29 protein-coding genes (1 of these 29 running past the window's edge) are annotated in these 41,215 nt (G+C 52.0%); 8 read left to right on the plus strand and 21 right to left on the minus strand.

Going from position 1 to position 41,215, the window contains the following annotated elements; all coding sequences use genetic code 11:
* The 13 genes from DEV76_RS23875 to DEV76_RS23935 all read right to left on the minus strand — a co-directional run.
* On the minus strand, window positions 1–415 hold the 5' portion of the coding sequence (locus DEV76_RS23875) for a hypothetical protein (protein WP_157963078.1). Its footprint begins 350 nt before the window's first position; 415 of the gene's 765 nt are visible here — the first part of the coding sequence; its start codon is at window positions 413–415; its stop codon lies off the left edge, out of view.
* A gap of 209 nt (window positions 416–624) precedes the next feature.
* Window positions 625–1,425, minus strand: coding sequence for an alpha/beta hydrolase (locus tag DEV76_RS23880; protein ID WP_109700465.1), 801 nt, complete (start codon window positions 1,423–1,425; stop codon window positions 625–627).
* Window positions 1,426–1,467: 42 nt separating this feature from the next.
* On the minus strand, window positions 1,468–1,908 hold the full coding sequence (locus tag DEV76_RS23885; protein WP_109700466.1) for a PepSY-like domain-containing protein: 441 nt from the start codon (window positions 1,906–1,908) through the stop codon (window positions 1,468–1,470).
* Window positions 1,909–1,959: 51 nt separating this feature from the next.
* Window positions 1,960–2,577 carry a class I SAM-dependent methyltransferase gene (locus DEV76_RS23890; protein ID WP_198652201.1) on the minus strand — a complete coding sequence of 206 codons (618 nt, stop codon included), beginning with the start codon at window positions 2,575–2,577 and terminating at the stop codon, window positions 1,960–1,962.
* Between the two features lie 30 nt (window positions 2,578–2,607).
* Entirely contained in the window at window positions 2,608–3,852 is a 1,245-nt protein-coding gene (locus DEV76_RS23895) for an MFS transporter (RefSeq protein ID WP_232827030.1), read from the minus strand.
* Window positions 3,853–3,890: 38 nt separating this feature from the next.
* On the minus strand, window positions 3,891–4,955 hold the full coding sequence (locus tag DEV76_RS23900; RefSeq protein WP_232827031.1) for a Kelch repeat-containing protein: 1,065 nt from the start codon (window positions 4,953–4,955) through the stop codon (window positions 3,891–3,893).
* Window positions 4,956–5,000: 45 nt separating this feature from the next.
* Window positions 5,001–6,509: a LamG-like jellyroll fold domain-containing protein gene (locus DEV76_RS23905; RefSeq protein ID WP_198652202.1), complete on the minus strand. Its 1,509-nt coding sequence runs from the start codon at window positions 6,507–6,509 to the stop codon at window positions 5,001–5,003.
* 4 nt (window positions 6,510–6,513) lie between these two features.
* Window positions 6,514–7,476 carry a dihydrodipicolinate synthase family protein gene (locus DEV76_RS23910; RefSeq protein WP_109700468.1) on the minus strand — a complete coding sequence of 321 codons (963 nt, stop codon included), beginning with the start codon at window positions 7,474–7,476 and terminating at the stop codon, window positions 6,514–6,516.
* Window positions 7,477–7,493: 17 nt separating this feature from the next.
* A complete protein-coding gene (locus DEV76_RS23915; protein ID WP_232827032.1) occupies window positions 7,494–8,645 on the minus strand; it encodes a sialidase family protein in 1,152 nt (383 codons plus the stop codon).
* 19 nt (window positions 8,646–8,664) lie between these two features.
* A complete protein-coding gene (locus DEV76_RS23920; RefSeq protein WP_109700470.1) occupies window positions 8,665–9,828 on the minus strand; it encodes a sialidase family protein in 1,164 nt (387 codons plus the stop codon).
* Between the two features lie 4 nt (window positions 9,829–9,832).
* Window positions 9,833–11,308, minus strand: coding sequence for a RagB/SusD family nutrient uptake outer membrane protein (locus DEV76_RS23925; protein ID WP_109700471.1), 1,476 nt, complete (start codon window positions 11,306–11,308; stop codon window positions 9,833–9,835).
* Window positions 11,309–11,333: 25 nt separating this feature from the next.
* Window positions 11,334–14,681: a SusC/RagA family TonB-linked outer membrane protein gene (locus DEV76_RS23930; protein ID WP_198652203.1), complete on the minus strand. Its 3,348-nt coding sequence runs from the start codon at window positions 14,679–14,681 to the stop codon at window positions 11,334–11,336.
* Window positions 14,682–14,998: 317 nt separating this feature from the next.
* Complete coding sequence (locus DEV76_RS23935; RefSeq protein WP_109700473.1) at window positions 14,999–15,679, minus strand: FadR/GntR family transcriptional regulator; 681 nt, start codon at window positions 15,677–15,679, stop codon at window positions 14,999–15,001.
* 156 nt (window positions 15,680–15,835) lie between these two features.
* Here DEV76_RS23935 and DEV76_RS23940 point away from each other — a divergent pair, with 156 nt between their 5' ends.
* From DEV76_RS23940 to DEV76_RS23950, 3 genes are all read left to right on the plus strand, one after another.
* Entirely contained in the window at window positions 15,836–16,447 is a 612-nt protein-coding gene (locus tag DEV76_RS23940) for a sterol desaturase family protein (protein WP_109700474.1), read from the plus strand.
* Window positions 16,448–16,485: 38 nt separating this feature from the next.
* Entirely contained in the window at window positions 16,486–17,556 is a 1,071-nt protein-coding gene (locus DEV76_RS23945; RefSeq protein ID WP_109700475.1) for an energy transducer TonB, read from the plus strand.
* 194 nt (window positions 17,557–17,750) lie between these two features.
* Entirely contained in the window at window positions 17,751–19,154 is a 1,404-nt protein-coding gene (locus DEV76_RS23950; RefSeq protein ID WP_198652204.1) for an eCIS core domain-containing protein, read from the plus strand.
* Between the two features lie 2 nt (window positions 19,155–19,156).
* Here DEV76_RS23950 and DEV76_RS23955 read toward each other — a convergent pair whose 3' ends face one another.
* From DEV76_RS23955 to DEV76_RS23965, 3 genes are all read right to left on the minus strand, one after another.
* The gene (locus tag DEV76_RS23955) at window positions 19,157–20,047 is read right to left on the minus strand and encodes a DUF4349 domain-containing protein (protein WP_109700477.1); all 891 of its coding nucleotides are present in this window, start codon (window positions 20,045–20,047) and stop codon (window positions 19,157–19,159) included.
* A gap of 89 nt (window positions 20,048–20,136) precedes the next feature.
* A complete protein-coding gene (locus tag DEV76_RS23960) occupies window positions 20,137–20,547 on the minus strand; it encodes a hypothetical protein (protein ID WP_157963080.1) in 411 nt (136 codons plus the stop codon).
* A 17-nt stretch (window positions 20,548–20,564) separates the two neighbouring features.
* Window positions 20,565–21,824 carry an ROK family protein gene (locus DEV76_RS23965; RefSeq protein ID WP_109700479.1) on the minus strand — a complete coding sequence of 420 codons (1,260 nt, stop codon included), beginning with the start codon at window positions 21,822–21,824 and terminating at the stop codon, window positions 20,565–20,567.
* Between the two features lie 422 nt (window positions 21,825–22,246).
* Between DEV76_RS23965 and DEV76_RS23970 the strand changes: the two genes are divergently transcribed.
* The 3 genes from DEV76_RS23970 to DEV76_RS23980 all read left to right on the plus strand — a co-directional run bounded on the left by DEV76_RS23970 (window position 22,247) and on the right by DEV76_RS23980 (window position 27,491).
* On the plus strand, window positions 22,247–25,159 hold the full coding sequence (locus DEV76_RS23970) for a SusC/RagA family TonB-linked outer membrane protein (RefSeq protein WP_109700480.1): 2,913 nt from the start codon (window positions 22,247–22,249) through the stop codon (window positions 25,157–25,159).
* A 19-nt stretch (window positions 25,160–25,178) separates the two neighbouring features.
* On the plus strand, window positions 25,179–26,783 hold the full coding sequence (locus DEV76_RS23975) for a RagB/SusD family nutrient uptake outer membrane protein (protein WP_109700481.1): 1,605 nt from the start codon (window positions 25,179–25,181) through the stop codon (window positions 26,781–26,783).
* Between the two features lie 195 nt (window positions 26,784–26,978).
* Window positions 26,979–27,491 (plus strand): glycosyl-4,4'-diaponeurosporenoate acyltransferase CrtO family protein, encoded by a 513-nt coding sequence (locus tag DEV76_RS23980; RefSeq protein ID WP_109700482.1) that lies wholly within the window; start codon window positions 26,979–26,981, stop codon window positions 27,489–27,491.
* A gap of 116 nt (window positions 27,492–27,607) precedes the next feature.
* Here the strand turns inward: DEV76_RS23980 and DEV76_RS23985 are convergent, their stop codons facing one another.
* The 4 genes from DEV76_RS23985 to DEV76_RS24000 form a co-directional block, all read right to left on the minus strand.
* Complete coding sequence (locus DEV76_RS23985) at window positions 27,608–28,003, minus strand: hypothetical protein (RefSeq protein ID WP_109700483.1); 396 nt, start codon at window positions 28,001–28,003, stop codon at window positions 27,608–27,610.
* Between the two features lie 118 nt (window positions 28,004–28,121).
* Window positions 28,122–29,903: a RagB/SusD family nutrient uptake outer membrane protein gene (locus tag DEV76_RS23990; RefSeq protein WP_109700484.1), complete on the minus strand. Its 1,782-nt coding sequence runs from the start codon at window positions 29,901–29,903 to the stop codon at window positions 28,122–28,124.
* 18 nt (window positions 29,904–29,921) lie between these two features.
* Entirely contained in the window at window positions 29,922–33,293 is a 3,372-nt protein-coding gene (locus tag DEV76_RS23995; RefSeq protein WP_198652206.1) for a SusC/RagA family TonB-linked outer membrane protein, read from the minus strand.
* A 246-nt stretch (window positions 33,294–33,539) separates the two neighbouring features.
* Window positions 33,540–34,601: a FecR family protein gene (locus DEV76_RS24000; protein WP_109700485.1), complete on the minus strand. Its 1,062-nt coding sequence runs from the start codon at window positions 34,599–34,601 to the stop codon at window positions 33,540–33,542.
* Between the two features lie 327 nt (window positions 34,602–34,928).
* Between DEV76_RS24000 and DEV76_RS24005 the strand changes: the two genes are divergently transcribed.
* On the plus strand, window positions 34,929–35,498 hold the full coding sequence (locus DEV76_RS24005) for an RNA polymerase sigma factor (protein ID WP_109700486.1): 570 nt from the start codon (window positions 34,929–34,931) through the stop codon (window positions 35,496–35,498).
* A gap of 68 nt (window positions 35,499–35,566) precedes the next feature.
* On the opposite strand, the gene DEV76_RS26140 is transcribed toward DEV76_RS24005, so the two are convergent.
* Window positions 35,567–37,681: a discoidin domain-containing protein gene (locus DEV76_RS26140; protein WP_198652208.1), complete on the minus strand. Its 2,115-nt coding sequence runs from the start codon at window positions 37,679–37,681 to the stop codon at window positions 35,567–35,569.
* Window positions 37,682–38,046: 365 nt separating this feature from the next.
* On the opposite strand from DEV76_RS26140, the gene DEV76_RS24025 reads away from it, so the two are divergent.
* Entirely contained in the window at window positions 38,047–40,419 is a 2,373-nt protein-coding gene (locus tag DEV76_RS24025) for a cellulase family glycosylhydrolase (protein WP_109700487.1), read from the plus strand.
* The last annotated feature ends 796 nt before the right edge of the window (window positions 40,420–41,215 follow it).

Here is a 41,215-nt window from a genome sequence, read left to right on the forward strand (position 1 = left end):
TTATTTCCATCCGCACAGCATTGCCATGGCACAGCAGTTTCTGCGCAGCAATGTGCAGCTGGCCATCCTTGGTGAAAACTGGCAGCTGGCCGAAGAACTTTTCGATACCGGCATGCCCGTTGAACCGGAAGCCCTGCAGGGCGGCATGGTTATTCCTGCCCGCAGTTACGATGGTACGGTTCAGCCGGTTTACGACCTGACTATCGCAAAAGATATCGATATCCGGGGCAACTGCGTTCCGGATAAAGGCTCCCTTGCGGCTGGCAGCACCAAACCATTTGGCGGCGCGGCGGGTGTTAGCCGTTTGCCTTACGGTTTCGGGCATGGAGCGCAGGCAGTGCTTATCGCCCCGCTTATAGGCAATCAAATTGCCTACCCGGCCGGTAAAAGTGATAACAGAAGTTTGAATACCCATTTCCTGGAGATTTTGTTGCATTTCTATGCACACATCCCGTGCCAGATGGGTTGCCGAAGGGGTGCTAAAAGACTGGTTGTGAGGTATTGGTGCATAAATAATACTGCCCCGGCCCATTTTCAGAATGTGCCATGGCAATGTGTGTGGAATTGGACATTACTGATGATGATTTTACCGAAGGTATAACTGCTATCTCCTAAATTCTCCCCCTATTTCTTCCTGATCTCCTTTAACATCAGATAGTAAGCCGGACCCGGCATATTGCCATGATCATAGCCGTCGAATTCGTATAGGTGGGTGTTTTTGTGCCCTGCCAGCTGCATCATACGCGCCCAGTAGGCGTTTTCTTCGTAACGGCCCATCATTTCCTTCTCCCTGTCGCCGGTATAGAGAAAGAGCGGGGGTGCATCGGCACGTACATGGTATAAGGGGGCAAAGGCGTCTATTATAGCCTGGATCTCGGGGATATTGCGCTCTTTGCGGATGGTAAAATGTGTAATTGCGGTAGAGCTGAATGGAAAGAGGGCTGCAATACGGTTGGCATTTATCTGGTATGGGGCCAGCCACTGTTTATCGAGGCCCACCATGGCGGCGAGGTATCCGCCGGCGGAATGGCCGGCTACATAAATGCGGGAAGTATCGCCACCAAATTCGTGCGCATGCCGGAAAGCCCAGGCTACCGCTGCCGCAGCATCTTCTATATAAGCCGGACAGCTCACTTTCGGACTAAAACGGTAGTTGGCTGCCATCACTACCACACCCTGCTGCATAAGTTCTTTCGGGATGAATTTGTTACCTCCTGTTATTCCGCCTCCATGAAACCAAACGATCACCGGGAGCTTACCCTGCTTTGCGGGATGGTATACATCCAGCACACAACGCTCCCGCATGTACGGCGTTTGCTCGCCGGTGCGGTAGGCTACATTATCTTTCCGGATGTAAGTGAGGGTATCCTGGCCGGCGGCAGCGAAGCACAGGAAAAGCAGGATGCAGGATAACAGGTGTTTCATGCCTGTTAAATTATACAATTTATCGGGGGATATCTAACACAATCACCACCAATCTGCACCTTCCAGCACTTTACCCTCTTTATCGAAAACCACGTGCAGATCGTCGGGTGTACCGTCCAGCTCCACCTGGTAATACACTTTACCATCGCGGGTTACCTGGTCGGCATCATCCACCCTGAAGCCTTTGTAATTGGTTTTAATAGCACGGGTTATAGCAGGTGGCAGTGCACCTTTGCGGAGGTCGCTTTTCCAGGCGAGGAGTTTGCCCTTCTGATCGTAGAGCGCTTTATGATCTACCCGGCCAACATTGAAATCGGCTTCCAGGCGTTCACCCTTCCGCTCCCACTCCACGTCTTTCGCCGCGGGGAACTTACTCTTGAAGGCCTTCTGTACAGAGGCAGGCACGCCCTGCGCCACCCGGATGTCCTGTCCGTAGGTAACACTAGCAATGCACATTGCGAGAAACAGCAGCAAAACTTTCATTATCAAACAGTTTTATTAAAAATAACAAATCCTGCCGATAAAAGTTAGTTGCTACTTTCCACGCAACCTGGTAAATGAACAGAAGCGGAATTCCTGGGTTGTACCAAAAGGAGTGGTATGCAAATGCGTCTGACAGCCGTTTACCTCAAAATAATCAGCGAAAGTATGGACCATCTTTTCTTCGGAATAACGGGTAACGGGAAGTCCACTGCATTTTTCAGGGCCATTTTCTGAGAATGTACCCAGTATCAGGGTGCCATTGACGGCTTTAGCAGTCAGTTGAACATACCGGTTTATTTGCTCCGGAGTGGTGAGAAAGTGAAAAGCAGCACGATCATGCCAGATATCATATTGTACATCCGGTTCGAAAGCTTCCACATCGCCCGCTATCCATTTCACGGATTGTGCCTTCTCCCCCAGCCGGGCTTTCGCTTTCTCCAGTGCTGCTGCAGAAATATCCAGTACTGTGATATTAGTGTATCCCTCCGTCAGCAGGTAATCAACCAGGCGGCTGTCGCCCCCGCCGACATCGATAATACGGGCATTTTTATCCAATCCGGTTTTGTGGATCAGTTCCAGCGACAGCTCAGGCTTCTCCTGGGTCCAGCTGACATCGGCCGGACCTTTCTCTTTATACACCTTTTCCCAATGGGATTGTTTTTCGCTCATGAACAGCAATCTTTCCGCAAAATTACGGAATTACGGATTCCCCTCTCCTTCCAGACAATCCTTCACTTTCGGCTTCAGCATCACCAGCAGCATAACCACCGCTGCCAGGATCACTACAGACATAAGCGCGAAATCACGTCCCAGATTCCCGGCGTCGGTAGATTTGCCCAGCCAGCCGGTGATCATGGCACCGGAGAAAACGCCTCCCATGTTCATGATCCCATATGCTGTAGCACGGCTCCGCGGCGATACAAACTGGCAGAGGATGGGCATGTTATTGGCATCAAACATTCCGAAGCCCGCTCCGAAAAAGAAGGCCGCAGCCACAAGGAACACCACCGATCCCCCGAGCCCCAGGAACAACAGCGCGGGTATGGTGAGCGACAGGCCGATGGCACTGGTAAACACCCTCCCCCGCACATTATGCTGCACCCAGCGGTCTGATAATATTCCTCCAACTACCACCCCGATAAACGAAGAGGCCGCAATGGTAATGGTAGCCAGCGGACCGGCCTCACTCATGGGCACACCCAGGCTGTCGGCAAACAATGTAGGCAGCCAGTTCTTAATGGCCCAGCCCGGTATGCTGGGTATGGAAAAGTACAAAAAGATCACCCAGAAAGGAAGGAGGCCAAGCAGGCCTTTTAGTCCGCCGAAGAGGGGCTTACGAGTAGTAGCAAGATCATCTGCTGCATACGCCGGCCGTTTCTCATGCAGTAAAAGCATCAATACAGCCGCATAAATGATCCCGATGAGCCCGAACCAGTGGAAGGTAGCCTGCCACGATGCAGCAGCCGCTATGGTAGCCCCAAAGCCTCCCAGCGCCTGGCCCATATACAGGCCGGTCATATGAATCCCCACGGCAAGGGAACGGGTGGAGCCGGTATGATAATCCGCAATCAGTGATAAAGCCGCAGGGATATACAGCGCCTCACTCACCCCCATGATGGCACGCAGGGCATACAGCTGCCAGTAGCCATCGGCATAGCCCATGAGCAGTGTAACGGCAGACCAGACAAACAGGCTGCCCGTAATAAGCCATTTGCGGTTGAATTTATCCGCCGCCAGACCCGATAAGGGCGACATCAGTCCGTATATCCAGAGGAACACCGCCATGAGGCGCCCGAAGTTGGTAGCACTTTCCAGTTCGTGGATATCGATCTGGATGGCCGGCCGCATGGTGGAGAGCATCTGCCGGTCGAGGTAATTGAGCAGCGCCACCACCCAAAGGAGTGCCACTACGAGCCATGGATAATATCTTGCGTTCTTCATCATACTGTTCCGTGGGATCTTTTAAAACTAATCAATTATAATCACTCTGCTGCCGTACGTACACGCGGTGTTCTCGTACCCGGGCGCACTTCTCCACCCGGCATTACCAGCAATCCATTCCAGTGTACCAGCGGCGTGGTTACCGGCGCCCATAAGCTGCCGATAGGGTTAGTAGCCGCATCGGGGTTGCGTTCCGTAAGGATATGTCCTTTCAATGCCCACGCATCCTGCTGCGGATCGTAGGCATAGATGGAATCCGGGAAACCGGGATGATTTTCACGCAGCGTGCCCGCATTGGCTGCATCTGCGCCGGAATCGCCACCGAAGATGGTGAGGTTACCGTTAACTCCCGTTGCAGCAGGAGATGGGGCTGCTACCGTTGCGGCGGGCATTGTTGCACAGGCTTTCCATCCGCTGTCCGGATGATAGTGGTATGCATCGCGGAGATAACTGCGTTCTCCTTTGCTGAAAGCCGCGCCGCTGAAGAGGAAGAACGTGTTGCCTGAAGCGCCGGCCACACTCAGCATACGCGCGGCACCCGGCCATGTGGGGAGTTGTTGCCATTGACGACTTTCCGGTGCTGCTGAAAGGTCCAGCATATAAAAATCATTCACGGCCTCTTTACTATCGGGCGCATGCAAGCCTCCGGCCACATAGATGCGGTTACCTGCCAGAGCGCCACAGGTATTGGCTAGTGGTACCGGCAGCGGAGGGAATGCAGTCGTAAGCAGACTATCATCCTTCCATTCGAGTAAATAACTATCAGCATAATGCCCCCCGGCATTGCTGCCGCCGATGATCAGGAGTCCTTCCTTTAAGGAAATGGAAACGCCGTAGCCAAGAGGGCGCGGCAGTTTACCTGCTTCCTTCCAGGTACTACCTGTATCTTCCAGTACAAACACTTTATCGTACCAGGTTTTGGTTCCGCCATTCCAAGGTGTTCCGCCGTTGGGGAAGTTACTGCCTCCCGCCACCAGCAGCGCACCGTTGGATACACCGGCGAACGATCCTGCAAACCCTGTTGGATCAGGGATAGCAGGCAGCGTATCCCATTGATACGCCGCCTGCGTGGTTTCCGTTTTACGCATACTGCAACTTTCTGCCATACTGCACATCATTATAAAAGCAACAAAAAATAAATATCTCATACACTACAATTGATGCAGCGCCTGCACTTCGGCTTCCGTGAGCGCTTTGCCGTAAATGATCACATCGTCTATCTGTCCATTGAAATAGGAAGAATTGGACGTGGCGCCTTCCTGGAAGCCTATTTTAAAGTCTTGTCCGTTTGATACGCTCCGTAGCGCAGGCGCCGTGGCTGTACCAACCCTCACACCATCGATATATACGGAAGTGGTGAGTCCGTCGCGCACACTAACCACATGATGCCATACCCCGTCGTTCACTTTACCGGTGCCGCCGAGGTTCACGAAGGTAGAACCTGCACCGTCTTCGATACAGAAACGCATCTGGCGGTCGGTGGCGTTATCCAGCAGGCGGAGCCAGGTCTGGTTATCCTTGCTGCCGTTGCGGCCCGATTCCTGCCAGAGCATCATACGTGTAGTGGCACTGGTTTTCACCCACATGGCTACAGTATAATTACCCGTTCCGAAGTTGGTAGATGCATGATCGGCCAGCATCACACCCACAGAACCACTGAATGTGGCAGTTTGTGCAGTATTGCCGAAGCGGTCGGCCGCATAGGTTACCCCACCGCCCACACTGCTTACACTGATTGTATTCGGGCCCATGTCTGCCGCACTGTTGTTAAAAGGCAGGTAGGCCGACAAGCCGGTAGCCGGGATCACCAGCAGGTATTTATCCGTTGTTTTCGTATTGGAGTTGAAAGGGTTCCGCACTGTGAGCGTTACTTTATAACGGCCCGGCTGTGCGAAGGTGAACTCCGGGTCTTGTTCCGTGGAAGTGAAAGTTTCAGGACCTTCTACTTTCCAGTCCCAGCCGGTTACATTACCCACAGATACATCTTTCAGTTTGATCTTTCCACCCGCATAGGTTGCTGGCTGTTCGGCCGTAAATGCTGCGCTGATAGATGAAGGATCGAGGATGCGCACGAAATTCTCTTTCACTACCTGATCGGTAAACTGCGGATTGGAAGCTGTTAACGATACGCGGTAGTAGCCGGTATCCGTGAACTTCATCACCGGATGCTGGACCGTGGAACGCAGGGTTGCGCCGCCCTTTACGGGTGTGAACTCCCATGCCCAGGTTTGCGGTTTACCGGCACTGGTGTCGCGGAAGGTTACATTTTCTCCTGTGAAGTATACGGCGGCAGCGGTTTTAAAGTCTGCACGTACGCGGTTATAGTCTACGGTGATATAGGCTTTCCGCGTCAGTGATTTTTCTGAATGTGCGTTGCGCACTTCAAGCGTCACTTCATATGTACCGGGTGTAGTGTATATCACTTTCGGAGCCGACATGGCAGAGGATTCCGGCTTACCACCGGGGAAATTCCACTTCCAGTGCGTCACGTATCCATCGGAGAAATCCTTGAACACGATGCTGTCGCCCGCACTGATCTCCTGTTTATCGGATTCAAATACCACTTCACGGATCACGCTGTCGCTGCGGTCTTCATCTTTCTTACAGGCGGCAAACAACAGGGCCGCGAAACAAAATAAAAGGTAACGGGAATTCTTCATGTTGTTAGCTTTTGTGAGGGGAATGATGCCCGGATGCCACACCACCTGGCAGGGAAGCCCCTGCGGCACGAAGCGTTTCTGCAAACCGGATGTCTTCGAGATACTGACGGATGTCTTCCGCCTGCTGCGCATTCAGCTGCACCAGCGGCAGGCGGCATGGACCGAGGTCTGTACCCAGTATTTTCAGGATCGTCTTTTGCGTGGGGATGGGAGAATACCTTCCCAGGCAGCGGATCATACGTACTGCTTCATACTGCCATTTCCGTGCTTCTTCCATACGCCCGCCTTCAAAGCACTCGATCACCTTACGGTACAGCGGTGCAGCAAAAGTATAAGTACTGCCGATGGCGCCTTTCGCACCCACGGCCAGCGCGGGCAGCAGCAGCTCATCGTATCCGAAGAGGATATCGAACTTACCGTTGCCGTATTCTACGCAGGACTGATACTCATGCAGTGTTGAAGCGGTGTATTTGATACCCGCCAGGTTGGGAATAGCCTTTTCTGCCAGCTGCAGGAACTCCAGCAGGTCCATGGCTACGCCGGTAATAGCTGGGATGTGATAGTAGTAAAAAGGCATCTCCGGTGCGGCGGAGGCGATCTGCGCCATACAATCGGTCAGGTTTTGTGCCGACGACGGTTTGAAATAGAATGCAGCCACGGCTGAGATAGCATCGGCTCCTATGCGCTGCGCATGCTCTGCCAGGCGGCGTGCTTCCGCAATAGCGGGGTGGCCAACGTGTACCAGCACCAGGCAACGCTTGTTCACGGCTTTCACATATGCTTCTGCTATCTGCATCCGCTCCTCGATGGTGAGGTTGGGGCCTTCGCCGTTGGTGCCGCAGATAAATACGCCCTTAACTCCATCAGCGATCAGCTGGTCTACCAAAGCGGGGATACGTGTGAGGTCGGGCGTGCCGTTTTCGTGAAACGAGCTGAATGTGGCGGCTATCAATCCTTGTATTCTCATGGTGTGGTGTGTCGGTTTTAACGGTTTATCCAATTGGTGTAAAATTTCTTTAAGACAAGACTGTAATTCCAGCCCTTGTTATCTTTTGTATTGGTTTCATAAAGACAATAAATGATGTTCCCCGGTCCGGCAGCGAGATCGCTGTAACCGGCAGGACCTGCATCCAGCACTTTCGTTACAGGCCAGGTAAGCCCGTTATCGAACGATGCTTTTGCGGTGAGGTTCTTACGCGGATGCTTCTCGATGTCTTTGCTATCCGGGTTCACGAACACGAGTGCGGGCTTGCCTTTGGCGGATGTTACCGCAGTGATGGAAGCCATGCAGGTGGGGTCGAAGAGTTCATCAGCAAACCGTACAGGGCTCCAGCCTGTGCTGCCGTCGGCACTTACGCTGAAAGCGCGGCGCTTCACTGCCGAGGGGCTACGGATGCTCATGAGCACCTTACCATCCGGGAGCTGTACAGGCTGGCTCTCGTTGGGATTGGAGATGGTGGCGGAACTGTCGGCTACAATGGCACCGCGCTCCCAAGTTTTACCGTAGTCGTCGCTGTAAATGGTAGCCATGCAGGAAGGATGGTGGCTGCGGCGGGGCGTCAGCTTCCGGGAATCTGCGAGCCACACTGCAGACAGCAGGCGGCCGTTCTTCAGTTGTATGCCGTGTCCCGGGCCCGGTGCCAGTACCTTCCAGTTGTATTCCGGCTTGAAGCGATCGTATACATTCGTGATATCCTTCGGTTTGGACCAGGTAAGGCCATCGTCTGCAGAGGAAATATAATATGCGTCTTTATAGTCTTTCTGGTACAGCAGGTGTACAGTTCCACGATCGTCCACAATGGGTACTGGGTTGCCTACGGGCCCTTGTTTGAAGCTGTCCAGCACATGGATCTCGCTCCAGGTTTTCCCTTCATCGGTACTTCTGCGCAGGGCCAGGTGCATATCTGCCCAGTCGCTGGCGTTACCGATGCGGGCTTCGCAAAAGGCCAGCAGTGAGTGCTTCTTCGTAACCACCAGCGCGGGGATGCGCATGGAAGCATAGAGGCCGCCCGGTTCAAAAACAACTTGCGTTTCTTCTGCCGGTGCCGATGCCCCCTGTCTGGATGTAGTGCAGGCAGCGAATAACATCCCGCCTGCTACTGCCATGGCAGCCATTATCCTGATTCTTCTGTTCATATGCATGTATTCGTTACCGTTATTTGATGTTGGAAAGCAGCACCGTCCGGAAGGCGATGCCGTTAAAGTATCTCGATAAACCACCCTCAAACAGCAGGCCTACTTTCGTGTCGGAAAGCATTACCAGGTCTGAGTATCCTGACGGTCCTTCGAACACCACGTTCTTTTTATCCCATGCCTTGCCATTATCGCCGCTCATGCGGATGGTCATATTGGTACGGGTGGTAGCGGCGGGATTAGAGAAGAACAACCGATGGTTGCCGTTCACCATGCCGGAAAGCAGGGAGCCCTGGCAAACGGGGTCTGTCAGTGTTTTTTCATCGTATGCGGCCGACCAGGTGATTCCGCCATCGGTGCTGATGCTGGCGAGGCGCTTGTAATCGTTGCCGCCTACCCGCATGTTCAGCATGAGCCTGCCGTCAGATAATTCCGCAACAGTGCTTTCGTTAGGGTTCAGTCCGGATAACTGCGGAACTGCGCCGCCCAGTTTCCAGGTAAGACCGGCATCGTCGGAATAGATCACATGTGAGTTACCCCTTCTCCCCGCGCCTACTTCGATATAGTCGCAGGGTATTACCATCCGGTTCTTATGCGCACCCTGCGATATCTGGATGCCATGGCAAGGCCCGGTGGCGTACCATCCCCAGCCCGGAGCCTTTACAGTAGTGGTGATCTCTTTCGGTGCGTCCCAGGTTTTGCCTTCGTCGGCCGAGGATGTGAGGTATACGCGCCGTGTGTCTTTACTGGTACCCGCGTTGATGGTGCCGATATCGTCGTGCCCGTAGTTCCAGGTCATCAGGAGGCGGACGGTACCTGTGTTACGGTCTACCACGGGGGCAGGGTTACCGCAGGTATTATCGCCATCGCTCCAAACCACCTGCAGCTTGCTCCAGGTTCTGCCGGAATCTGCGGAGCGTTTCATCACGAGGTCGATATCCCCTTCATCACTGCAATCGTTCTTACGCCCTTCCGCGAAAGCGAGCAATCCACCTGAATTGGTCATCACAATGGCCGGAATACGGAAGCAGCTGTAGCCTTCGGTTCCCTGCTGGAATACGTAGGGCAGCACCGAGGAAGGGGGTTCTATCTTTGGGAAGATCCTTTCCGGATCTTCGTTACAAGCCCATGCCAGGGGCAGGGACAGGGATATAATAAGTAGTGTATGCCTGAAGTTCATCATCATTAGTTTATTTGTAACCTTCGGTCTGATCAATATTCGGGTTGTTAGCCATCACCGTGGTGTTCACGGGCCAGAACAGCGGAGTGGTTTTGCCGATCAGGTTCGGGATATACTGGTAGATGTCAATGGTGCCGCCTTTGTGGAAGCGCACCAGGTCCCACCAGCGCTTATTCTCGAAATACAGCTCACGGCCGCGCTCGTTGAGTATCTCTTTCTCGATGACCGCTTTATCCGTAGCGCCGGTATACTCACCGGTTTTAGCGCGGGCACGTACTTTATCGAGGTACGTTTTGGCCAGTGCACCGTTGTTCATCGCTGCAAAAGCTTCCGCTTTGAGGAGGAAGAGGTCAGCGAGACGGTAAAGGATGATATCGTTATCAGAAATACGATCGTCTGTATACTGCTTACCGGGATACTTGGTGATCCAGGCTACTTTGGGGCCGGTAGGCTGGCGTTCCGTTACCCACGTGAAGGGTATGCGTACATCGGCCGGATTGGTGAACAACGTGCGGGAAAGCGGACTTATCTGGTAAGCGCCCTGCCCGTTACCGGAATTCTTCACCCAGGGGATGCTGTCGAGGTTCAGGGCACCCTGTACGATAGATTCAAAAGGCAGTGCATTCTTGGCATAGTTGCCACCGGGCGTTTCATCGCGGTGGTAAAATGCAGCCATGAGCACTTCCGGGTTCTCGGAAGCACGCTTACCTGTTACATCCGCGAAGGAAGCATTGAGCTGGAGACCGGTAGTTTCAATCTCCGTGATCACGTCCACCGCCTGCTGCAGTGCGGCATCTCCACCAGCCAGTACTTTGGCTTTCCACATCAGGGCCTCCGCCTTCATGGCCAGTACCGATCCATAGGCAAAGCGGTAGCGGGAAGGGTATGCGGATTTCGAGAATTTGGACATGGATTTGAATTGATCCAGTGCAGCATCTGCATCTTTTAATATCTGCGTCATCACATCCGCCGCGGGAGAGCGTGCCAGCAGGGGTACATCTTCTCCCGTTACCGCCTGCAGCATGATAGGTGCATCACCAATTACACGGATGAGGTGGAAGTAGAACCAGGCGCGCAGGGCGTATGTTTCTGCAAGGATGCTTTTCTTCAGATCAGGATTTGAATTGAAACCAAAGCCCTGGATCTTTTCCAGCAACAGGTTGCAATGCCCGATGCCGCGGTACCATTCCGCATAGTTCACCGCACCTGAGGTGGGCGACAGCGTATGCGACCAGGCCACCGTAAAACGTGAGTTGGAGGCCGATATCAGTTCCTCGCCCCTTTCCGTTCCATATGTAACGTTATTGGCAAGACTGCGGAGCACCGTATAAATGCCCACAACATTGGGCTCAAAATCACTTTCATTCTGGAAAAACACATTATCCGTGATGCTGGACTCCGGCTCCACTTCCAGTATGGCCTCACAGCCTGCGAAGAGCGTTACCGCCATAAAGGCTGTCCAGATTCGTATCGTCCACTTTTTCATAATTGTACTGTTAAGACGTTAGCAATTAAAACTTCAGGTTAGCGCCCAGTGAAAACTGCCGCGGACGGGGGTACCCTCCGGGATCGAAGCCGCTGTACACTTCAGGGTTCAGGCCCTTGTAAGAAGTGAGGTAGGCCACGTTATACACGCTGCCGAAAACGTTCAGGCCCGAGGCTTTGAAGCGCTTCACCCATGCTGAGGGGAAGTCATACGTAAGCGTGATCTCACGCAGCGCGAGGAAGTCGCCTTTCTCAAACATCGCCGAAACATCGGAGTTGTAGCTGCTGTTGTTACCAAGACTGCCATTGCGGAGGTAGTTGCGCTGCCCGAAGTCATAATCCGCGAAAGAGAAGCGTGCATATTGCTTACCCGCATCACCCTGGTTCTTCCATACATTATCTGCCAGTGCCTCTGCAGGCGCACCTTCGTTGAACGCCCTGCCCTGTCCCAGTGAACGTGCCAGCGCACCGTTGCTTATCATATGGCCCATGGCATAATCCGCATTCACGCGGAGGGAAATGCCTTTATAGCTGAATGTATTCTGGATACCGCCGATCTTATCGGGGTTGCGGTAGCCGATGAACACCTGATCTTTGGAATCGATCACTCCATCGCTGTTTACATCTTCGAAAATGAAATCGCCACCGCGCTTGCCTACGATAATACCCTGCGGGGATGCGAGGTTATCTTTGATCTTCGCATTCCAGGCAGCCGCTTCCTCATCGGTAGCGAACACGCCCAGTACGTTGAAGGCGTAGATGGCGTAAGGGCGTTCTCCCACTGCGAGGCCGCCTGCTTCCACGAGTTTGCCGGCGGCTTTATCGTATACAAAATCACCACCCTGACGGTTCTTATCCCTGCCATTGGCGGGCAGTTCGGTGATGATGGTCTGGTTGAAGGCGAAGGTGAAATTGGTGCGCCAGAAGAAATCTTTCCCTTTGATCACATCAGCACCTATGGCTAACTCGATGCCCCTGTTGCGCAGTGCGCCGTTGTTGTAAGTGATGGAAGTGAAAGGCGATTCTGAAGGGAGGGGTTTGGAAGTGAGGCGGTCGGTGGTTACTTTACTGTAAACGTCCGCAGCGAGGGTGATCCTGTTGTTGAGGAAGCCCGCTTCCAGCCCGATGTCTGTAGTTTGGGTAGACTCCCAGCGCAGGCGCCTGTTGGCCAGCCCGGTACGCAGAATACCAGCGTTCATGGCATAACCGGCGGCGGAATACTCCCCATAGGTATCCACGATGCTGAGGCCGCTGAGACCCGTACCGCCCCAACTGGCACGCAGTTTCAGGGCACTTACTGTCTTGCTCTTCCAGAAATCTTCCCGGTCGATGTTCCAGCCTGCGGATACGGATGGGAAAAATGCATACTTGTGATCCGGCGCAAAGTTGGAGAAGCCATCGTAGCGGAGGGAGCCGCCGAGGATGTATTTGGATTTGTAATCGTAGTTAAACTGTCCGAACATACTGGCGGAGCGTGTTTCACCCAGTGTGGTCCTGAAATCTCCTACGTTGGAGAATGGTTTGCCGTCGATGTAAATCAGCGGCTCTTCCTGGATGGTATAGATGTAATCGCTGGTAGCTCTTTGTGAGCCCATATCCTTGCTGTGGTTGGTGTTGCGGGTGAAGTTCACACCACCGAGGATCATCACGCGATGGTCTTTATTGAAATCCACATCGTACTGCAATACCTGGTCTATCATCAGCTGGCGGGAGTTGTTGGTATAATCATCTTTCCAGCGTTGCATACTGGGCTGTACTTCGTCGGCCGGGGTAGCCTTGCGCATGATGAGTTCGGTATAATCATCTACCATGTAAGACAGGGAGGGCTTCCAGCGGAGACCTTTGATGATGGTATAATCCGCAGCCACTCGGGTTACGATACGTTCTGTAGAGGTGCGGATATCGTCGTATTTCAGCAGATGGAAGCGGTTGCGGGTAGTGTAGTTCTCCCCTGCCATTGGGTTGCCATCATCTTTGAAAGTACGGATGAGCGGGGTAATGCGGGTGGCGCGTACCAGATCGTTCTGAAAAGCATCCACATAGTTGGGATTGGTGTGCTGGTAGTTCACCATGAAATCGAGCCTTAGCCTGTCGGATGCCTGATAGCCGAAGTTACCCAGCGCGGAATACCGCTTATAGGCAGTGCCCACCAGTACACCAGCCTGATCGGTATAGCCCATGGAGAAGTTGTAATCTGCCTTGTCGGTTCCGCCGCTCAGCGTCACGTTCTCATTATTCGACAAACCCGTTTTCCAGAGCTGATCCTGGTATTTATTATCTGCATACAGCAACTTGGTACCGGGATTGATGGGATCATCCATTACGCGCCATCCGCGGGAAAGCAGGTTATCTACGTATGCCTGTCCTTCCACCTGCAGAATATTATCGTACAGCGCGGTGAGGTAGATGTTCTTTCCATAATCGCCCGGGCGGGTATATACGCGAGTACCGGCAGAAAAGCCGCCATTGTAAAGGAGGTTATTTTTATCGATGGCATCGGAAGTATTGGCAACCGTGATACGCGCCAGGCGGAGGTATTCTTCGGCAGAGAGGTAATCATAATCACGCGCCTGCGTTTCCCAGGTGCTGCGGTGTGAGAGGGTAACCGTGCTGCGGGCGTTCAGTTTCCCTTTCTTTGTTTTGATTACGATAACGCCATTGGCGCCACGCGCGCCATAAATGGCAGTGGAAGCCGCGTCTTTCATTACCTGGAACGATTCGATATCGTCTGGGTTAATGTCGTTCATGGAACGGAATACCCCGTCGATCACAACGAGCGGGTTACTGCCATCCGAAGCGCCAACGGAAGCGCCGTTGTTATTGCCTAAGCCGGAACCATATACATTGGGCTTGGTGCCACCCCGGATAATAATATTATTCACCCCCACACCCGGTTGCCCCTGGGTAATAGGGATCGATACCCCAGCTATCTTACCTTGCATAGCCTGCACGGGGTTGGGATTGGGGTTATTCTTCAGCTCGGCGATATCTAATTTAGAAATCGCGGATGTCACTTTACGGGCCGATTGTTCGGTATAGCCTACAATGAGTACTTCGCCCAGTTGAGACGATGTTTCCGCCAGGTTCACGTTGATCTCACGGCGGTTACCCACCGGAATTTCCTGCAAGGCATAGTTGATCATTCTGAAAAGTAAAGTAGCGCTGCCGGCAGGTACCTTCAGACTGTAGCGGCCATTAACATCGGTAATGGCACCCTGGTTCGTGCCTTTAACGGACACGCTCACACCGATCAGGGGCTCGCGCGTTACGGAATCGCGCACGAGGCCTGATACCGTCCCTTCCCCGGATTGGCCGAAACCCTGCTGTGTGGCAAACAGCAGAAGGAAACAGCAGCATAATCTTAGCAATGTCAAGTGTGGAAGTTTTGTGTACATAAGATTGAATGAAATGTCCGCACCGCCGGCGCGTTAAACGTCTGCGGCAAAAGCGTGGCAAGACCGGCGCAGGCTACTGGCGGTCCGCTGGCTGGCGGAGAATGATTGAATAATTTAAAAAGAGGAAGATTACAGCTCCTCTAACGTTGGAATCTAGCTGGTCATAACGTTGTCCTATTTAGTAGTTATGTTCTACATATTAAAAGTAGGTATTTTTTGGAATAACAGCATATTAATTTTTGCGAACGGTAAAAAAGGAGTATAAAAAAGCCCGCTGTCTGAGCGGGCGGAGAGCATTACTTTGTTTGGCGGAGGCGGTCCAGATGCGGCTGCAGATGTGAAAGCATGCCGTCTTTAAACTCCTGCACCGTTCCTTTCTTGAGGATACGTACAAGATCTTTATGGGTGATTTTGCCGGATACATATTTCTTGTTCTCCAGCTTCATCACATATCCAAAAACGGGCAGCAGCAGGTTCTGGAAACGCTTCATCGTTTCGTTGCCGGTCATCTCATACAGCTTACCGTGGAAAGCGATCTCATTGTTAATGCGGAAATTATTGCCTTTCACCTCACCGGCGGCGATCTCTTCCAGCTCGGCGATGTCTTCTTTCGTTTTGCGGATAAACAGCAGATCAGCGATACCCAGTTCCAGTACCAGGCGCAGTTCGAAGAGGTCCTGCAATGTAGCCTCGTCCATGATCTCGGGGGTGAGTACTTTCTCGAAGGTACCTACAATGTCTGGGTTACTGATAACCATGCCGGACTTCTTCTTGGTTTCAATGATGCCCAGCATCTTGAATCTGCTGAGCGCCTCTCGGACTACGTTGCGGCTTACGCCGAGGGAGGCGGCCAGTTCCAGCTCGGTGGGCAGCGGATCGCCGGGTTTGAAGTTCTCTTTGGCAAAGTACTCCCGCAGGGAAGCTTCCACCCTTTCGGCCATGGATTTGGCGGCAATCGGCTTGATACCGTTCAGCATAAGTTTTAGTTTTGTACTACAAGTGAACAAATATATGACTTTGACCGGGATTCTGCATTCTCCGGTTCATTTCCCCTGGCTGCAACTGGTGGGCTCCATCCTGCGGTTCGTGGGTAAATCTCTGGCCAAAAGCCATGGCATCATCAATTTACAGCCATGCAACCGGAAAAGATCAAGAATAAGGGACAGGCCCGCCTGTTTGAGAACCAGTACCTGGAAATGCTGACTAAAACGCACCCGCTCGTTATCTGGGGTATGTATATCCCCATCATCGGGTGGATGTTGTATTACAGCGTAAGCGATATAGGCATGGGCGCCTGGCAGGCAACGGGGATTTTTACGGCAGGTATCTTCGCCTGGACTTTCTTCGAATACATTATGCACCGCTTTGTATTTCACTTTATCACCGAAAACCAGCGGCTCCGACGTATCATCTATACACTGCATGGCAACCATCACGAATTCCCGCGGGACAGGCAGCGCCTCTTCATGCCACCCGTGCCCAGCCTGCTGATAGCCTCTCTTATCTTTGGCATTATGCGGCTGATAATGGGGGTTACAGCATATGCCTTTTTCCCCGGTTTTATTTTGGGTTATCTGTTATATGGCAGCATCCATTACGCCATTCACGCCTGGCGCCCGCCGTTCCCTTTTATGAAGCCACTCTGGCGCAACCATCATCTGCACCATTACCAAAGTGAGCACCGCGGGTTTGGAGTAAGCTCTTCGCTGTGGGACCGTATTTTCGGGACTTTCTTCCGGGAATGATTCGAAAAATGTAATTTCGGTGATTCTTATCATTATCTATGAAATGGATCATCCTGCTGCTGGCCGTTCTGGCAGCCTTTACCGCTCAGGCACAACCGTTGCAACCCACTACCAGCGAAATCCCTGCTTTTTCCCAGGCATTGCTGCAGGAATTCCTGCAGGGCAAGGCCGAAACACGGAACAATCTTTCCATCCTGCTGCCGGATGCAGAACCCACCATCCGGAAGGCCGCTAAAGGTGGCGCTCCATTCAATGCAGCAATAGACGCAACTTTCCGCATGGCAGGCAGCCGGGAAGCCTACCACAGCTTTCTTCAAACCCTCCAATTGCCGGCGTCATCCGTTACCCGGCTCACCGAATACGCGATGTACCTGTTCGCCGATAATAGCAAACGGAACTACCTCGTGCCGTCGCTGTACAACTATGGCACCAAAATGTTCATAGACACGGCGCGGCAATGGTACCATATCGTAACTATTACACCACAGTCTTCCGAAATACGCAAATATCCCACGGCTCAGAATATCGAAGTAGCCGATAAGGTAAACCCGGTCCTGGTACTGACCGGCCAATTCAAAGACAAGAATTTCATTACAGATTCCCTCCCACAAACTAACTTTTACTTCTTCCTGGACGGTGTACTCGGTGAGCAGACCGGTGAAAACGAAATACGTGAGTATTTCGAATGTACGCCCACCGGTGTGTTTCTCCAGCAACCTCCTGTTCCGGTGTATGCCTTCTACCTGCAGCAACAAACCGCCACTACGCCGGAGTCGCCCTCACAGGAAAGCCTGCCTGTTCCACAACGGGCTGATGAAGCCCCCACATATCCCGGAGGTGATGACGGAGTTACCCTGTTTCTGAAAAGGCACCTCCGCTATCCGGATGCCGCAGGCCGTTATGGTATTTCAGGCTACGTAATCGTACGGTTTGATGTAGATACCCGGGGGAAAGTAAAAAATGTGAAAACCATAGGCGTAAAAATAGGATATGGCCTGGAGGATGAAGCTATCCGTGTGGTTAAACAAATGTCTGACTGGATTCCAGCTAAATTAAATGGAAACCCTATTGAAGCAGCATGCCAATTGCGCATATGGTTTGATAAATAACGGCCCGGAAAGATGACATAAATCAATCATTTGGCTTACATTTGGATACGCAAGCAAAGGAGCAGTACGCCAGTAAGGCCATTGTGAATCATCAGCCCCAGATACAAAACCCCAGCATTACCCTTCAGATCGTCAGAGAAACGAATTGATAACAACGCTTACGCCTCCCGGGGCGCAGGCGAAATATGTTCCCCATGCGTAATGTCCGCCGTAAATCCAGCGAACCGTCCCGGAAGCCTTCCGCCCAGCCGTCCTTCTTTCAGCCTTCGAACGCCGGGGGTATGTCAGATAAGCTGGCCGCCAGCCGTGGAAAGGGCCAGCCCCTGCCACAGGACACCCGGCAATTCATGGAAAAGGCTTTTCAGGCCGATTTCTCCAACGTTAATATCCATACCGGTGATCAGGCACAGCATATGAGCCGCGATATCCATGCTGCAGCCTTCACCTACGGGAACGATATCTACTTCAACCAGCAACAATTTAAACCCAATACCCCTGAAGGCCAGCATCTGCTTGCCCACGAACTCACCCACGTGCTGCAACAGGGTAAGAACATAGCCCCCCGCATTCAGCGGGCCGACATCTACCACCGCCAGCTCACCTGGGCCGACTTCAAAGCCGATCTTCCCAAGAAAACACAGGGCTTTGATGCAGTAACCAGCTCCGACATTGAGCCATTCGATATGGCTGCTTACCCCTTTAAGAAACTATCGGAAACCGAAAACGGCACTACCATTACTGCAGGTAAAAAAACGACCGACTGCGAAAAAGGCATGGATAAAGACAAGAAGGCTGCCGAACACCCTGATAAATACAAGGCTTTCAAAGTCAATATTGAAGGCGATACCAGTAAGCTGGCTATTAAAGCCTTTATGCGGCAGGAAAAATCGTGGGCAAAGAAATGGCTGTACGACCCAAAAGAGCGCGCCACCCATGCCGATACCTTTGTACCGGGCTGCGAGAGCCATTTCAACGCAAAAGCTAAATCCGCCGGCAAATCCTGCGACGGCGATGTGAAGAATTGCGAATCCGCGTTCAAGAAGAAGAAACTATCTTCCTACAGTATATACAACACTACCGTCAGCAGTGCGGCCGACTGCGGCAATATTAAAACCGCCTGTGTGAACGACCGCATGTCGGGCATTACCTATCAATGGAAGAACCACAACAGCGTAACAGTAGACGCCAGCAAACTGGCAGATTGCAAAACCTCCTTCCGCAAAGGCCTCATAGATACAGGACTGGAAGATTCCAGCACCTCGCTCCTTAACCACGAACAGCGCCACTTCGATATTACCCACCAGGTGGCAGAGAAGATCTCTTCTGCACTGCAAACCCTGGCTTCCGGGTTCTCCGTTAAGGAAGTGGAAGCATGCGGAAAAGGAAATGCGCTGGCCGCGGCAGAAAAAGCCCTCGCCGGCCAACGCAAACAGTTAAAGGATAAAATGAGCGCCATCAAGAAAACACTGAGCACCTACCAGAATAACTACGATAGCGAAACCAACCATAGCAAGGTTACAAAGGCTCAGGATTGGTGGAACAGCAATATAGACGCCGGATTACCCAAATCTTCCGGTAAGAAAGACAAATTCATTTAACCTCAGTTATTGTCTTTGTTGACCATCTGCATGATCTTCAGTTTGTCGATAATAAGCAGGAGGATAAATGACGACAGGGCAATGAAGAAAGTGATACCCACGCATAATAGGTAAAACTGCACCGTCCATTCCAGCGCAACTTTCACCCGCTGAAGGAAGGATATTCCTGCTTTGGGGCGGCCTTCATACAGGGAGAATTTCACTGTACAGAACTCGTTTTCCGTATTAAAGTTCCCCAACTGAACGCCCAGTTCCTGGAGGCTGGATTCTATTTCGAGAATCTTATCGTGCAGGGTTACGAAATCGCCGATCTCTCCTCCTTTTGAATTGAGCTCCTGCAATGAAGCCAGTGTTTTTTCCAGAGAAGCCTTGCGGGCATTGAGCTGGCGGTATTCATTGGTTTTATCTTCTTTAATTACAGACATGGCGCGGATATCCCCGATCTTGCGGATCTCCGTGTAGAACGAATCAAAGGCCTGCGGTACGATACCGATGAGCAGATGCAGCTCCCGCTGGCCTTTCAGTCCGAAAGCCTTCTCGTATTGAATCACTCCCTTAAACCCTGCGGTTTTGGCACGGATGGCCTTGTCATCTTCCTCAAACCGCGACGACTGGGAGGTAACATCAGCAGTTTTCTCATACTTCTGTGAGTTGGAGGATTTACCGTCATCTAAGCGCATTTCGCTGATTGCTGCACTCTGGTAAGCGCCTTTCTCGGAAGCATAGTTTTTCCGGAGATTGGTAAGCCCGTCAAAATAACCACCGATCGTGGAAGAATCCCGGGTGGCTGGTGAAAGGTAGCCATGCGTGATGCGGAAAATAAATAGCAGGAAGAAGCCGGCAATAAACCAGCGGCCGATGCGCCAGGCGCGTTTAGCGAAAGTGGATTTCATCGTAAGGATATTGGTGCTTTTGTAAGGGATGTTGCTAATGCAGAAATTCCATAAAAATTCCTTTAATATTCCGGTCCATGGTTTCAGTACTATTCAGTTCCTGAAGCAGATACTTGCGCCGGAGGGCAGGCCGCCCTTGCAAATACATAGGTAATCTTTATCCTTTCCCACTTCTTCCTTTTAAGATACATGGGCCGCAGGTAAGAGTTCTTAGCCAGGTAGAGGTACCGCGGGTGAGGCCATAGCTTCCGCATGGTATCCTGTGGGATGGTGTTATTGGGCTCATACTGCAAAATCAGTGTATCGCCGGACTTATGCCAGTTGCCGGTTAACTCCACCCCGTAAGGCTGGTATTGAACAGTGAAGCGGCCGTTGGCACGGAGGGACATCGTTTCAAGGATGGAGCCACGGTCTTTACGGTAGCATTCCACCACCGAATCCCCCACCTGCCGGGGGCTTCCGGTGTTCAAAGTAAGGGCTATTAGGAGAAAGGAGATCATGCGTTTACTATTTATGTTTACCGTTCCCGCACGTCCGCGATCATGGCATCAAAGAACCAGGTAATACCCGCTGCCGCATAACCCAGCAACCGCGATTCGTCGCCCAGTTCAGAGGATATGATCTGCGTCTTTTCCCGGATCTGCGTCATGCAATAGGTATTGATAGCCTGTTGCATGGGCAGGGTAATGTATTGCCGCGCCGCCGCAATCTTCCCGCTCAGGATCACCATTTCGGGGTTGAAAAGCTGTATGAGGATAGAAATACCTTTCCCCAGGTTGGTCCCGATATTCGATAGCAGCTGGATCGAGTATTGGTCGCCTTTGTTGGCTGCCCGGATGATCAGTTCGGTTTCGATCCGGTATATTTCCTTGTTCGAAAGATCGTTGATAATGGAGTTCTGCCCGGAAAGGATGCCTTCACGCGCCATGCGCGACAGTGTCATGCCAGAAGCCACGGTTTCCAGACAGCCGTATTTACCACAATAACACAGCTCCCCGTTTTCCACGAATGGCATGTGCCCCATTTCCCCTGAAAACCCCGAGCTGCCGTGCTGCACTTTACCGTCCATGATAATGCCAAGGCCAATGCCCCAGTCCATCAGTATCACCAGCACATTCTTTTTCCCCACGGCATGGCCGTAACGTAATTCTGCCAGCGCGGAGCCTTTCACATCGTTTTGAATTACCACGGGCAGTCCCAGCTGCCTTTCAAATGCAACACGCAGGGTAACGCCGTCTGTTTCATCGAGCAGGTAACTATAGTTTTCGCCGGTGGCGGGGTCTATCAGGCCGGGCATGCCTATACTACAGCCTACGAGCCGGGCTTCGTCTATATTGGCAGATTTCACCAGTTCGCGCACATGATCGATCAAGGCTTCGAAGAATGCTTTCCTGTTACGGGAAAGCGCGATTGGCAGGGTTTTGATCGGTGTAACGAAATGATTGTTATTATCCACGATCGCCATACTTGTCTTGAACAACTCTATATCGATACAGATAACAAACACCACATTCCGCTGAAGCCTGAACAGATCGGGCTTTCTGCCCCCGATCGACTCTCCCACGCCTCTTTTCTCTACCATCCGCTCCCGCGTAAGTTCTCCCAACATTTTGAAAGCCGTAGGCGCACTGATCCCTATCGTATCGCAAAGAGATGAAATGGAAGACGGGCCGCGGGTATATAAGTGCTGCAGCAGCTTGTATCTCAATTGCTTTTGCTTCCTGCTCATTACCACATCTGATGAAAATGGCTCCCGGTTTAGTAAATTAAGATTCATGTCTCCTGTTTTTAACCATTCACTACAAATCTTTGGTAAAATAATTAAAGAAGTAATTTCTTTTTATTAAATAATCAAAAAAGATTAGCAACCCCCGAAATTTAGTGTGCATATTTGAAACGCATACATAAAAAAGAAAAAGAAACAAACGGAAACCAAGTTAAAACAATCATAAAATTCTTTTTAACTGATTCGCATCCCTTGCCAGATCACTCAACCAGGGTCTGATAGGAGATGTATTTAATTCATCCACCATCTGCTGACCTGATCGTCGTATTTCTTCCGGGCGGGTAGTCCCTTGCCTTATTGAGTTTATTACAGTAATTCAACTGCGGTGCCATGCGCTTACCGGGGGAGGCTGACCTATGTCTATTATTTAAACTGTTATCGTCAATCCAAGGAACGTTCAATTCAATTCACTTATGAAGTATCTATTCCTACTCTCATCGCTATTGTTATGCCTGATGCAGGCTAGCGCACAGCAAAAAACCGTTACGGGCACCGTAATGGACACCACGGGCGCTCCCGTGCCCGGTGCCACGGTTATCGTAAAAGGGACAAACATCGGTACGGCTGCCGGTCCGGATGGTAAGTTCTCCATCAGCGTTCCGGGCAGCAACGCAGTGCTTATTGTCAGCTCCATGGGCTACCGCGAACGCGAAGTTCCCGTGGGCGATAAAAGCGTTATCAATGTGCGGCTTTCCCAGGGCGGGAAAGACCTGGAAGGCGTTGTGGTAATGGGCTTCTCCAAAGTAGAGAAGCGCCACGTGGCATCTTCCGTTGCGGAAATGGACATGAAGCAGGCCAAAACACGGCCTGTTGCCAAGCTCCAGGAGATCTTCTCCGGCACCATACCCGGCGTTACCATGATGCAGGGCTCCAACCTGCCCGGTTCCACTCCCGGTTCTATCTCCATCCGGGGTATCAGCACCCTGCAGAATGCAGACCCGCTGGTGATCGTGGATGGTATGGAAATGTCGCTCACCGATGTGGACCCTAACCAGGTAAAAAGCATCACCATCCTGAAAGATGCGGCTTCCGCCTCCATGTACGGCTCCCGCGGTGCCAACGGTGTTATCATCGTGGAAACCGAGCGTGGCGCTACCGGCAAGTTCAAGGTAGACCTCAACTCCTGGTACGGCGTTTCCAAACCTATCGACCTGCCTAAATTCGTGAACGGTGCAGATTACATGCGCCTGAACAACGAAGCCCGCATTATGCAGGGCCAGGCTCCTTCCTTCTCCGAAGATTCCATCGCTAAAATGGCCAGCGGTCAGATCCCCAGCATCAACTGGCTGGATGAAGTGATCCAGCGCAATTCCACTTCCAGCAACACTGCCCTCAGCGTGTCCGGTGGCGGTGGCGTGGGTACTTTCAACCTGATGCTCGGATATCTGAACGAAGGCGGCCTCAACGATATCGAAGGCTCCCAGAAATTCTCTGCACGCTTCAACACCAATATCAACATCGCGGATAAATTCGTGCTCCTGGCCGATTTCTATGCGCACCGCCTGCAGGTAGACCGCCTGTATGCCAATGATGACGGCCACGGCCTTTACTCCCTCGCCTGGAGGATGAACGCCTCCCAGCAAGTGTATTATCCTAACTCCGGCCTGGGTATCGACGAGCACTACCAGCTCCACAACAACATCAATCCCGTGGCTTCCATCAACCGCGGCGGTACTAAAAACTACCTGCACGACTGGAGCACCATCAACCTCCGCCCCCGGTACAACATCACCAAGAACCTCAACATCGAGGGTAACCTGTCGTACCTGATTAAGAAATCAGCAGAGAAATGGGAACGCCCCACTTTCAAGTTCTTCGACGGCAATGGCAAACCCGTTACCACCTGGGGCAACGTGGTAGGCTCCACACAGAACGTTTCTGAAAGCCAGCTCACCACCCGCCTGCTGTTGAACTATACAGCTAACGTACGCGGCAAGAAAGATAAGATCTACTTCACCGGTGGCGCTGAATCCATGAACTGGACATACTCCGATTTCAAGGAAATCAGTAAAGCATCCTTCTTCGGTAAACTCAACTACTCGTTCGACAGCCGCTACATCCTCGAGATGACCGCCCGTGGCGATGGCAGTTCCAAGTTTGCACCGGGTCACCGCTGGGGCTTCTTCCCTTCTGCAGCACTTGCCTGGAACGTGACGAACGAGAAATTCATGAAATCACTCGTGAACAACGGTATGCTGGATAACCTGCGCTTCCGCCTCTCCTATGGCCTGATCGGTAACGAAAACGTAGATCCATATCTGTGGGAAGAGATCGTGAATACCTATGGCTGGACCATGCGCATGCCCAATCCTAACTTCTCCTGGGAAAAACAGAAGCAGTGGAACCTTGGCATGGAATTCACCACGCTCAACAAACGCCTGACCTTTACCGGTGAGATCTATTCCAAACATTCATTCGACCTGATCTACGACAAATTCCCCGTTCCGCCGCTGACCGGTTCCAACTCCCTGGAATCTGCCGTGAACATCGGAGAGGTAGAAAACAAAGGCTTCGAGCTGTCGCTCAACTGGAACGATAAGATCGGCGATTTCTCCTACAGCATCGGCGGTATGCTCTTCGATAACAAGAACGAAGTGCTGAAAGCAGGCTACAGATCCAACGACACCCTCATCTTTAAAGACAATACCGACAAAGTATGGTATCGTGGCATTGGCATCGATAACTTCTACGGTTACCAGTCTAACGGTTTCTTCCGTGACAAGGCTGATGTGGACAATACACCCGGCAAGCTGCCCAATACACTGCCCGGCGACATCAAGTACCGCGACCAGAACGGTGATGGTATCATCAATAACCTCGACCGTGTGAACCTTGGCGATCCGTTCCCTCACATGAACTACGCCATTAACCTTACCCTGGGCTACAAACGCTGGGACTTTGGCATCATCGGCCAGGGCGTGGGCAAACGTACCGGCCGCCTCGGTGGCATGGAAGGTTATCCTGTGCATGTAGACGGTGGCACCAATAACCTCGGTGCTCCCCGCCAGTATTATGCAGACAACCGCTGGACACCGGAAAACCCCAACAGCCGCTTCCCCCGCGTGTGGAATGGCGCCAGCACCAACACCTACCTGAGCGATGTATGGCTGAGCGATGCTTCCTTCTTCCGCTTTAAAATGATCCAGCTGGGTTATACTTTCCCGAAGATTGGCAACAGCATCCGCAACGTACGCGTATATGTGAATGCGCAAGACGCTATCACCATTACCAAATGGGAAGGACTTGAGCCTGAAAGAAACGGCGGCGGCGGAAGATACCCCCGTATGGCTGTATTCAGCGTTGGAGTGAAAGCATCTATGTTCTAATCAAACTTATTCTGTAGCAATGAAGAAACTAATCTATACTTCCCTCCTTTGCGGCGCCACCGTGCTCGCAGGATGTGAAAAATTCCTCGATAAAACCGACCCGACTGCCACCAAGTTCAATGAGTTCTTCAACACTGAAGACGATCTCCGCCGCGTGGTGTATTCCTCTTATGTAGACGTATTCTCCAGCGTGGGCCTGAACGGCAAATTACTATACCAGGAAGACGGGAAATCGGACGACGCTTACAGCCGTACCGAAAGCCATCACCATCAGCTGATCGCCAACGGCAACTTTAACTCCAACACCGCTGCCTTCAGCTGGAACTATGAGTTGCATATGAAGCACACCGGGCGTCTGAACGTGTTTATCGCCAATGTGAACCTCCCGTATGTGGAAGATGAGGCGGTAAGAACCAAGTACAAAGGCATCCTCGAAGGACTCCGTGCATGGCACTACTTCTGGATGGTTTCGCGCTGGGAAAATATCCCCTTCTACCTGGAGCCTGCTAATCTGGAATCCGCCACACAACCTGCGAAGTCTAAAGATGAGATACTCAGCGTCCTCTTCCCCATGGCGGAGGAAATCGCGAACAACCTGCCGCCGGATGCTTATACATCTGACGCATACATGTTCAACAAATACTCCCTGAAAGGTATCATCATGCGCTATTACCTGTATTTCGGGCGTTATGAAGATGCGGCAAGACTGGCGAAGGAAATCATGGATAGCAATAAGTTTGAACTGCATCCCAAATATGGCGATCTGTTCAACTACAAGGCAGACAAAACCAACAAGGAGTTCATCTTTACTATGGACATGGCCAGCCACGCCAACTCAGCTACCAACTCCTTCCAGCACCTGGCTCCGCAATACCGTACCGGGAATGGACAGTCGTTCGTAGTGCCTTTGAAATCGCTCATCGATGCTTACTGGACGCTCCAGGGCGACCCGATCGACAAAAGCACACAGTATACCAAAGAGCAGTACGAACTCAACCCGAAGCTCAACCGCGATCCCCGTCTTGCTGCGAGTATCTATATGCACAACGATATATTCGTGAACGAGCCCATCAATATTTACGATGCCAACAACCCGATGTACTACGAAAGGCCGCGTGCCAGCCGGTCCGGTTACTGGTACCGTAAGTTCGTGGACGAAGCCGATGCCTTCCGTAGCGGCGGCAACATGCACTTCCCTTACATCCGTTATGCTGAAGTACTGCTGACTTATGCCGAAGCAAAAATTGCCATGAACCAGATTGATGACCTTACCAAGGAATGCATCAACGCCATCCGCAAACGTGCCGGGCTGGATATGAATTTTGCTGATGTAAAACTGCCGAAATATGCAGCCTACACCCCTCAGCAATGGACAGACCTCATCCGTAACGAACGCCGTATTGAACTGGCAGGCGAAGGCCGCCGCTACGACGATATCATCCGCTGGCGCATAGCCGAGAAGGTGCTCAATGAGCCCGCCCTCGGTCACACCCGGATGGTGGATGGTCAGAAAGTGACCCTTAAAGTTGAAGACCGCTCCTTCCGCCCTAATAACTACGTATGGCCTTTCCATGAGAACAGCCTGAAAGTAGAACCCGGATTGAGGCAGAATCCAGGGTATTAAACCAACAGTTAGAATAAAAGGATCACCTGCGCAGGCAGGAACTACGTACAGATGATTGAAACAAAAGGCCGTCTCACTACTTGAGACGGCCTTTTATATTTATGCTGGTCAGCGGCCACTGGCGGACTCGTAATATCGTATTAAAACCGACTACCGGAACTGAAGTATCAGAAAAAAGTGCTTATCTTATCCTTCATGAAAACCCGCCCCATCGATACATTTATCAACTTCTTCTGGACCATCCTCTGCTGCGCGCCGGTAGTGTGGTATTGGTACACCACGGGCTGGGGATTATGGTCTTATATTTTTCTGGGTACTTCATTCATAGCGGGCCTCCTGCCCTACCGGCTGCTGCAATGGACGCGGCTTGCCAAAAGCCGCCGCGGGTTCGAGAAAATGGGGGTCAGGATCATTAGAAAGCTGACGCAGAACGGCGACTGGGCAAATAAAGTGGCTCAATCCACCGGGAACACCATCAATAATCCTGAAACGGCCCAAAAATATCTCAGCACAATCATGATGTACGAAAGGTTTCACCTGATCTGTGGCTGCTTCTTCCTCTTAACGGCCTTACATGCTTTCCTGCATGGTTATTGGCTGGCCGGACTGCTGGTCTGCATCGCTAATATCGTATTCAACTACGCTGCCATCCTGTTACAGCAATACAACCGACTGCGGATAGCGCTGTTGCTTAAAAAGCTTCAATAAGTAAAATGTCCGCCCCCATTCGGCTTTATGACTAAAAGTAAAAAACCGGCCGGGCATCACTGCCCAAACCGGTTAATCTTGTATATCAAAAGCTGCTTTGCGGGTCAGGAGAAAGATTATATACTACCGTACCAGCCGCTGAGGGTCAGGAAGGCATAAATTTGTCTCGCCTTGTAGCGCATAGGCGTACCGTTCACATGACCATTCCACTCTTCGATGATTTCGCCACCAACGTCTGAATGACTGGTGCTGGTAACTGTCATTACAACACCGTCTACCATAATATAGTCAGGGTCCAGCGGGTCGCCGTACACCACCATGGTGGCGCTGCCACCACTGGTAAGGGCTACGGTATAGCTGGCCGGAGCGGGAACATGCGGGTAATCGTCCCAGGTCTTGAAGCCATATATCATGCTAAAGGAGCTGGCCGTAACGGCGCGGCCCTGAGCGGTATTGAATTCTGGCAGAAAAGCAACAAAACAAAACAGGGTACAAAGAAGGATTTTTTTCATGGGTTTTAATTTACGTGAGGTGATGAATAAGAAATGAAGCCCACGCAAAGCAGCAAACAAGCAGAGAAAAAGCTACCGGCGCAAGCACCGGTAGCGTTGGGTTTTCGGCAACTTTCCTTTACCAACCGAATATCTGTTTCAGCGCAGGGTTCAGGACCGTCTGCTGCTGGGGAAGGGGGCGATAGTAATACTTCGGCTCCAGGAAGGTGCGCGGCTGATCACGATCGCTGGTGAACATGATACGGCCGCTGGTACCGTTGGTGAGATAGATGTTGTTATCTTTCCCGGCGGCGTCTTTAAGGTAGAACTTCGTGAGGTTCTTCTTTACATCATCGGGCAGCCCGGCTATAGGGGATTCGTCGTTGGGACTGGCGAGGATGGCGATATCCTGCACACCATCACCGGTAACATCCATGGCGCCGAGTGCGGGTACATACATACCACCCTGTGCATCCTGCAGGCGTTTGCCGGCTTTCCAGCGCATGATATCATTGAAGCGCTGTCCTTCACAGGCCAGTTCCACCCTCCTTTCACGGCGCAATTCCAGCAGCAGGCCATTGGTAACGCCGGGGTATTGGGCTGCCAGCACTGGATCAGCTGCAGGCGCCAATGTCATGGCGGGCATTTGAACGCGGGCGCGGAGCAGGTTCACGGTATTGTTTAGGTCGGTTAACGTGATGGTTCCCAGTTCGGCTTTAGCTTCTGCAAGGTTCAGCAGTACTTCGGCGTAACGGTAGATAGGGAGCGCGGTAAAGTTCAGCTCCCATCCCTGCCGCTGTGCTGGTACGCGGGGGTAGAACTTCACCTGATCATATCCGCCGATGGTGGGCTTGGTCACATAAGGACGGCCATCCTGATTAGGTGAGAAGCCGGGAGAGGCAAAGGTTTCATTCATGCGGGGATCACGGTCTTTCAGCACCTCCAGCAGCGTTTTAGTGGCATAGCCGGGCTGTGCGGTGAAAGGCGTACCGTCTTTCATGAGGTAGGTTTCGGCCAGACTGTTGCTCAGCGCCCACTGGTACCCCAGTACAGTATGCGTATTGTTACCACCGCCAAGCGCCTGCTGGTAGTCGGCCCACATGATCACTTCTTTCATACCGCTGAGTGAGGGGCTGCAGAACAGCACGCGGTAGTCTTCCCCACCCTTTCCTGTATTGTTAATTGTAAACCGGTTGCTGGACATTATCTGCTCAGCTGCCCAAACGGAACGCTCCAGGAATCTGTTGGCGTCGCTGGCGAGGTTTACTTCCGGGTGATACTTGCGGAAAGTACCCTCAAACAATCCGAAGCGGCTCAGCAATGCGAGGGCCGTCCATTTGCTGATGCGGGTACGGTTGCCTTCGTCAGGTTTGATGTTTTCCACGGCGAAGTTGAGATCCGCGAGAATGGAGTCTGCAATAAGCGCACGGGTATCGCGGCCTTTGTAGAGGTCCGCATCGTCTGTCGCCAATGGCTTTCCGTACCAGGGCACGTCAGAGAAGTCGCGCAGCTTTGTGAAATAGAACATGGCGCGGAAGTACCGTGCAATACCGATGAAGTGGCGGATGGCAACGGCGTCGCCCTGTGCTTTGCCGGCATTGGCGAGCATGAAGTTGATGCGGCGCAGGTTGCCCCAATCGTTCCAGCCACCTACGGTTTCCGGCTTAATGGTGCCGCGCACGAGCGCATCCACGTATCCTGCCGCCTGGTAGTTACTCGTGTTGTCGGACTCAATATCCTGATACACGATGGCTTGCTGGCCATACAGACCGTTGGTGTAGGTCTCTAGGTCCTGCGGGGTATTGAAGAATACTTCTTTGGTCACTTCAGTTTTCGGGTACCGGTCGAGGAAATTCTTCTTGCACGATACTGCCGCTGCGGCTACCATCCCGAAACATATATAAATGCTGATCTTTTTCATGAGTTGATTGCTTATCCGTTAAAAATTCAGGTTCAGACCGCCGGAATAGGTTTGCTGGAAGGGGTATACAGAACCATCCAGTCCTTCCGGATCGATTTTCGCTTTCAGGTGTGATCTCGTCCAGATATTTTCCGCGCTGAAATAAAAGCGGAGCCTTTCAATTCGGGCTTTGCGGGTGAAGCTGGCAGGAAGGGTGTAACCTACGGTTACGTTCTTCAGGCGCAGGTAGGCAGCGTTCTGCAGGTAACCTGTCTGTGGAGCACCCAGTTCCGATGCGTCTTCCGCGATATAAGCCTTAAGGCGGGGATAGTAACCATTTGGATTCTCGGGCGTCCAGGCATCGAGGTTATGCACCTGCACGTTGGCCCAGGGTTGTGCGTACACGCCCCAGAAGTAGTGGTTGCTGGGGTTAGGGTACCAGTCGCGTTTGCCTACGCCCTGGAAGAACACCCGGAGGTCGAAGCCTTTCCAGTCGCCGCTCAGATCAATGCTATAGGGCATACGGATGCGGTTGTTGCCGATAATGCGGCGGTCGCCCGGATCATCCACGGTATTCTTACCGTACCCGATCTTTTTATCGCCGTTCACATCTGCAAACTTCAGGTCACCCACATAGAATTTATTCTTCTGATCATCGGAACCTACATCTGTCTGGTCGGGCCAGTTCTTCAGCTCTTCTTCAGACTGGAAGAAACCGGCAGACTGAAAGCCCCAGATCTCCCCGATCTCTTCACCCACATAACGGTCGCCGATGAGGCGGGTGGGGTTATCGTAGTTGGTGATATAAGCACGGCTGTCTGCCAGGATGAAACGCGCAGAATAGCTCAGCGGGGAACCGCCTACATTCACGTCATCACTCCATTTCAAGCTCAGCTCCCAGCCTTTCGTTTTCAGAGAAGCAGCGTTTTGTTGCGGCTCCCCGGTACCAAATACAGCTGGCAGTGTTTTGGATTTCACCAGCATGTCTTTCGTTTCGCGGGTAAAGATGTCAGCATCGATGGTGAGGCGGTTATTGAGCCAGGCCATGTTCACACCGAAGTTGCGGGTCTGGATCTTTTCCCAGGTGAGCGAAGAGGATACTGCGCCTGGCTGATTCACCATCATAGGACGGGTACCATCGAGGATCTGGCCGATCTGGCCTGAGCTCATGGTAGGGATGTAAGCGTACGATTGCGGGATAGCCTGGTTACCGAGGGAACCGTAAGAGCCACGGAACTTCAGGAAATCGAGACGGATGCGTTGGGCAATGGGCTTGAAGAAATCTTCACCCGTTACCACCCAGCCTGCAGATACGGAGGGGAAGAAGCCCCAGCGGTCTTTGGAAGGGAAGCGGGAAGTACCGTCGTAACGGCCGTTCAGTTCAAGGAGGTACTTATCATTATAGATATAATTCAACCGGTAAAACAAGCCCTGTACCGCCCAGTCGGTAATCGTCTGACTCTGCGTAATAGTGCCGGTAGCGAGCTGTGGCGTAGGCAGCGAGGTGCTGATTAACCCCTGGCGCGTAGTTCGGGAAGATTCGTCGTAACGATACTCCTGGTTGAAACCTGCCAATGCCTGTACACTGTGATACTTTCCGAAAGTCTTATGGAAATCGGTATACACGTTAAACACATTATAACGCGCCGCATCGAGCCCCGTGCGGGCATACGAAGGATTGGCTCCGGTATATTTAACGGGCTGGTTAGGGCCGTTGTTATAAGGGATAGGCACATCAAAAGCGTTGATGGTATTGTTGGTACGGCGAATGGTAGCATCGCCCTTCAGGTCCCACACGTCTTTAATGATGTTCAGCTCACCGTTGAGAGTGGCGGTGTATTCGTTGATATAGTTCTTGGTACGGCCACCTTCCTGCAGTCTTCCGAAGAGGCTGGCACCGTCAGAAGTCCAGCTGTTGTCAGGGTTGCGGAGAACAGACAGGGCGGGCGTACGGTTCAGGTTATGGAAGAAGTTATCGTCGAGGAACACGGGCGCATCATAATCCCGGCTGGAGAAGGTGGTATTGGCGCCGAGTTTAAGACGGTCGCTAAGCTCATAGTTCACCTTTGCGCGGAGGTTATACCGGTTCATGATATCGTTACCATACTTCAGCTGTCCTTCATAACGGAAATACTCACCGGAAAGGTAGTAGGATACTTTTTCGTTTCTTTTAGATACGCTGAAGTTGGTGGTGGAAGTGGGTGCCGAGTTCTTGTAAGCTTCGTGCAGCCAGTCGGTGGTACCGTAATATGCATATTTAGTAGCGTCTGTAGGGTCCACGATCACTGCGGGCAGTGAAGGATCGGCGGAGCGCTTCTTCGCGTATTCACGCACAGCATCGGGGTACAGATTGTACAGGGGCGTTGCTGCGCGATGCTTGTAGTCCATCGTCATGTAAGGGTCCGTTACGATAGCGGGTACAGAACCCAGGTTACGCAGTGCGTAGTTGGTGTTTACGGAGATGGACAGCCTGTCTGAAGTACCGGATTTGGTAGTGATGAGCACAACCCCGAAAGCAGCCCTTGCGCCGTAGATCGCGGCGGCGGAAGCATCTTTCAGTACGGTGATGTTCTCGATATCTGCTGGATTGAGGCGGTTCAGCTCATCGGGGGAAGCCGGTACGTTATCCACCAGGATGAAGGGGCCACCGCCGGTGAGGGAGGTATAACCACGAACGTTGAATGCGGCGTTAGACGTAACACGGCCGTTACCGATCGTGATGTTCAGGTTGGGCAGCAGGCCCTGAAGACCGTTAGCGATGTTATTGATGGGGCGGTTCTGCAGTTCTTTGCCGGAAACCATGTCTACCGCGCCACTCAGGTTCACTTTCTTCTGGGCGCCATAACCCACTACCACTACTTCGGTGAGGCCGCTGGAACCAGCTTTGAGGGTGATGCGGAGGTTGGTTTCCCCGTTGGTGAGTACTTCCTGTGATTCGTGGCCGATATAGGAGAATATGAGGATGGCATTTTCAGGCGCCTCGATGGTGAAGCGCCCTGTAGCGTCTGTTTGTGCGCCTTTGCTGGTGCCTTTTACCATCACGGTAACGCCGATGAGGGGCGTACCATCTTCCGAGGAAACGATGCCGCTGATGGGCTTGGCCACCACGCTTTCCCCGGCGGGCGTGATCACGATCAGCTTACCTGAAAGTTCTTTAAAAGAGAGGTTGGTGCCTGCGAGGGTTTCCTCGAGCACGTCCAGTACGTACGCGTCCTTTACGCGGATGTTCACCGTTTTGTCAGGTATGGTTACGTTCCGGTAGAGGAAAGTGTAGTCGCTTTTCCTGCTTACCAGCGTCAACAGCTTCTTAATGTTGATATTAGCGTAATCCAGGCTGATTTTTTCCTGCGAATATCCATTTGCGCTAACCTGCATGATTGCGGCCAGCAGCAGTACGGAGATCATCTTCATACGCAGTAAAATTTTTTTTAATCGCTCTTCAGGTACAGGTAAAATGCATGTACGGATTTTTTTCATATTTTTGGATTGTCGGTTGAATAAAAGAGCCGTCCCCATGTTCTCAAGACAAGGCGGCAGTTTTTCAGCCATCAGACAAAAAGGAGGTGTTGCCGCACTTCCTTTTTTTATGGCCGTCAGTAATGCGGTAGCGTAACTATGACATAGGCGTCGTTTTAATTGCGTGAATGAGTGAATTGATTACCATAGCTCGATTTGGTTGTTATCCTGCAGGCGGTATTGGAACTGCATCGTCATTTGCAGTGCCTGCAATACTTCCGGCAGCGGTTTATTATTAAAGGCGCCGGTGAAGATTTCTTCTTTCAGCTTATCATTTTTAAGTTCGATCTTAACGTTGTACCAGCGTTCCAGTTCGTTGATGAGCTGGGCGAAGGTGACGTTCTCAAATTCCAGGCGGCCCTGCATCCATGCGGGTACTGCTGGTGTGGCCGGCTCTGCAGGTTCCACGCGCGTCTTCAGCAGCAATGCCGTGGCATCTATGGCCGGTTCTACTCCTTTGGCAGCGGCTTCTTCCGCGGCAGGGAGGTTGATCACCAGGCGCTCCAGTGGCTGGAGGCGTACTGCCTTGTTTTCTCCTTTAGCAGTATAAGCGATCTCTACTTTACCGGATATGAGGTAGGTTTCCACCCGGCGGTCGTTCGGATAAGCTTTCAGGTTGAACGTGGTACCCAGTACCCGCACGTCTACCTTCCCCGTTTTAATGATAAAAGGATGCTCTGCACTGGCCTTAACGTCGAAGAAGCCTTCGCCCGTGAGGGTAACGATGCGCTCTCCCTTAGCCAGGGCGGCGGAGTCGTAGCTGAGCTTACTGCCTGCATTGAGCACCACGCGGGAGCCATCGGGCAGCAGCACTTCCTTCTTCGTAACACCATAGGCGGTTTCGGCTACTGCCTGGTGGGCCGGTACGCCGGATATATAATACAATACGGCGCCAATGCCAGCGAGCAGTGTAATACCGGCAGCGGCCATCCATTTCAGGGGCAGGCGCCTGCGGATGGCAGGTTCCTGTGCCAGGAGGTCGTCCAGCCGGTTGAGCCCCCGCCTTTTACGGGCCAGCTCTTCGGCTGTGGCGGCATCGCCGGGTTTGGGAAGGGGCGTCAGCTCCTCCACCATGTTAAGGGTATACTGCAGTCCGGCCTGTGTAGCCAGCAACGCGTCCAACTCCTCCAGCTCCTCCTCCGTTGCCTCCTTCGCCACTTTCCGGGCCATCAGCAGGTATAGTCTCTCTTGTGTTTCATGCATCGAATTAGCAGCTTTTACATGAGAAGGACGAGGCGCGCATCAAAAATCCCCCAACCGCTTCCCTCCTTTTTTCAGAAATATTTTTTCTTTTATCATTCCACCCGGTTTCCGCACTATGAACAATCGTTTGCATCCTCTGACAGCGATAAACTAACGCCGGCTCCGGTATCCGGAACTACTTTTTTAGTTTAGGCAAGCTAAAAAATTGAGTTGCATTTATAACCTTATTTTCAGTAATTTTCGATGTATTCCACTGGGATATTAAATTTTTCATCTGCGGGGTTTGTTAACTTTAGCGTAATCTACGTATGATAAATTGCAGCCGGTATGATGAACACTGCAGCCTTTTTCAGGAAAATGACAGTTGAAAATGATCAGGATGCTTTCCGGCAGTTTTATGATCATTTCTTTGTAACGCTTTTCCGGTTTACCTGCTCTTTACTGAGAGACAGAGAAGCGGCCGAGGAAATAACACACGATGTATTTGTTCAATGCTGGCAAAAGCGGCATGAGCTGACCGATGTGCGCAATCCCCAGGTGTATCTCTTTGTGGCCGCCCGCAACCGGGTGGTGGATCATACCCGCAAATTATCTTCGCACCGCAATCTGCCATTGAAAGAAAGTGATGAAGAGCAGCTGCAGTTCTCTCCTGATCCCGAACAACTCCTTATAACTTCAGAAATGATGGGCAAAATGGAAGAAGCCATCCGCGAACTTCCGCCCAAATGCCGCGAAGTATTCATCCTCGTAAAGCAATACGGCCTCCGCTATAAAGAAGTAGCCGCCATCCTCGACCTGTCTGCCAAAACGGTGGAAAACCAGCTGGCCATTGCACTGAAGAAACTCACTACTGCCGTAAGCTTCAGGCTGGAAATGAAAGTGATGAAAAAGATCTGACTGAAATCGCAATAAGAAAAGCCCGTCCAGGTTTAAACCTGAACGGGCTTTTTCAATTCAATACTCTATTAAAGCTTCTGGATCTTACGGGAAATGGATTTCCCCTGATGCTGCAGGAGCAGGATGTAAGTACCTGCCTGCATGGTTCCACCATTCAGCGGGTATACGTGTTTCCCTTTCTGTAACATACCATCCGCGATCACGGATACGGGGCGGCCCTGCATATCCAGCACCGCCAGCCTTGTTTTACCGGCTTTGGTGAGCGTGAAAGATACATTGGTCTGCTGCTGGAAAGGATTCGGGTAATTGCTCAGTTCCGGTGCATCTAAAGCTACATCCTCTGTAAGCTTAGCCGCGGCTAATGCCTGCAATGCACTGCCGGTAACAATATCTACTTCCGTATAACTGTTCCATGCGTTCACGCTATTGCCATGGCCTACGATACGCACGTATTTGGCAGACTGCGGCGTGATGGAGAAGGTTTCTGCATTCAGGGAGGTGCCGCTGCTCTGGAGGCCGAGCGCCGCGTTGGTCCAGGTGGTGCCGTCCTGCGACAGGAGGATGTCGAAGTAAGAGATGCGCACATCTCCGCTGTAGAAAGCAATCTGTACGCCGGAAACGGTTTGAACGGAACTCAGGCAGAACTGTATCCACTGCGGGTTACCGCTGGCCGACCATCTGGTCGCCAGGTTATTATCCAGCACATTGGCGGGTACATTGCCATCGTCGGTGCTCGCGCTAACCGGTACGCATGCCGGTGTGGTGGCGGTATTGATCTTCACTTCGGTATAGCTGTTCCAGGCATTCACGGTATTGCCATGCCCGAGGATGCGTATGTATTTGGCGGTTTGTGGTGTGATGGGGAATAGTTCCAATGCCAGCGTGGTGCCGCTGCTTTGCAGGCCTGTGGCTGCGTTGGTCCAGGTAGTGCCGTTCTGCGACACCTGAATATCGAAACGGGAAGCGCGTACATTGCCATTGTAGAAAGCGATTTCTACACCCGTCACCGTTTGGGCGGTACTCAGGCAGAACTGTATCCACTGCGGATCTCCGGAGGCCGACCAGCGGGTATTCAGATCATTATCCAGCACATTGGCTGCCACGTTACCATCATCCGTACTGGCTACTACCGGCACGCAGGAAGGCGCGGCATTCACGGTTACACTCACAGCGGTGGAAGTGGTGGATGCGTTATCGTTATCCGTTGCTTTGGCGGTGATGCTGTAAGTACCGGCCGCTACATTGCTCCAGGAAATGCTGTAGGGAGATGAAGTGGCCTCACCGATCTTCGTACTGCCCTGGTAGAATTCCACTTTGGAAATACTCCCGTCACTATCCGCCGCATTAGCTGATACGGTGATGTTGGCCGGGGCAGTGTAGGTAGCGCCGGGTGCAGGGGCAGTAAGGTTTACGGTGGGTGCAGCATTGCTGCCGATATCACTGGGACAAAGATCAGTCACGCTTTTAGCCACGCAGATATCTGCGAGGTATATCGTTTCATCGCGGAGGTAGGAGATGTTGTTAAGACTGCGGTAGAAGCCCAGCTTGGGGGCACCATAGCCTGCTCCGTCTTCCCACATATCGATGTTATTGTTGGTATAAGACAGCAGGGTAACGCCATCGCTGAGGCGTTTGATGATGAATTGCAGCGTACCCGCATTGTCGTGTTTAATCTTCACATAAGCTTCTACCCATACACCACGGAAAAGATTGAGATCTGCCGAAGCTTTAACGCCCCCGCTGCCTGGGTGGCCTATCTCCATTTTGTTCTCATGCCGCGGGGTGAGGTGCAGGATGGGTGATCCGCTGCCATGCCCGTTACCATAAGCCTTCAGCTGCATAATATGCGTGAAGCTGGGCGATGGCTGAAAGCCGGCATCCAGTTTAAACTTCCAGCGGTAGTGGGATGTGGAGCCCTGCGTGCCCTGCTGGTCGGCCCCCTTGCCGCGCAGCTCTATGCGCTGGCGGTCCGTTTCTCCGCAACGGTCGTCGTCCAGATCGCGGTGGAGGGTGAAGGCGAAAACATACTTGCCTAACACGGCATCCATCACTTCCGCGATATGCCTGCCGGGATGCCCGCAATCAGGCGATTCTACATTATACCCGGCCGCATCCATCAGCTCATAAGTATTACCCGGGCCATCGGCCACGGCGTTGCTCTGCGCAACGGCATTTGATGCCATGCAAAAAACAAAAGAAAGCAGCATCAACGTTCTGCTGCATGATAAGTAATTGTACATCATGGGTGAAGGGTTGTTTACAGTGATAAAACAATGCAGTGGGAGACGGGGAATATGGGGCGGAATTACAGCATAATACTACTGGTGGCCTGTTACACGGCCATGCGGATTTTCATTTTCATAAGTGGAATTTTTTGTTTTCATGAATTTAAGTATATTTATGCAAACGATTGCACGTTATAGCCAAAAACTAAGAAAAAAGTTTCCGCCTTCCATTTTACCATTGTTCATAAGTATATCGCATGGCCCTCAACGGGCACGGGACTGTATTGTCCATAACGCATCACGTAACCCTTCAATAAAACCCAATGAAAAAAAATCTAATCAAACCCTGGTTCCTGTCTGTTATGCTATGCTTTTTCACCTGTATTGCTTCGGCACAAACGCCGGTGTCCCAGAACGGGCAGCTGCAGGTAATCGGCCTTAAACTCTGCAATCAATACGGCAACCCCATCCAGCTGCGCGGCATGAGCACGCACGGTATTCAATGGTATGGCTGGGGCAGCTGTTTAACGGAAGCCTCCCTCGATGCACTGGCCTACGACTGGGGGGCAGACGTGCTTCGTATTTCACTGTATGTGCAGGACGATGGTTATGAAACCGACCCTGCCGGATTTACCGCCCAGGTGAACCGCCTCATCGAAGAAGCTACCGAGCGCGGGATGTATGCATTGGTAGACTGGCACCAGCTGACCCCAGGCGATCCCAACGCGAACCTTTCGCTGGCTAAAACCTTTTTCACCGCCATCGCCAATCAGCACAAGAACAAAAACAACATCATCTATGATGTATGCAACGAACCTAACGGTGTAACCTGGGCGAGGATCAAAACCTATGCAGACCAGATCATCCCCGTTATCCGCGCTATCGACAGCGATGCGGTAGTACTGGTAGGCACACACGCCTGGGGCTCCATGGGCGTATCAGACGGGCGCTCTGCGCAGGATATCGTCAGCAATCCCCTGAGCTTCACCAACATCATGTACACCTTTCACTTTTATGCGAAAGATCATCAGGCGGCTTATCTCAATGAACTGAACTGGGCATCAGACAGATTGCCGGTGTTCGTTACGGAATTCGGGTCGCAGGAAGCTACCGGCGACGGGCCCAATGATTTTACCATGACGCAGCAGTTCATCGATCTCATGCAAACCAAAAAGATCAGCTGGTGCAACTGGAATTACTCCGACGACTTCCGCAGCGGCGCGGTATGGACAACGGGCACCTGCTCTGCCGGTCCCTGGACCACGGCAAGGCTCAAACCCGCCGGTGCCTGGATACGCCAGCGGATGCTGAGCCCTGCGGATAACTTCCCCGGCGGTACTCCAGGCTGCGTACCCGTATCTGCCAGTGCAGACGATGGCAACGTGCCTGCCAATGTGCTGGACGGCAACCTGGCCACCCGCTGGTCGGCCTCCGGTAACCCGCAGTGGATACAGTTCTGCCTGAGCAGTGTTCAAACGGTATCGGGCGTGAAAATCGCGTTCTACAACGGCAATGTCCGCTCTTCCAACTTCGACGTACTTGTGTCTCAGAACGGCACCAGCTGGACCAACGCGGCCCTCGGCCTGCAAAGCAGCGGCACATCCGTTAACCTCGAAACATTTACTTTCCCTGCGCAAACCGCGAAATATGTACGCATTGTAGGGCACGGTAACAATGTGAACCTGTGGAACAGTTATACCGAAGTGCAGATTGTTCAGCAAACGAATGTACCGCCCACGGTGAGCATCTCCTCTCCTGCCGGTGGTGCTACATATACGGCTCCTGCCAGTGTGGCTATCACTGCTACGGCGGCAGATAGTGACGGTAGTATTTCCAAAGTAGAATTCTACCAGGGCACTACCAAACTCGGGGAAGCGCTTACATCGCCATACAGCTACACCTGGAGCAATGTAGCCGCAGGCAGCTATGCCCTTACTGCCAAAGCCACAGATAATGGCGGTAGTGCTACTACATCTGCAGCAGTAAATATCACGGTTGGCTCCGCTCCTGCCTGTACGCCCGTGAGCGCCAGTACGGATGACGGGAATGTACCGGCTAATGTGCTCGACAACAACCTCACCACCCGCTGGTCGGCCAGTGGCAACCCGCAGTGGATACAGTTCTGCCTGAGCAGTGTTCAAACGGTATCCGGCGTGCAGATCGCGTTCTACAACGGTAATGTACGCACGTCTTACTTCGATGTGCAGGTGTCGCAGAACGGCACCAGCTGGACGAACGCCGCTACAGGCCTTCAAAGCAGCGGCACCTCCTTGAACCTTGAAACGTTCTCTTTCGCACCGCAATCCGCGAAATATGTAAGAATAGTTGGGCATGGCAACAGCGTGAATGCATGGAACAGTTATACGGAAGTGAAGATCGTAACGGGCAGCGGCCTGCAATCCATCGCCGCAGCGAAGCTCAGCGAACCGGAGGTATCCAAAGAAAAAGGACTGATCGTTTCCCCCAATCCGTTTACCGGCAAACTGAGCGTACAGTTCCAGCTGCCTTCAGCCGGACAGGCAGAACTCGCCATGTTCGACATGAACGGTAAGATGACAGCCGTATTGCAGAAAGGGCATTTACCTGCCGGGAAGCATTCTGTGGATTACAACGGCAGCCACCTTGTACCGGGTATGTATATCGTGAAACTGCAGTACCGGGGATTAATGATCTCTAAAAAAGTGCAGAAGATGTAGGGAATGATAAACTGAAATTCGCAGAAAGAACAAAGGGGCTGTCACAAACACAGCCCCTTTGCTATTTCAGGAGGCAATTGTAAACCGCTATCAGGAAAAAGCCTGATTACTGTACACTTCAGCCAATATAAACGATAAAATCCACGGCAGGTCAGCGGGAATACTGCGCAGTTACCCTACTACATCTGTACCGCGACAGTACGGTTACAGTATGACTACAGTACGATAAGAACGCTATTGCAGAACGATTAGCGCGCGATTAAAGATTGAGGCAATAAATCCGCGCACTCCCTGAGTGCTTGCTGAGTGCTTGTTTATGCATGAAAAGTGCTTACTAAGTGCTTGCTGAGTGCTTGCTGAGTGCTTGTTGAGTGCTTAAAATCCTTATAAAAAGCCTTTGATTTTACTTAGATAATACCTTGTACTTAACTTGTCCTTAACTAGACGTTAGCTTGAATAAGCTTGAAACGGCATATCCATCAGCCCTCCAGCTTCAATTTTGCTTCATACGGCCTATTAGGGAGCGGAAGCAAGCGGTTTGGCACTCCTTATCCAAACGGCTTCTAAAAGCCCTTAAAATGCCCTCTAAAGGCTGTGGAAGGCAGTGTAGAGGCCGTCTATACGGGGTGTAATGGGAGTCTAAAGGCAGTGGAAAGGCAGTCCGGAGGTAGTATGTCTTACACTGAAAAAACTTTACAGGGTTAGGGGGTTAAGTACGGGATTGGCTTGACAGCATTGTCGTTAAACACTGTTTTCGCTTTACAGTTACTTGGCTTGCGATCAAATTCGCTTTACA

The sequence above is a fragment of the Chitinophaga deserti genome, assembly GCF_003149455.1.
GTDB classification, from domain to species: Bacteria; Bacteroidota; Bacteroidia; order Chitinophagales; family Chitinophagaceae; genus Chitinophaga; species Chitinophaga deserti.

Coding starts and splice junctions, on each gene's coding strand:
- DEV76_RS23880 (WP_109700465.1), bottom strand. CDS start 1,425: ATGAAACACCTGTTATCCTGCATCCTGCTTTTCCTGTGCTTCGCTGCC.
- DEV76_RS23885 (WP_109700466.1), bottom strand. CDS start 1,908: ATGAAAGTTTTGCTGCTGTTTCTCGCAATGTGCATTGCTAGTGTTACC.
- DEV76_RS23890 (WP_198652201.1), bottom strand. CDS start 2,577: ATGAGCGAAAAACAATCCCATTGGGAAAAGGTGTATAAAGAGAAAGGT.
- DEV76_RS23895 (WP_232827030.1), bottom strand. CDS start 3,852: ATGATGAAGAACGCAAGATATTATCCATGGCTCGTAGTGGCACTCCTT.
- DEV76_RS23900 (WP_232827031.1), bottom strand. CDS start 4,955: ATGGCAGAAAGTTGCAGTATGCGTAAAACGGAAACCACGCAGGCGGCG.
- DEV76_RS23905 (WP_198652202.1), bottom strand. CDS start 6,509: ATGAAGAATTCCCGTTACCTTTTATTTTGTTTCGCGGCCCTGTTGTTT.
- DEV76_RS23910 (WP_109700468.1), bottom strand. CDS start 7,476: ATGAGAATACAAGGATTGATAGCCGCCACATTCAGCTCGTTTCACGAA.
- DEV76_RS23915 (WP_232827032.1), bottom strand. CDS start 8,645: ATGAACAGAAGAATCAGGATAATGGCTGCCATGGCAGTAGCAGGCGGG.
- DEV76_RS23920 (WP_109700470.1), bottom strand. CDS start 9,828: ATGATGATGAACTTCAGGCATACACTACTTATTATATCCCTGTCCCTG.
- DEV76_RS23925 (WP_109700471.1), bottom strand. CDS start 11,308: ATGAAAAAGTGGACGATACGAATCTGGACAGCCTTTATGGCGGTAACG.
- DEV76_RS23935 (WP_109700473.1), bottom strand. CDS start 15,679: ATGCTGAACGGTATCAAGCCGATTGCCGCCAAATCCATGGCCGAAAGG.
- DEV76_RS23940 (WP_109700474.1), top strand. CDS start 15,836: ATGCAACCGGAAAAGATCAAGAATAAGGGACAGGCCCGCCTGTTTGAG.
- DEV76_RS23945 (WP_109700475.1), top strand. CDS start 16,486: ATGAAATGGATCATCCTGCTGCTGGCCGTTCTGGCAGCCTTTACCGCT.
- DEV76_RS23950 (WP_198652204.1), top strand. CDS start 17,751: ATGCGTAATGTCCGCCGTAAATCCAGCGAACCGTCCCGGAAGCCTTCC.
- DEV76_RS23955 (WP_109700477.1), bottom strand. CDS start 20,047: ATGAAATCCACTTTCGCTAAACGCGCCTGGCGCATCGGCCGCTGGTTT.
- DEV76_RS23960 (WP_157963080.1), bottom strand. CDS start 20,547: ATGATCTCCTTTCTCCTAATAGCCCTTACTTTGAACACCGGAAGCCCC.
- DEV76_RS23965 (WP_109700479.1), bottom strand. CDS start 21,824: ATGAATCTTAATTTACTAAACCGGGAGCCATTTTCATCAGATGTGGTA.
- DEV76_RS23970 (WP_109700480.1), top strand. CDS start 22,247: ATGAAGTATCTATTCCTACTCTCATCGCTATTGTTATGCCTGATGCAG.
- DEV76_RS23975 (WP_109700481.1), top strand. CDS start 25,179: ATGAAGAAACTAATCTATACTTCCCTCCTTTGCGGCGCCACCGTGCTC.
- DEV76_RS23980 (WP_109700482.1), top strand. CDS start 26,979: ATGAAAACCCGCCCCATCGATACATTTATCAACTTCTTCTGGACCATC.
- DEV76_RS23985 (WP_109700483.1), bottom strand. CDS start 28,003: ATGAAAAAAATCCTTCTTTGTACCCTGTTTTGTTTTGTTGCTTTTCTG.
- DEV76_RS23990 (WP_109700484.1), bottom strand. CDS start 29,903: ATGAAAAAGATCAGCATTTATATATGTTTCGGGATGGTAGCCGCAGCG.
- DEV76_RS23995 (WP_198652206.1), bottom strand. CDS start 33,293: ATGAAGATGATCTCCGTACTGCTGCTGGCCGCAATCATGCAGGTTAGC.
- DEV76_RS24000 (WP_109700485.1), bottom strand. CDS start 34,601: ATGCATGAAACACAAGAGAGACTATACCTGCTGATGGCCCGGAAAGTG.
- DEV76_RS24005 (WP_109700486.1), top strand. CDS start 34,929: ATGATGAACACTGCAGCCTTTTTCAGGAAAATGACAGTTGAAAATGAT.
- DEV76_RS26140 (WP_198652208.1), bottom strand. CDS start 37,681: ATGGCATCAAATGCCGTTGCGCAGAGCAACGCCGTGGCCGATGGCCCG.
- DEV76_RS24025 (WP_109700487.1), top strand. CDS start 38,047: ATGAAAAAAAATCTAATCAAACCCTGGTTCCTGTCTGTTATGCTATGC.